The organism is Limosilactobacillus caccae, from assembly GCF_900156885.1.
GTDB lineage: Bacteria > Bacillota > Bacilli > Lactobacillales > Lactobacillaceae > Limosilactobacillus > Limosilactobacillus caccae.
In genome coordinates, this window is the sequence record NZ_FTOY01000010.1 from 57,672 (window position 1) to 115,342 (window position 57,671).

Here is a 57,671-nt window from a genome sequence, read left to right on the forward strand (position 1 = left end):
GATTAAGATGTACTCTGACAGAAATGGGCTGGTGATTTACACTGCTAATGGTCAGCACGCGGAAGGCTTTAACCGACCAGCTGGTTCTTGGTTTGCGATGGCCCTTGAAGGTCAGACCTTACCAGATACCCCTCACCACCCACAATTTGGTGATGTTTCCTTGCGGCCAGGGCACCCGGTCCACTACCAATTACGGTACGAATACTTTGCTTAATGAAAATTATAAAAATGGAGGTCTTTTACAATGTTAAAAAAGAAATTAACTAAGTCCCAAGACAAGGTCTTCCTTGGTGTTTTTGGTGGAATTGCCAATTACTTTGGGATTGACCCAACAATCGTCCGGGTCATCGGGATCTTACTATTTGTCTTCACGGGATTCTTCCCACTAGGGGTCTTTTACCTGTTAGCTGCCCTGGTAATGCCAGAAGCTAACAAGAACGACCATGATTCAAACATTGTTGATGGCGAATTTAAGGAACATTAATAAAAAAATGGGGTTGGCGCATCTGCCAATCCCATTTTTTATTAGTGATTAATTTTCCGTTTCCGTCCGAGGCTTGTACGCAACCTGTACTCGCAAACCATAGTCGGCATCAGTCATGATTGTCGAACCGCTCCGCCCGGCAATCTTATTGGGACCACCATTGACAAGGACCGATGCAAGGTATAGGCGGTACTTATCGTGGGCAGTATGAACATCCGTCAGCCCAATCTTGGTAATGTGCCCGACTGCCCGGCGTTCCATCTGGTTCATCCCAATGTAGATTTCCAAGCGATGCCGCAAACCGTCATGAACCAGCTCGAAGTATGGTGGTACTGACTGCGAATTCAGCGCCGTTACCGGTTTATCCGTTGCCCGGTTTTGTTCCACAATTTGCCGCTCATCAAGGCCATCGTAATCATTGACAAAAATTCCTTCCATTAATAGGCGGTCAACCACCTTATGAAGGTTCTCCTGTTCATGTTCGTCAATCGCGACCACCGCGGGGATTGTATCCGTTGACGAGAAAACCCCGTTTGACCGGTTAGCTAACTCCGCTGCCAGCTTCTGTTGTGCGTTGAGCGGTGCCGCTGATGATGAATCACCAAACTTCTGCCCCGTAATCTTAGCAAAGCGAGGAGAAATAATATCAAACTGTGATGTCTTGTTCATGAAGTAAAAGACAAAATTTAAGTATAAGAAGTAGGTAATTGCGACCATCGCCAAGCAGTACAGAAGGGCCCGCCACCATACATGGTTTTGGAAGAGTCGGAAGGTCACGTAAACCAGGTAGATGTCCCCTAGTGAAGCGATTCCGATATAAATCTTATTTTTCAGCTTAACGTCAAGGTTGAAGTAACTCAATGACGAGTTAATCATATCAAGAAAACTAAACATTTAATAACCCGCCTCCTCGTTAATTATTCGCAGTTCCAGCATCATTGCCGGCATTATTTTGGGTAGTCGTATTATTATTTGTCGTGTTACCAGTAGAATTGTTGGTTTGGTTAGAACCATTCCCCGTCGTGGTCGTCGGAGTGTTGGAACGATCAGTTGTCCGATTGTCGTTCCCGTCATCCGTCGTCTTGTTAGACCGGTCAGTCTGGGTATCAGTATTATCATTCGTACTGTTACTGGTCTTTGTTGCTGATGAATCGTTTGCATCATCATCGTCATCGCGCCGGTCACTTTGCGACAAGCGACTGGACTGGTCATTTTCATCATCTGACTGTTGGACCGTCCGACTACTAGATACAGACGTTACTTTCGCCCCTTCCGTAGTATGCGTAGCCTTGTTAACCACAACATTGGTGGCGCCTAACGCAAGTACCAGCGATACTAGTGCAAAGGGGGTTACTAATGGTGGAATCTTTGCTGCCATATCTCATTCTCCTTTTCCAGACTCTATCATACACGATATTAAGGCGCTTAAATATAAATTTATTGTGAAGATTTTGCTCGACAATCGGCACAAATACCGTGCAATTCAAAGCGGTGGCCGGTAATTTTAGCTCCCGGCAATTGCTTTTCAAAGAACGAACTATCTACCGGTGGCATTTTAATCTCCTGCACTTTCCCACACTGGTCGCAGATAAAGTGGTGGTGGTGGGCGGCATCGCAGGCAAACTTAACCTGCATCTGGTCATTATGTTGGCGCAATTCCACGATCCCTAATTTTTCAAACTCCTTAAAATTACGGTAAATCGTGTCGTGGCTTAAACCAGGGTACTGCTCACGAAGGTACTGGTCAATCTCGACAATATTAAAATAACGGTCAGGATGTTGGGCAACAGATTCAATCATCTTCTTCCGCTGCTTTGTCCACCGTAGATGGTGCTGCCGCAAAAGTGCTTGTGTCTGTTCAATCAACTCCTCCATTACCTTCACCTCCAGGATTAGAAAATGTATTGTACCATGTTTTGATTAGTTTTCACACTATTCCGTTTACTAACGCGTCGAGTTGGGCCTGCGTCTTTTTCCACTGGTCATTGACGATCACGTGGGCAATCCCCTCAAGATCTGCTGGCAAGGCGAGGTCGCGCCGGTACTCCTTGCTTTTGACCCGTGACCTGATTGCAGTCAGCTTATCGCCACGGAGCGTCATCCGTTTTGCAAGCGCCGCCATATGGGTTACCGTCAAAAAGATAATGACCGCCCGGCCACCGAGTTGCTGGTGGTAGGTAAGGGCTCCCTTGGTATCAAGGACGATCACGTCATCATGGCCACTTTGCCAGCCTTCCTGCAGTCCCTCCAGTGAAGAACCATATTGTGACTGGTCATACTCCACCCGCTCTAGCAAGTGGAGTTTCTCCATCGTCGCGGGTGTCTCAAAGTGGTAGTCGACCCCATCGCGCTCACCAGGCCGTGGCGCCCGGGTGGTGTGGGTGATTACCTTATGCATCGCATATTTCTCTTGCAGGTACTTAGCAACCGTCGTCTTACCAGAGCCAGCTGCCCCGGTGATTACAAATACGTATCCTTTTGCTGCCATCTTACTTAGTTAAATGAGCATTAACTTGGTCAAGCAATTCTTTTAAATTGTCGTAGGTCAATTGCTGCCGTGCTTCATTGTAGGTAAACCAACCGCAATTTTTAATTTCTTCTGCTTGTAAGTGGATGTCTTCCTTATTAGTCAGGTCAGCCGTGAATAAGGTCATCTGCTTGCGGTTACCGTTAGGCAGGTCGTATTCCGTGTAGACATGGAAGCTAGTGTCAATTGGTAAGACTAATTGGGTTTCTTCCTTAATCTCGCGGGCAGCTGTCTCTTCAAGACTCTCATCCCCCTCGACGTGGCCCTTAGGAAAGCCCCAGAAGTGTCCCTTATTTTGACTCTCCAATAATAAGTACTCAATTCCATTATCTCCGTGACGGTAAACGACTGCGCCACTTGTTATTTCAATTGCCATTATTCACCCTTCTTTTTAGATTTTAATTTTTCTAATTGACTTTTAATCTTAATATCCGTATCATACTTAATTATAAGTGTCTTGCATTATTTTTGCATCACGCAAACTATATTATCATAAAGGGGAGTTAAAGATGAGCTTAAACATTATGCGAAAAGAAAGCCTCGATCGCTACTTGGGAGAAGACAAACTTTTCGTTAAGTCAATGAATGCTCGTGATCTCATGGCGATTGGGATCGGGACCGTTATCGGGACCGGGATTTTCATCCTACCCGGGACCATCGCCGCTAATTCAGCTGGACCAGGAGTGTCATTGTCATTTCTGTTTTCAGCCATCGTTTGTGCACTGGCGGCAATGTGTTACGCCGAATTTGCCTCTGCCCTGCCAGTAGCCGGTAGTGCTTATTCATACGGAAATGTTGTTTTCGGTGAATTCTTTGGGTGGCTATTAGGCTGGGCACTGGTCCTAGAATACATGCTGGCCGTTGCATCAGTGTCGACAGGATGGGCCGCTTACTTTAATACCCTGCTTGAAGGGTGCGGCATCCACCTTCCGAAGGCACTTTCCGGTCCATTTGATCCCGCTCACGGAACCTACATCAATATTGTCGCGGTTGTGATCGTCCTCTTGATCACCGTCATGCTGGCACATGGGATGCAATCATCGCTGCGGGTCAACAATATCGCGGTTATCCTGAAAATTGCGATCATCTTGATTTTTATTATTGTTGGCTTCTTCTTCATTAAGCCAAGCAATTACCATCCTTTCTTGCCATACCAGATGAAGGGGGTTATTCACGGGGCCACGATTGGTTTCTTTGCCTACCTTGGTTTTGACTGTGTATCAAGTTCCGCTGCCGAAGTTAAAAACCCTAAGCGGAACATGCCACTGGGGATTATCGGTACCCTCGCAATTGCAACAATCCTCTACACGGCAGTTGCCCTCGTCCTCACTGGAATGGTGAAGTACACAAAGCTCGACGTTGCGAACCCAGTGGCCTTCGCCTTACAGATGGTTCACCAGGATTGGCTCGCCGAACTACTTTCAATCGGGGCATTGATCGGGATGTTCACCATGATGGTGTCGATGATTTACTCCAGTTCCCGCCTAATCTATGCCATTGGTCGTGACGGCCTTCTCCCATCCTTCTTAGGAAAGCTCGACAAGAAGAGCCACTCACCACAGATTGCCCTGTGGATTGTTGCTGTTATCATCGCCATCATGGGCGGACTAGTATCCTTAGATCAGCTTACCAGCCTGGTTAACATCGGAACGCTGTTTGCCTTCATGCTTGTTTCGTTTGGGATCATTCCGCTGCGCCGGCGGCAAGACATCGGTAACCGCGGTGGCTTCAAAGTACCACTCTACCCTGTCTTGCCGATCATCTCTGGACTAGCGTGTTTGGCAATGATGACCCAGTTGGAAAAAGAGACCTACATCGGTGCCGCCATCTGGTTTGGAATCGGAATTATCATCTACTTTACTTATGGTTACCACCACAGTAAATTAGCAGGAAATGACTAATAACTTATTAAGGACGCAGATTTTTTCTGGTCCTTTTTTATTTCCGAACATTAAACAATCATTACCATAAATCACTTATTTTCTACCATTTACTATCAATTAGTAAGATGAAATATAATTTTATTTTCACAAGACGATTTGCAAGTTACCGACTGTTTTGTTAAGGTTAAAATATTGTTTCAACTTAAAATTTCACAATAAGGAGGAATCTTATAGGCGAACATTGCCTAGCTCATATGAAAAAAGACTATAAAAAAGCACCTTTATCAAGTATCCATTTAAGAATTTATCTTGCATTAATTTTAGGACAGATTGCCTGTGGTTATGCCCTGGGAATCAGTGGGACAGGACTTTCCGAAGCAGGCGACTACATCAATATCAGTGACTTCTGGGTCGGCCTGATCGGGGCAGGGAGCCTAATCGGCCTTGCCGGTAGTGCCTTGATGGGCCGGATTGCTGACCAGTTTGGCCGCCGGGGGATGTTAATGGTTAACATGTACTTATTCTCACTCGCATCCCTACTCCAGCTCTTCACGACCAACTTATTCTTATTACTCCTCGACCGGCTAATCATCGGACTGATGATCGCAGTTGATTATACGGTTGGTAACGCGCTGTTAGTTGAATGGTTACCGGAAAAAGCCAGTGGTAAATTTCAAAGCCAGCTAATTATCTACTGGACCTTTGGCTTTATTGCCTCATATATCGCCGGTTCATCAATTAGTGGTTTTGGTAGCCACAACTGGCAAGTCATCCTGGCCTCTTCCATCGTGCCAGGCTTAATTGCTGCCCTTTACCGGTCAGTCTTCCGGATTCCAGCCTCACCTAGCTGGCTCGCTAGCCAGGGCCAAAACAAGACAGCCCAAAAGGTGATCCAAAAACACCTTGGTAAGAAGTGGGGATTGTCACTAAAGTTAATCAAGGCGAAGCCCGCTGATAACATTTCCTGGAAAACACTGTTTAACAAACAATATCGGCGGCGGACACTTGTCGGGGGACTTTTTTATGCCTGCCAGGCCTTTGCCTTTTTCGGGATCAGTATCTTCTTACCAATCCTTCTCGAAAGTATGAAGCTTGATCAGAGTAACATTTCAGGGATTATCTACAACGGCTGTATCCTAATCGGGGTACTCCTGGGGAGTTTCTTATTCAAGCTAATCAGCCGCCGGGCCTTTTTGATTGGAACCTTCTTCCTTTCCGCGGCCTTACTGGTTGCCTTGATCTTGAGTAGCAACAGCTCGTCCACTTTACAAATCACTATTTTTGCATTCTTTGCCGTTATCCTTTCGGCCGGATTAGTCCTGGACTACCCCTACCCGACCGAACTCTTCGATGTCAAAGTACGGGCCAGTGGTGTTGGTACTTGTATCACCATCAGCCGAATTGGCGCTGCCAGCGGGACCTTCTTGCTCCCCATCTTTACCCATCTTGGGGGGGCGAACCTGTCGATGATTGTCTGTACCGCTGTCCTCTTAATTGGGGGAATCATCTGCCTTATCTGGGCACCAGAAACTTCACCACGGTACGTAAAGAAAGCTAACTAAGTTTAGAGAATCACCCAACAAAAGACCGCCAGCGTTCGGATTTCCGAATACTGGCGGTCTTTTGTTGCTTATCGAGTGTGGCCGCAATGGTTGCACGCTTTTAATCACTACTTGGCAAACATCTTAAACTCAAGGAAAAGGTCATTATATTCACCAAGGACCCGTAGTGGCAGGTCACGGTAGGTCTGTAAGTGTTTCATCGTGTTGGCCGGTGGGTAGAAGGCCTTATCAGCGGTAATCTTCTTTGGCAACTGCTTTTTTGCGGCAGCATTTGGCGTTGCGTAGCCAACATATTTAGCATTTTGGGCAGCGTTTCCTGGTTCGAGCATAAAGTTGATGAACTGGTAGGCGGCAGTTTTATTCCGGGCAGCCTTGGGGATCACCATGTTATCAAACCAAATATTGCTCCCTTCACTGGGAACAACGTAATGCAGGTGGTGGTTGATATTCATCATCTCACGCGCATCCCCTGAATACGTTACCCCGACGGCCGCCTCATCTTGCTCCATGTACATCTTCATCTCATCAGCAATGATTGCTTTGACATTTGGCGTTAGCTGTTTGAGATGGTGCTGGGCAAGTTTTAACTGCTGGTAGTCAGTCGTGTTGACCGAATCATGCTGGGTAATTAACGCCACTGCAAAGACGTCCCGCGCACTATCAATTAACATCAGATTGTTTTTCAGCCGTGGATTCCACAGTTGCTCCCAGTGCTGGACATCTTTTCCTGTGACTTTTTGGTCGTTATAAATTATCCCCAGCGTTCCCCAAAAATAAGGAACGGAATAACGGTTACCACGATCGAAGGCTTGGTTTAAAAATTGCGGATCAATATAGCGCAGGTTAGGCAATTGCCGGTGGTCCAGCGGGGCAATTAAGTGTTCTTTTTTCATCCGTTGGACAGTGTATTCACTCGGGATTACCACGTCATAATTTGTGCCCCCCTGACGGATCTTCGTCAGCATCGACTCATTACTGTCAAAGGTCTCATAATCCACCCGGTAGCCGGTTTGCTGCTCAAACTTGCTGATTAAGGCGGGGTCGATATAATCCCCCCAGTTGTAAATCGTCAGCGTTTTGCCACTGCCACCTGTACTCTGGTGGTTTAGCGCTAGGTCGCCCAGGGCAAGGAGAATACAGATCAGGACAACCGCAAAAAAGGCAGAGAATAGTTTTTTCATTGGGCATCACCTTCCCGGACAACCACAATCCGGTGACGACGGCCACCATGCTTGCTGATAATGTAATAACCGATTACTAAGAGCAGTGAGGCAATAAACATCAACGTTGACAGCGCGTTGATCTCCAGGTCGATCCCTTGCCGGGCACGGGAATATATTTCAACAGACAAGGTCGAAAAACCATTCCCGGTTACGAAAAAGGTCACCGCAAAGTCGTCTAGCGAATAGGTGAACGCCATGAAGTATCCCGCCAAGATGCCGGGGGCAATCGCTGGCAATATTACCCGGGTTAAGGCTTGCCAGCGGGTCGCCCCTAAATCATAAGCAGCATCCACTAGTGTCGGGGACAGCTCGTTTAACTTGGGTAAAACCATCAAAACCACGATGGGAATACAAAAGGCAACGTGGCTAAGTAACACCGAGACAAAGCCTAAGCGGACGCCGAGCATCGTAAAGAAGATCAAAAAACTTGCCCCGATAATAACATCTGGTGAAACCATCAAAACATTATTTAATGATAACAGGCTGTTCTTCCAGGGACGGCGGGCATCCTTAATGGCTAAGGCCCCGAGAGTCCCGATAATCGTCGCCAACAACGAAGCTAAAAAGGCCACCAGCAGGGTATTGATCACGATTGTAATCATCCGGCTATCCGCAAATAAGTCCGCATAGTGTTGCAAGGAAAAGCCCCGGTAGCGTTCCATCGTTTTCCCACTACTAAAGGAAAAGACAACTAAGTACACGATCGGCGCATATAAAATAATAAAGACAAAGGTCAGATAAATGGCGCTCCATGACCAATGGTGCTTCTTCATTAGCTTCGTCCTCCCTTCTGTTTCTTATCACCCGTCATGAACATGATGATAAACATCGCGATGATTAAGACGACCCCAATTGTTGAACCCATCCCCCAGTTTTGGGTGGTTAAGAAGTGTTCTTCAATGGCCGTCCCAAGAGTGATTACCCGGTTACCACCGATCAGGCGGGTGATCATAAATAGTGATAGCGATGGGATAAAGACTGCTTGAATTCCCGCCTTTACTCCCGGCATTGACAAGGGCCAAATGACCTTTCTAAAGGTCTGCCACTGGGTCGCGCCCAGGTCATAACTAGCGTTGATCAACGACGGGTTAATTTCTGCCAGACTATTGAAAATTGGCAAGACCATAAACGGAATTTCAATATAGGCCGCCACAAACATGAAACTAGCATCCGTAAACAACAGCTGGTGGCTGCCAAGCCCCGTAAACTGGAGAAACTGATTGATTGTCCCGGTCCGGCTGAAGAGACCAATGAAAGCGTAAGTCTTCAGCAAGAGGTTGATCCAGGTGGGCAAAATCACCAGCAGCAACCAGAACTGCTTGTTAGGCAAGTGGTTTAAGACATATGCTGTAGGATAGCTAATCACCAGGGTCACCAGGGTAATCAAGAGAGCGTACCAAACGGAATTAAGCGTCATCTTGAGGTAGACACTAGAGGTAAGGTAGTTGGCATAGTTACCAAGAGTCGCGTGCCCGTTAATGTCAAAAAATGACTGGTAGAGGATCAATACCAACGGCGCCACCACGAAAAGAACGATCCATAAAGCATATGGCACAATAAACATTGCTTTTTGGCGCATTAGTCTTCCTCCTCATAACCATCGAGCCGGGCGTCAAAGTCTTCTTCACTCTCGTTATAGCGCATGACGTGGATATCTTCAGGGTCAAAACTAATGCCGACCTGTGCCCCCACCTGTGTCTTGTGGATTGAGTTGATCTTCCACTGGTGGTTACGCTGGTCAATTACGGTAATTTGGTAATCCACTCCCCGGAAAAGTTGAGTTGCGACAGTTCCGATTAGTTTACCCTTCTCCACCGTTGTAATATCAAGGTCCTCGGGCCGGATAACTACCTCAACCTTCTCATCTGGCCGCATCCCGGCATCGACACATTCAAAGTCCTGCCCGTTAATTGCGACAAGGTAGTCCTCCTTCATCACCCCAGGAATGATGTTGCTTTCGCCGATAAAGTCCGCAACAAAGTGGTTTAGCGGCTCATCATAAATATCAACGGGGGTCCCACTTTGCTGGATCTTCCCATCGTTGATAATCATTATCTGGTCACTCATCGCTAACGCTTCTTCCTGGTCATGCGTCACAAAGATAAAGGTAATGCCTAACTGGCGTTGCAACTGGCGTAACTCTGTCTGCATCTGGACCCGTAACTTGTGATCGAGGGCCGAAAGAGCTTCGTCAAGCAATAGGACTTTCGGTTCATTGGCAATTGCCCGGGCAATTGCGACCCGCTGGCGTTGCCCACCAGACATCGCCGTAATTTCCCGGTCGCCATAGCCATCGAGCTGGACCAGGTGGAGGGCATTTTTAACCCGCTGGTCGATCTGCTTTTTTGCCACGCCCTTGATTTGGAGACCAAAGGCCACATTTTCGGCGACATTCATGTGTGGAAATAGTGCGTAGTCCTGGAAGACCGTGTTGACCTGGCGGCGGTTTGCTGGGACGTCATTGATCCGGTTGCCATCAAAGTAGATGTCTCCCTCGGTTGCTTGGTCAAAGCCAGCAATCAACCGGAGAATGGTCGTTTTCCCTGAACCAGACGGCCCCAAAAGGGTATAAAATTTTCCTGCTTCAATCGTAAAACTTATATCACGCAGCACTACATTATCGTCATAGCTTTTGCTGACGTGATGGAATTCCATAATATTTTTAGCCATTGGCGTTTCCCCAATCATCATTTTTTCTGATTAATCTGCTTTAAATTATACGCTTTCATCATGGTTAATTTTAAGCAAATAATTGTAAAAGTGCGATAATTAATATAGCAAATTTTACCCAGAGGTGTTTTAAATGAAAATCAACCAATTCAGTCTCGCCCCGATAACGCCTGTCCAACGACGGCAAGAACTTATCAAGATTCATTTACTCCAAGAAAACGAGGAAGCAACCCTCTCGCCCACCGCGATGTGGAAAACATTTCTTTCCCGGATCCACCTGGCAAGCCAGCAAGCAGCCGCTAGCCAGCAATGGCTCAATGACCTCCTTGCTACACCAACCCTTTCAATTGCTGAGTGGTTGGCGAAGGGCCGCCCAATGACGGACGACGTCTTCTACCTGGTGGCGCTCCAACTTCTTGAGTTTGAACCAGCTGTGGACTTCGCCATCACTGACCCACTGGCGACAGTTAACCAGGTCGGTCTCCCTCACGAATCGCACCAGCAGTGGACTACGGCAGACATTATCGACGCCTTTTACCGCTTACTCAATACCCACGGAAAAAATGGTCAGTCCCTTATCGACGCCTTGACAGCGAACGGGCTAATGGCCTGGTCGTATCAGCTTCCGGCCAGTCAAAAGCCCCTTTACTTCAACGGCAAGCCCCTTGCCAGCTTTGATCCGGCACAGTTTATCCGCGAAGTAGTCTACATCGAAACCGACATGGACACTGACTTTGATGGGCGTGCCGACTTAGTCAAGGCAGAAGTTATGCGCCCCGTTGATTCGAATGCGGGTTTAAAGGTCCCGGCTGTCTTTACCGCGAGTCCTTACAACCAGGGCACTAACGATAAGTGGGGCGACCAGGCGACCCATAATGTAAACTACCCCCTCAAACACAAGGCCAAAGACTTCCAGGCCCCTCAGGAAATGACCTTCCCCACAGACTTTTCTCGCCAGCAGGTTACTGCTAAGAGCAAATTTGCGACGGAAAGTTTCAGTACGACCCCTAGCTACACCCTAAATAACTATCTGGCAGCACGGGGCTACGCAGTTGTCTATGCCGCCGGGATCGGAACACGGGACTCAGACGGCCTGCAAACTTGTGGGTCTCCTGAACAGACTGATTCAATGAAGGCCGTCGTCGAATGGCTCCATGGTGACCGGCGGGCCTTTACTGACCGGACAAGTGGCGTTGAAATTGCTGCCTGGTGGTGCAACGGTAACGTTGCCATGACGGGACGGTCTTACCTGGGAACCCTGGCGACTGCTGTTGCAACAACTGGGGTTCCCGGCCTCAAGGCGATTATCAGTGAAGCGGCAATTTCTAGTTGGTACGACTACTACCGGGAAAATGGCCTTGTCCGGGCAGCGGGTGGTTTCCAGGGCGAAGATGCTGATACCCTCGCTGATGAAACATTTAGTCGGACCAAACGGCCCGCAGACTACCGCCGGATTGAAAAAACGAACGCACGGTATGTTGCACAAATGGCAAAGGCAATGGACCGGGAGACTGGTAATTACAATGCCTTCTGGGATGCGCGGAACTACCGGAAAGACTTTGCTGGGATCAAGGCGGCCGTTATGATGGTCCACGGGCTGAACGATACTAATGTCCGGCCAAGCAACGTCAAGGCCTTAGCCGATGCCCTCCAGGACTTGCCAGTCACCAGTAAATTAGTCCTCCACCAGGGGCAACATATTTATATTAATGCCTTTAGGTCAATTGACTTTACCGACATGGTCAACCTCTGGTTAGCCAACAAGCTTTGGGGCTACCAAAACAATGCTGACAAGGTCCTGCCAACGGTAATCGTCCAGGACAATGTCACTCCCGAAACGTGGAACAGCTATGACCAATGGACAAACGGCAATGAGCAAACCTACTTCTTAAATGGTCAGCAACTCGCCCCTACTGCGGGAGAAGGAATCCAGCAATTTAGCGACCAGCAGCCAGTAGCGACTTATCAAGAATGGTGCAAGGAGCCGCAAGAGTGGGCCCAGGCCCTCATTAAAGACGACGGCCAGTTCAGCTGCCACTTTCTTACCGCACCAGCAAAGGAAGACTACCTGCTGCGGGGGACACCCATCGTTACCCTAAAAGTCGCTGCCAGTAAGAATTACGGAATGGTTAGCGCCCGGCTGGTCGACTTCGGCAAAGCTAACCGGCTAACAACTGCCCCCGTCCTCTTTAACCATGGCGGTCTCCAGCTCGGCTTCCACTGGCAAAGCGATGATCTCCGGGAATTTAAGCAACAGAAAGGGACAACGGATAGTAAGGTGATCGCTAGTGGCCACATCAACCTGCAAAACCGCCACGATCCTGCCCACGTCGATGACCTTCAAGCTAACCAGTTCGTCACTGTCCGCTTCGCCCTCCAACCAATCTTCCACCACCTAGTCGCCGGCCACCAGTTGGGCCTTATCATTTACAGCACCGACTATGAGTTCACCCTCCGTGCTAACGATGATCTTTCCTACCAGCTTGACCTCGCTGGCTGTCAGCTAGTGATTCCCGGCGTAACACGGCTAAACTAGTGGTGTTTCACATGAAACGGCAATTTCTAGCAGATCAACAGTAAATGAGTTAAAATATAAGTTATATGTCTAAAGGAGAGATGAGAATGAAGCAAGGAACAAAGATCATTACCCTTGATAACGGCTATCACCTATGGACTAACACGCAAGGTGAAGGTGACATCCACCTGCTTGCCCTCCACGGGGGTCCCGGTGGTAACCACGAATACTGGGAAGACGCTGCTGAGCAGTTGAAAAAGCAGGGACTAAACGTCCAGGTTACCATGTATGACCAACTGGGGTCGCTTTATTCCGACCAACCAGATTATTCTGACCCCGCGATTGCCAAGAAGTACCTCACTTATGAATACTTCCTTGATGAAGTCGATGAAGTACGGCAAAAGCTAGGCCTTGATAACATCTACTTAATTGGGCAAAGCTGGGGCGGTCTCCTCGTCCAAGAATACGCAGTTAAGTACGGGCAACACCTAAAAGGGGCGATCATTTCGTCAATGGTTGACGAGATTGATGAGTATGTTGAGCACGTCAATGCTTTGCGTGATAAGACCCTTTCGCCAGAAGCTGTTGCCTTCATGAAAGAATGTGAGACGAAAAATGACTACTCCAACCCGAAGTATCAAGAATACGTTCAAGTAATGAACGAGCAATATATTGACCGGAAACAGCCTTCCAAGCTGTACCACCTGAAGGATCTCGGCGGTGACGCAGTCTACAATGCCTTCCAGGGAGACAACGAATTCGTCATTACTGGTAAGCTTAAGGATTGGCATTTCCGTGACCAATTAAAGAACATCAAGGTGCCAACCCTCTTGACATTCGGTGAACACGAGTCAATGCCGGTTGAAACAGCAAAGATAATGGCTAGTCTTATTCCAAACGCAAAGCTTGTTACTACGCCAAATGGTGGTCACCACCACATGGTTGACAACCCCGCCGTATATTACAAGCACCTCGCTGACTTTATCCGTGAAGTTGAAAACGGCACATTCAACAAGTAAATCACCACAAGGGGTGGGATAACGAAGTTACAAACGACTTCCGTCCCCCCTTTTTATTTCATGAATTATTTATGAACAAGATTTTAAAAGATGGATAAGTATTGCTAAAAAGAAAGTGAATTATGGTACGATATTTATACGAAATATACGAAGGAATGGTCAAAGCAAAAACATAATCTGGTTTCACTAACGTTGTTATTCAGAGGGTTTGGGAACCCTTCGAATCAAGTACCTTACAAGAAAATATTTAAAGGGGAACTAAATGAAAGAAAAATACCAACTGACTTCTACTGAAGTAAAACAGGAGTACCACTTAACTGATTTTACGCACGGGTTAAGTGAAAGCGATGCACAAACTCGCCTGCAACAAGACGGGCCAAACATGATTGAAGTTAAGCCGACGCCGAAGTGGAAAATGTTTCTCCGCCAGTTTAACAACATCGTCATCTATATCCTGCTTGTTGCTACCTTACTGACAATCTTAATTGGTCACTACACCGATGCCATCGTGATTGGGGCCGTTGTTTTCCTTAACTCTTTAATTGGCTACTTCCAAGAATCAAGTGCAGCCAATGCCCTTGCTAAGATTAAGGAAATGATGGCCCAACACGCAACGGTCTACCGTGATGGTAAGCGGCAAGACATTGATGCGGCTGACCTTGTTTGCGGTGACGTTGTCTTCCTCGAAGCCGGGGATAACGTTCCCGCCGACCTCCGGATTGTCTCCGCTGACAACCTGCGGATTGAAGAATCGGCCCTCACCGGGGAGACCAATTCTGTGATTAAGACCGACGAAGCAATCACTGATAGTGACGTCCCGCTGGCCGACCGGGTTGACATGGCCTACGCCTCTACTTCCGTAACAAGTGGTAGTGGTCTCGGGGTTGTTGTTGCCACTGCCGAAGATACGGAAATTGGTAAGATCTCAACTGAAGTAGCCCAGATCAAGCCAAAGAAGACGCCATTAACCAAGGAAATCGACCATGTCGGAAAAGTTGTTTCCTACATTACAATTGTCGCTTCCATAATTGTCTTCGTTGTCGGTTTTCTCCTGAAGATTTACTCCTTGCCAGCCCTCGCCCTCGCCGTCGTAGCAATGCTTGTGGGGGCCATTCCTGAAGGTTTACCAGCTATCACCTCTGTAATTTTAGCCTTCGGGATCAGTAAGATGGCCAAGGAGCACCAGACAATTATCAAATCAATGCCCGCCGTGGAAACCCTCGGTTCAGTCGACGTAATTGCAACCGATAAGACCGGGACGCTGACCCGCAACGAAATGTCGACCATCGAAATGTGGATTGGTGACGACCATTACGATGTTACCGGGACCGGTTATGCGCCGACTGGTGAAATCCTTCTTAATAACAAGCCGGCAGCGTTAACCGAGAAGGTAAAGCTCTTTCTTGAAGCCGGTTTTCAAGCCAACGATACCGTGTTAACCGATGAAGGTGGAACCTGGCACATCAACGGTGAACCGACTGACGGGGCGTTTTTAACCCTTTACCATAAGGCATTTGGGGCTAACTACCAGTCCAAGTACAAGTCAATTGACCTCCTGCCATTTGACTCTGACTACCGCTATATTGCAAAGCTGACCCAAGCACCAGACAGTGACCAGCAAGTCATCTTTGTTAAGGGTTCGCCAGACAAGCTATTTGAAATGGCCGCTAAGGAAGATCCGCAGTTTGACACCGCTAAGTGGCAAAAACGGGTTGACGAATGGTCAAGTGCTGGGAAGCGGGTCATCGCGGTCGGTTACCAGCCAGTTGAGGGGCAAACGTTAACGGAAGTCGAACATGACCACCTTTACCAAGGGATCCATTTACTTGGGCTAGCCGCCCTCCAGGATGCTCCACGGGAAGAAGTAATCGTTGCCCTAAAGCAAATGAACCGGGCCGGGGTTGCCGTTAAGATGATTACCGGGGACGATCCGCAGACTGCGCGCGCAATTGGTAAGCAACTTGGCTTGACTGATGGTCCGATCCACGCCATTACGGGTGCTGAATGGGACAAGCTGTCCGATAAGGAACGAGAAACAGTTGCCCTAAATACCCAGGTCTTTGCCCGGACAACTCCACAAAACAAGCTAGAAATCGTTGATGCCCTGCAAAAGCAGCAAAAGATTACCGCGATGGTCGGTGACGGGGTCAACGATGCCCCTGCCCTTAAGAAAGCAGATATCGGAATTTCGATGGGGATCAAGGGAACTGACGTCGCCAAGGACGCTGCTGATATGATCCTTGGTAATGATAATTTTGCAACGATGGCCGCTGTCATTAAGGAAGGGCGGCGGATTTATGACAACATTAAAAAGAGTATCCTCTTCCTGTTGCCGACTTCCTTTGCCGAAGGATTAGTTGTTGCCTTCTCCATTTTAACCGGCCAACAAGTACCCCTTCAACCTGCACAGTTGCTCTGGATCAACTTAATTGCGGCCATTACCATCCAGTTTGCCTTCGTCTTTGAAAAGGCAGAAGACGGGATTATGGACCGGAAGCCACGCCCAGTCACCCAACGGTTGATGGGTAAGCATGACCTGATTCAAATGGGCTACGTATCAGCCTTAATGGCAATTTTCGCCTTGATCGGTTATGAATGGTTCATTAATGCCGGTGCTGACGTTGTTAACGCCACAACGATGATGGTTAACACGATCGTCATTAGTAAGGCCTTCTACTTCTTCAGTATTCGGACTGCCCAGTACGGTCTTCCAGAAATCAAAACGATTGGCACAAAAGCGTGGGGAGTGATTGCCTTAATGGTAGTCTTCCAACTGATCCTCACCTATACCCCATTCATGCAGGTTGCCTTCCACGTTACTGGAATTAGCCTTGGCGAATGGTTGTTAGTTGTCGTCTTCTCCTGTTTAATCTTCCTCTGTGCAGAAGCAGACAAGTTTATTCGTTTTCGGAAAAATAACTAATTAAACAAAAAATCCCCTAATGGCTAAGCAAGGACAGCGCGTGGTTAAACCTAACCAGTTAGCTGATCTTCGTTCGCCGCTAGGGGGCTTTTTATTCGCGAATCGGCTGAATTGTAAACGGACAATCTACCAGAAATGGTATACAATTAGATAGACATAATTAAACTAAAGGAATGAGCAACAAAATGGCACACCAAATTAATAACTTCATTTTCGATATTGACGGCACCCTAATTGATACCCTCGACATGTATATGCCGGCAATGATCGAAATTCTCGACAAGTATGGCTACCCCGTGGCCCCTGATAAAGTCGAACAGACGAAACACGACCTCTTTGGAATTACCGGGGTCGATGCACTGCGGCTTGCGGGAATCCCTGAAGAAAAAATTCCGGCGATGCGTGACGACTGGTTTAAGCTCGCTTACGAACGGGCTGACCGGACCAAGGTCATTGACGGGATACCGGAAATGTTACAGGCACTCGCTGACCGGGATGGTGCGGAAATTGCCATTGCAACTTCTAAGATTCCCGAAGAATTTGATAAGTACTTTGTCAATAAGTATGACTTCGCCAAGCTCTTTAACGTTGCCATCACTTCCGCTGATACCGAAAAGCACAAGCCTGCTCCGGACCCAATTCTCGCTGCGATGGAGCGAATGGGAGCCGATCCGGCAACAACCGTGTACGTTGGTGACACCATTAACGACTTGAAGGCTGCCCATGCTGCCGGCGTCAAATTTGCTGGGGCCCTCTATGGTTCAGCTAAGCCAGAAAGCATTGCCGACGCTGACTTCCCACTGGAGAAGCCAAGTGATTTATTGAAGATTTAAAATAGCAACGAGGCCGAGCTAACTTCCGGCCTCGTTATTCATTTTAAATATATTACGGTCTAATCGCCTAGCTGCGAGGATGTTAATCCTTCTTGCCAAACAAAGCGGCCATCTTTGCTGCTACTTCAGGGTCGAGACTATCCGCCAGGGTACTCTCGTCCTTTTTTTGTTCACTTTGCTGGTTCTCAATGGTTTGCTTCAATTCGTCGGCAACTGCCTGTTCCCCGACTTCAATCGGGTTGACCGTCAAGCGACCACCAGCAGCATCTGCATGCCCACCGCCGTTAAAGTACTTTTCGGCAAATTTGGCAACGTCTAGCTTGCCGTTACTCCGGAGCGATACACTCACCGGGCTGATAACCAGCGCCGCATCAACTTCTGGGTTCTGTTCTAATAGCTCGTGAGCAATCTCTGACTTATAATCACTCGCATACACGATGCCAAACTTGTGGCCAGCGAGTGTCGTTACTAGCACATCCTTTAGGTGACTCTTTAAATACTTTGCCCGCCGTTCATTAAGGGTCCTGATTAACAGGCGGTTTGCGGCTTGGTACTCTTGCCAGCTGGTTGCAAAAACATTTTGGACAAATTCTTCTGAATCCTGAAGGGGGTAAAACCAGAAAAGCTGGTCGAAGTCATCTGCATCGATCCGCTCTTGTTCTGCCATGTCAGGATCGTTTTGCCAGTCCCAGGTATCATATGCCCGAATCAGCTCAACCAAGTATGCCAACTCGCGCCGCCGCTGTTCAGCAAGTTCATTAAAGTGGGGCTGCCCGGTAAGCCAGTCCCATACCAAACTAGTCGCGCTTGGATTTATCTTCTCGTCAGCAGGGCCGATGCTGTTGGCAGCATACTTTTGCCGTAGTTCCGCTTCACTTTCGTGGTGGTCAAATACCAGCCAGTGGTTAGCAAATTTATCATTTAACTGTTTAAACGAATAATCGCTATCAGGCGTCATGTCCATGATGTACACGTCGGTGAACCGGCCAACCTCGGCACTTTGCATCCACTGGCCCAGTTCTTCGTCAATCCGACCAGCGCCACAATTTGTCATGTCAAATTCAACATCTGGAAACATTACCGGTTGAACCGTCTTTAATAATAGTGGGGCCCCGAACCCGTCTAAGTCGTTATGGGAAAATAATTTAATTAACCGCTTTGCCATTTTGATCCCCTCACAATTTTTAGTCTGCTCATATTATACCCTACATTCGTATTAACTGACAGAATCGCCGGTAACTGCTATCATTGATACCAGTAGTTTACAAAGGAGAAATGATCATGCAAATTTACGATTATCGTCAAGAATTAATCGAACTGCTTGAAAACACAGCAGCAGATCCAACAAGTTTAAAGCAAACCCAACGTAGTCTCACCATCATCCTCAATATTTTAAACCACTATGATGGTGCCAAAAGTGACGCGGAACCTGCTCCCCGGTTTATCCAACGGCAAACCCGTCCCGCGTTTTCAGGTAACCAGCAAGAGATGCCAACGAAGGCACGGAAAGTGTTAAAGTCGCTGTTAACTGGTCCTACCGAAAAGCCAGTAAAGGCCCCCGTTGCGACCCCCGCGTCAGCGGTTAATACAGCGCCAGAAGCGCCTAAAGAAATCAGTGAAGAAGAACGGCTCGCTGCTGATGACCGCTACCTCGTTCACCGTAAGCTCAGCGGTGCAGAAATAAACCACCGCTACTACCCAGAAGCAGTCCTCCACGCCCTGCACTTTCCAATTGAAGATGGCGATATTGTTGAGCTAGACCGCGAGCAAAAAGTCCGCGGTTTGCCAGCTATCCGCCGGGTCACTGGTGACCACCTCCTGGCATATGAACCAACCAAGATTAACGTTATCGAGTATGGGGGATTGAAGCAAGTACCCGGCTCTGACGTTCTCCAAATCAGCAGCACCCTAAAGGGGAACTCAATCATTGATGAAAATTCCGCCAATACAGTTGTCGTCGACCCATTCAAGTACCCTGGCCGCAACCTTAAAGCAGGAATGGTTGTCGACTTTGCTTACTATGACAAGGGAAACGGCCTGGCTGATGCTAAGGATGGTGCCATCCGGTGGATCCACGAGAAGCAAGACTACGACACCACCAAGCAGCCCAAGAAGGTTAAGGTGGTCAAGAAGGTCAGCCATCCCCGCCATGACTACGAAAAGAAGTTAGACTATGACCTTCACCAGCGGACAGTGCTTGTTATCACTGGTGTCCGTGATAAGGTCAAGGGACTTAAACCAGTCATCGACAAACACCACGGGATTTTCCACGGGCTTGATGCTTCTGCCGAAGAAAAGGTTTCAAGCAGCAAGTTAAAACGGGAAATTCGTGACGCCGACTTCGTAATTGTCTGCATCGATGCCATTCACCACCGGATTAGCCAGCTCGCCAACCACCATGCTAAGCGGTATGAAAAGCCGTTAGCAATCGCTAATGTGACCTCCAACATGGGGGTTGAACGCGCAGTTGCCCGGGCATTAAACGGTGATCCCGCCTATGCGGAAAGTAGTGAAAAAATCGTAACTTCAAAGTAATTTGAAAATTGTTGTTGACATTTATTAAAATTAGATTAGAATAATTAACAACAATTTAATTATTCGATCGCAATGAGAAAGAAGAGTAAGTTAAAGGAAAGCTTCAGCGAGTCTCGTAATGGTGTGAGGAGACAGCCTAACCCTTTAAGTGAAAATCACTTTCGAGTCTAAAGCTTAAGTTTTCCAGTAAGCCTTAGTGGTAACACCCATTATCGTGTCAGCGTATCGCCGGTTAACGGCCGTACGTGTGAGGTATTGCTAGTAATAGCAGTGCAAAGATAGGGTGGTACCACGCTCAGCGTCCCTTAGCCAACTTGGTTTGGCTAAGGGACTTTTTTGTTGGGATCAGTTTGGAGGAATAACATGCCAGATTTAACATCACGCAAGTTAACATTTAAAAATTACTTAGTTGTTGCATCCCTATTGTTCGGCCTATTTTTCGGTGCCGGTAACCTTATTTTCCCCCTTCACCTGGGTCAACTTGCCGGGAGTCACTGGGGAATGGCCGCAAGCGGTTTTCTTATCACCGGGGTATTACTTCCCCTCCTGTCTGTCCTTGCCGTCGCTGTTACCCGGGCAGAGGGAGTCTTTGATATCGGTCGCCCCCTCGGTGTTGGTTTTGCCCTGGTCTTCATGGTCCTAATTCACGCCACCATCGGCCCACTCTTTGGTACGCCACGGACAGCGACGGTCTCCTTTACCGTTGGCCTGGCGCCCTTCGTTGATAAGCAATACCACTCACTGGCCCTGCTCTTATTTTCCGCCTTATTCTTTACCGCGGCCTTCTTCTTCTCCTACCGGGAAAATAATATTCTTGCAAACATCGGGAAGGTTCTTAATCCTGTCTTTTTAGCACTCTTATTCCTAGTATTTGTCGTTGCTTTTGCAAAACCACTTGGTAACCCGGCAACCGCTCCGACTACCAGCGCCTATGTCCATGGCGCTTTGACTAACGGTTTTCTCGAAGGCTATAACACAATGGATGCCCTGGCCGGCTTAGCATTCGGGGTAACAGTAGTGACCGCCATTCGCTCAATGGGGCAACGATCCGCAAAGGCTGTTTCCAAAGTCGTTGCGAAGGCCGGGCTCCTGTCAATGAGTGCTGTTGCTTTCATCTACTTACTTTTGATCCTTCTTGGAGCAATGTCTCTGGGGCGTTTCAAGGTTTCTCCTGACGGTGGGGTTGCGTTTAACCAGTTAGTTAATGCCTATGCCGGTGCCTTTGGCCAGGTTGTCTTAGCATTCTTATTAACTGTTACTTGTCTAACCACCGCTGTCGGACTAGTTGCTGCTTTTGCCCAGGATTTTCACAAGCACTTCCCGAAAGTTTCCTACCATACCTGGCTAGGCCTCTCATGCTTAGCATCATTTCTCACCGCTAATTTTGGTTTGGATACCATCATCGCCTGGTCAACCCCAATGTTGATGTTCCTTTACCCCCTCGCAATGGTCCTTATCCTCTTATCCGTTAGCTCACCGCTATTTAACCGTGACGGGGTTGTCTACTTCTTCGTCGTTCTCTTCACTGTCATGCCAGCATTAGGTGACATGGTCGTTGCCTTCCCGGCAGTCGTAAGCCACAGTAGTTTGGGCCTGGCCGTTGCCGGTTGGCGGGCTGCCCTTCCCCTTGCAAGCATGGGCCTTTCCTGGCTAGTTCCAGCGCTAGTCGGCCTCGGCGTCGGATTATTAGTCCACTGGTACCGGCGACAACAAGTAACCGCTACTAACATGCAAAGCGAAGCAAAATAAGCGCCTAGTATTATGATGAGTAAAAGGGTTAGCCAGTATTTGTCCCCGGCTAACCCTTTTACTGTTGCAGCTTCTTTTTATCTGTTTTAATATTGGAGCTATTATGAAAACTTCGCAACTTGATCAACATGAAATTACCCAATTAACCACTACTTATTCTGGTAGCGTCATTGTCTACGATTCAATCACCTCGACCCAAACGCGGGCGAAAGAACTCTTGCAGGCCGGCCTTTCAACTCCCTTCGCCGTCGCTGCTAACGCGCAAACTGCGGGCTATGGGCAGCAGGGGCGGCACTTCTTTTCACCTGCCAATACCGGTCTTTACTTTTCCCTGGTCTTTCCCCTCTCAACGGGAACATTCCCCCAAAACATTGGTTTACTAACAACCGGGATGACCGTTGTTGTGGGTACCGCCTTAACGGACTTTTACCCCCAAAGCAATCTCGCGTACAAGTGGGTCAATGATATTTACCTCGATGGTAAAAAAGTCTGTGGAATTATTACCGAACTTAAAAAGGTGGAAGACCAGTTTGTGGGAATCATTGGTGTGGGGATCAACCTCGCAACCGCCACTTTCCCTACAGGACTTATAAATAAAGCACAGGCGATGGACCCCCAAAGAGCCATCAACCGTAACCACCTACTAGCGGCAATATTAAATGCAGCAGCAACTTTTCTGCCACATTACCAATCAGGAACTTTCCTGCCAGAATACCGCCAACGTTCACTTGTATTAGGAAAAAAGATCACTATTCACTGTGGTCAGCAGTTAATCAGTGGTAAGGCAACCGCGATTGATTCTTACGGGCAGCTGGTTCTCGAAGACCAAGCTGGCCACCTGCACAGCTTTGCTAGCGGTGAAGTGACAAAGGTTGAGATATAAATAGCTAAAAAAGAGTAGGCGACATTCTTTTTCAACGTCGCCTACTCTTTTTATTCCCCGGGAAATATTTACCGGTTATTTCACATCATACTGGGTTAAGTTAAATTTCTTAATTGCATAAATCAACTCATTCGCATAATTAGGGTCAGTCGCATAGCCATTTTTCTGCAACTCATTTGCTGCTGTTTGGTAATCATTTGTCTGAACCCCTCTAAAGCGGTGGTGGTTATCAGCAGTTCCGTTTACGATTAACTTGGTATGTGCATCAATGGAGTCTGCCCAGCGGTAATAGCTGGCAAAGTCCTGCTTAACATACTTCTTTTTCCCGTTAATATACTCGGTCGTGTACATCCGGACCTTGGGATCGTCCTTCGTTGCCTTAATTCCAAACAAGTTATTGTACTTATAAGCAAGCTTGCTGCGGCCCCAGTTTGATTCCGTTCCCGCCTGCGCAATCGTAATACTAGCAGGAATATGATAACGCCGCTGTTCCTGCTGGGCTGCTGGCGCAATCGTCTTAATAAATTGAGTGACTGTTATATCCTTCGGGTGCGTTTCCCGAGTAGTCTTGACCTGGGGTGATTCGTGAATCACTAATGCCACCATCCCAAACAAAACAATTAAGAATGCAAGCACACTTATAGCAATCACACGGTTTTCTTTTTGCAAAACTATCAATCCTTCTTTAGCAATATCGTCGCTAATTATAACCAGATAATCTTTAGAAAGCGAGGATCACGACCGCGGTTCACAAAAGTTTCATAATTACTTGTTTAGCAGGTCTTTCTTAAATTCATCAAAGTACTTACTATCAATCATTTTCATCTTCGGGAAGCTCTTCATCAGCCGCCGTTGGTTCCAGCTCAGCCGCCGCTGGTCAAGCTGCTTATCTAAGCGGGCAACAAAAGACCGGTGCCAGTTTTCCAGGTGGTAACGCAACTCTGGCTTTTCTTCTGGAAGTGCTTGTTCGAACCGTTGCCGGAGCTTTCGCCGGTAGGCCGCCACCCGTTCATCCCATTGCTGGGTAGTTGTGTGGAACTTTTCTACACTAATAATTGTTAAGACTGTGTCTGTCCCCATCACCACGAAAATGATCAGGGCCAACATGCCGTGGGTAAGCCCCTCTTCCCAGTTGATTATGCGCTGCACAAATGGCTGGATAAAGCGGACCAATAAGACAACCCCAATCCCCCAAAAAAGGGAAATTGCCGGGGCGACCCGTCCCTGGATATTACCCTTGAGGTGTGAATAATCCCATAGTTTCATGTGGAAGGTCTTTTCTAAAAACAAACTTGCCACGTACTCGAAAATCGAGGCGACAATAAAGCCAACGATAAATAATAACAACAGATTATGCTGAACCGGCTGGGTGGTGATCAGGATTGTCGTCACCGCAAAACCATACACCGGACAATAAGGGCCAAACAAAAAGCCCCGGTATGCCAACTGGTGGTCCTTAATTGAGCAGTAAAACGTCTCCCAAAGCCAGCCAATAAACGAATATGTAAAAAATAAGACAATGATTTCTGAAAGTGAATAGGCCACGTGAGTCCCTCCTTTGAAACCATTGTCTCATAACTGTCTTTATTATTTCAAACTAAGCTTTTCGACATTCAAAACCTTATCAAGCCAGCCGCGGTAGAAACTCTGCTCGTGGCTAACCAGGATCAAGTTGCCCGGAAATTCCTGCAGGGCCTTCTTGAGTCCCTCTTTCGTCTCGTCGTCAAGGTGGTTGGTTGGCTCGTCCATGATTAAGAAGTTGCATGGTGTTAGCTCCAGGATTGCCAGCTTAACCTTGGTCTGCTCACCACCAGACAGGAGGTTCATCTCCTTCATTGTGTTGGCGGCGTTGATTCCTGCCCGCGCTAATTTAGTCCGGATCGTCTTCGGTTGCATCGTCGGGAACAGATTTTGAATCGTCTGCAGGGGCGTCAAAGTTGGGTCATCCCACTCGAGGTCCTGGTCGAAGTAGTTGATCTTCGCTGACGGGGAAAAGGAGGAGGTCCCACCAAGTGACGGAATCTTCTTCAAGATTGACTTGATCAATGTTGACTTCCCCACCCCGTTAAAACCAGTGAAGAGGAGTTTCTCCCCCATCGTCATTGAAAAAGTAACTGGGGCAAGCAACGGCCGCTTTCCATACCCAACAGATAATTTTTCAACCCGCAAGGCATTCGCCGACCCGGTATTTTCATACGGGAAGTGGAAGGTTGCTTTTAAGTTGTCCTCTGGTGGGTCAATCTTTTTCATCCGCGCAAGCATCTTCTCCCGGGACTTCGCCATCGTTGACTTTGACCCGGCCTTGTTCTTACGGATGAACCGCTGGGCCTTTTCAATTACTACCTGTTGCTTTTCGTATTCCCGCTCCTGGGCCTCTTTTCGTTCTTCTTTTTGCCGCATCGCCTGCTGGAAACTTCCCCGGTACTTGGTGATTTTACCAAACGATACGTCACAGATAGTGTTGGTTACCTGTTCCAAGAAGTCATAGTCGTGGGAAATAATCATTGCCGCCCCAGCAAAGTCATTTAAGTACTCAATCAGCCATTCAATGTGGGCGGTATCAAGGTAGTTTGTCGGTTCATCAAGCAAGATTACGTCTGGCTTTTCCAGCAGCATCTTGGCGAGGATAATTTTCGAACGTTGTCCCCCACTCATTTCGGAGACAACGTGGTCCTTGCCGATATCAGCCAATCCTAGCCCGTTCATTACCCGTTCTACTTCGGTCTCGATCTCGTAGAAGTTATGTGCATCAAGCGTTTCCTGGATTCTTCCCGCTTTTGCCAGCAACTCATCGTCCATCTTTTCCGCATAGTCGGCGTAGAGCTGGTTCATCTGATCATTAAGCTGGTAAAGGTCAGTAAACGCAGTGTGCAGGAACTCAATCAAGGTCATCCCCTTTGGAATATCAACATACTGGTCAAGGTAGCCAATCTTGGCCCCCTTTTGCCATTTGACACTCCCTTCGACCGGTAGCACCTTGCCAATTAAAATTTTAATCAGGGTACTCTTTCCTGCCCCATTTTGGCCAACGATCCCCATGTGCTCGTGCTTTTCTAGTTGAAAGCTAGCATCTTCGTAGAGCTTTTTATCCGCATAGCTCATCGTCAGGCCTTCAACATCTAGTACTGCCATCTATCTCTCTCCTTACTATTTGTTACGAATTAAAACTGGTGTCCATACTATCACACTTTTGGCACCGCCTTCAATTTATTACAATTGTGTAACATTGAGCAGTTTAAGGTATTTTTCACATCTTCTTCACAATATCATCATATAGTAGATAATGCACTGAGTTGCATTTATTGATAAATACTAGAATTATAAAATCAGGAGTGAATGATTATCGCTAAGAAGAAAGTTATGTCAAAAGTTCTCGCTGCCGCGCTAGGTGCTGCTGGTGCCCTTGCTGTTACCAACACCGCTAGTGCTGACACCCAAGTGCAAGTTCAATCTGGAGATACCGTTTGGAATTTTGCCCAACAATACTCAACGACAATTGATTCCATCTCCACTACTAACCAATTAGCTGACCCTAACTTGATCTACGTTGGTCAACAATTAGTTATCCCAACGTCTGCCATCAGTACTGCTTCAGCTGCTGCCAGTGTTGCTGTCCCAACGGCAACTGACAACACTACTGCCAGCCAAGTAGCAGAACAAACAACAACCCCAAACCAAGCAACAACGATTGCGGCGGCTACTTCTGCATCTGCAGTTTCCCAAACCAACGCATACAACATTGCTGACCAAGCACAACCACAAACTGTTGCCACTACTGACAACACTGTTGCCCAGTCTAGTGCTGCAAACCAAAGCACCACTGCGCAAGTAAGCGCAGTTGCTTACAACGTCAACACTAACCAAAACAGTGGCTACGCCAACGCTAAGATTACATTAGCTGCTACCCCAAGTACCACTGCCACTGCAGCTTCTACTGCTAACAGTGCTACCCCAGCAAGTGCTACCACTGTGCAAAGCACCGCTGCCGTTTCAGCAACCCCTGCAACGCAAGCTGCTGCCGGTCAAGGTAACGGCTCAACTGCTTCAGCTGTCGCTACTGCCCAATCAATGGTTGGTGTCCCTTACGTTTGGGGCGGTAACACCCCAAGTGGTTTTGACTGCTCTGGCTTAGTTCAATACTCATACGGCCTAGGCTCAAACTACCGGACTACTTACCAACAAACTAACCTCGGTGCCCACAAGTACGACGTTCAAAACGCCCAAAGTGGTGACCTCTACTTCTGGGGCCCTGACAGTGCTCCTTACCACGTTGCAATCGCAGAAGGTAATGGGCAATACGTTCAAGCACCAGCACCAGGACAAAATGTTCAACAAGGAAACATTAAGTACTACACTCCTAGCTTCTACATTAGCATGAACTAGGATATGTCCTGCTAAAAGGCAACGGCTGAATCGCCGTTGCCTTTTCTTATTAAATTTTAATAATCCAGTTGACACTAGATATAACATTCGCTATACTAATGACAATCAAACACGAGGAGTAAAGATTATGAATTACCAAAGCATTAACGTTAATATTCGTTGGCAAAGCCGGTAGACTGGGTTGTTCCGTCATGGATGCGACCTGGATAGACAGATTGCATCTGTGCCGGCTGAGTTTGGTATTCATTTTCAGTCCGCATGGATCCACATGCGGACTTTTTATTTTGCTTTGTCAAAAACGAGGGTCCCATGTGGGCGCTCGTTTTTTTGTATCATTATTCAAATGAGGTGAGTTTATTATGAAGAGAATGTATGGTCTAATTGCGATCCTAGTCGCCTTTCTCTGCTTTGCATTTTTCAGGGAAAATAACGGCTTCACACAAAGGCAAAAAGTTCCGACCGTCGGGGTGCTAACCTTAATGCACCACCCCGCCCTCGACGAGATTTATAAGGGCTATGTCGATGAGTTAGCCCGCGAAGGTTATCACGACGGGAAAAACATTAAGATTGAGTACCAAAACGCGAATGGTGACCAAAGTAACCTGAAGACAATGGCTTCAAAGCTCGTCGATGACAATTCCACTGTCTTATTTGGAATCACCACCCCGGCGGCCCAAGCACTAGCCAATTCAACCACGAAGACCCCAATTGTCCTTGGGGCCGTTACTGATCCGAAGAGTGCCGGCCTGGTTAAAAATAACCAACATCCCGGAGCAAACATCACTGGGATTTCCGACCAAGCGCCAATTCACGAACAACTAGGCTTGATTAAGCAATTCCTGCCGAAGATGAAGACCCTGGGGGTAATCTACACATCTAGTGATGCCTCAGCAGTCGCTGGTTTCCACCAAATTAAGCAGGAATGTAAGAAGATGGGGATCAACCTCAAGTCTTACTCAATCGCCAACAGCAACGACTTAAACCAGGTATCCGAACAGATGCTTAGTCAAGTAGACGCCGTAATCGTCCCTACCGACAATACAATTGCTGGTGCCATGCAGACCCTGGTCAAAAACGCGAATGCCGCAAACAAACCGGTCTTCCCCGCTACCGATACAATGGTTAAGCAGGGCGGGGTTGCCACGTACAGTGTTAACCAACGCGAACTAGGGGTGCAAGGCGCCAAGATGACCGTCCAGGTGCTCAAGGGCAAGAAACCAGCGAATATGCCAATCGAATACATCAAGCACGGGACACCGGTCTTAAACCTAAAGCAAGCACAAAAGCTGAACTTAAACATCCCCCCACAATTTGAAAAAGCAGCCACCACGAAAGGAGAGGTTTACAAATGAGTCTAATCGTATCATCAATCGGGCAAGGATTATTATGGGCACTACTTGGGCTCGGCCTTTACCTGACATTTAGGATCTTAGACTTTGCGGATATGACCGTTGAAGGAACCTTCCCCCTGGGAGCTGCCACTGCTGTCGCCGCAATCACCCACGGCGTTAATCCCTTCGGGGCGACACTATTGGCCATCGGGGCAGGGATGCTCGCCGGCCTGATCACCGGGCTCCTCTATACCAAGGGAAAGATTCCGAGCCTGCTTGCCGGAATCCTGACGATGACCGCCGCATATTCAGTCAACCTCCGGATCATGGGGAAGTCAAACGTGTCCCTCCTCGGCCAAAAGACACTCTTTAGTGGTGACTTTATGCAAAGTCTCCCCCAGTACTTCGACAGTGTCTTCTTAGGGGTCGCCGTTATTGCAATCGTCACCGTCCTCCTGGTATTCTTCTTAGCTACCGACTACGGTCAAGCTTTTATTGCCACGGGTGACAACCCCACGATGGCGAAGTCCCTGGGAATTCACACTGATACAATGGTAATCGTCGGACTGATGGTTTCCAACGGGATGGTTGGCCTTTGCGGTGCTTTAATTGCCCAAAACAATGGTTATGCCGACATTAACATGGGGATTGGGACCATCGTGATCGCCCTCGCCTCAATCATTATCGGGGAAGTGGCCTTTGGGGAGTTAACCTTAAACCAACGGCTAGTCGCGGTCACTCTCGGAAGTATTATCTACCGGATCATCTTACTCGCCGTTCTCCAACTCGGTTTCTCCGCAAACGACCTCAACTTGATTTCATCAGTCGTCCTCGCTATCTGCATGATGTTGCCGCAACTAGAAGAACACGTTCACCTCAAAAAGCCAATCTTAAAGGGGGTCCAGCCACATGACTAAGCCAATCTTAGAATTACAAGATGTTAAAACCATTGTTAATAAAGGAACTTCAAATGAAACCATGATTCTCAAGGGGATTAACCTTAAAATTAACGCCGGTGACTTCATTACTATTGTGGGGACAAACGGGGCCGGAAAGTCCACCCTCTTCAACGTCATCGGTGGCAACCTCCGGGCTGACGAAGGAAAAATTCTCCACGACGGCAAGGACATCACCCGGACCACCGAAGAACAGCGGACAGCCTTCCTCGCCCGGGTCTTTCAGGATCCTAAATTAGGAACCGCTCCCCGGATGACCGTTGCGGAAAATATGCTGCTGGCAACAAAACGGGGTGAACACCGTTACCTCATCCCCCGCAAGTTAAAACCCAACATGGACCGTTTTACAACCCTTGCCGCCACAATGAATAATGGTTTAGAAAACCGGATGACCACCGCCACCGGGGCCCTCTCCGGCGGGCAACGACAAGCATTAAGTTTCTTAATGGCAACACTAAAGCGGCCAGATGTCCTGCTGCTTGATGAACACACTGCCGCTCTGGACCCTCACACCAGTTTCAACCTCCTCCACGCCACTAACGAGCGGATTACCAAGGACCATCTTACTGCATTAATGATCACCCACCACTTAGAAGATGCCTTGACTTACGGTAACCGCCTAATTGTCCTTAAAGACGGGCAAATCAAAGCAGACTTCCGCGGTGCAGAAAAGCAGCAGCTAACGGTCAAAAAACTTTACCAATACTTTGAAGATTAGCGTTGTCAATATATCAATTAAAAAGCAAAGCCGGAAAAAATGGTTACTTCTCCGGCTTTGCTTTTTTACGGCACTTAAGAATTACCCCTTAGCGCTCCACACTAATTTGGCGTAAAATAATTATCAGTTTGTTATAAGGAAGAATCAAAATGAACGAATTATTTGAACATACTTCAATCAAGCGTGCCTACTTTACCCTGGCAATGCCAGTAGTCTTGAGCATGGCAGTTACCTTAGTTTATAACATGGTCGACACTTTTTTCGTTGCCAAAACTGGTAACCCGAACCTAGTTGCTGGGGTTTCACAAGGTGCCCCGATTTTCACCCTGATGATTGCGATTGGCGATATCTTTGGCCTCGGTGGAAGTTCCGTTATTTCCCGACTCTTTGGTGAACGGAAGGATAAACTAGCCCGGTTTGTCAGTGGCTATTGTTTTTACGCCCCCATCATCTGCGGGATCCTCGTAACCATCATTATGGTCGTCTTCCAGACCCCGATCCTGCACATGCTCGGTGCCTCCCCAGCAACCTGGAAATACGCCCGCGAATACTACCTTGTCATGGCCTGGGGGGGCAGCCTTCGTAATCTTCGGCCTCTCACCGACGAACATCTTACGAACGGAAGGACTCGCCCTCCAGTCGATGATTGCTAGCATGGTGGGGACCGGGATTAACATTGTCTTAAACCCGATCTTCATCTTCACCTGCGGCCTGGGAGCTGCTGGTTCCGCCCTAGCAACGGTGACTAGCAACGTTATCGGTGATATCTTGATGATCTATTTCTTACGGGTAAAAAGTAAAAAACTATCGACGTCCATCCATGAAACCAAGATTAGTCGGAAACTCCAACTGGAAATCTACGCCATCGGGATTCCCGCTTCCATCACCAACATCATGGCGACCTTTGCGATGGCAATGACGAACCGCTTCTTAATTGCCTACGGAGCTGATAGTGTCGCCGCAATGGGAATTGCCCTCAAGGCAAACATGATTATCAACATGGTGATGGTCGGTTTTGCTTTCGGGGCGCAACCATTAATTGGTTATGTCTATGGTGCAAAAGATGAAGCCCGTTTTAACAAGGTCGTCAAGTTTGACATCCAGGTTGTCGCTAGCCTCGCAATCGTCCTGACGGTCCTCCTCTTTATTTTCGCCCCGCACGTTATCCGTTTCTTCATGAATGATCCACAAATTGTTAGTGAAGGGGCAATGATGTTGCGCTGGTTGTCAGTTTCCACCACCCTCGCCGGAACCGTCCTGGTCTTTACCACCATGTTCCAGTCAATGGGGAAGGCTAATCCGGCATTCTGGCTATCATTCTGCCGGCAAGGGCTTATCTTTGGCATTGCGATCACCATTCTGACCAAGCTCTTTGGCTACACCGGGATCCTGGCTGCCCAAGCGCTGGCCGATGTCTTGACCTTTATCCTTGCTCTCATCTTTTACCACTTCTACCGGCCGCATTTTAAAAATAATAATCATTAAAGAAAAGCCGCACCCCGCTTACTGGGATGCGGCTTTTGCCGTCGTTATTCAATTAACTTTTGCGTTTGCGCTTACTAAGACCAAAGAGGGCTGCAAATGCTGTTACCAATCCTAATCCAGCAATTGCTACTGTATCCTGACTACCGGTCTGTGGAAGCACGGTATTTTCTACCTTTTTATCTGCGACCACTGAAGCTGCTGGTTGATTAGCCGTTTCCACCGGAGTGACTTCGGTTGGCTTCGGCGCAACAACCGGTGCGCTTGGCACTACTGGTTCTTCCGGTGCTGGCGCAACTGGCTCAGTCGGTGTTGGCTTACTTGGCACCACTGGCTTTTCTGGCGCAGGAGTTTCCGGTGCTGGTGTTTCAACATTCTTGTCATACTTCACAACGTAGTTAAGGTCTTTACTTGTATGAGAAATTGTCATTTCTGGAATTGTTTCATGATCAGGGTGGAAGCCGTCAATCTCTGGACTAGGCACTGCTGGAATGACCTTGTCAGGACTCCACTTGTCTTCAATTATTTCACCCGTCCACGGATTAGTGACTACCGTGTGAGTAAAATCAACCGTGATCGTGTTATTTTCTGGTAATGATGGGCGGTCGACTGTCACACCATCACTGTACTCATACTTAATGTTTTGTGTTACCTTTTCAGTTTCCGTTGTAACCGTCGGTGCAGCGTATTTTACAACGTAATGAAGATCTTGACTTGTATTGGAAACAGTTACTTCAGGAATTAGTTCCCGATCAGCGTAAAAGCCATCAATTGTTGGGCTCGCAATGGACGGAATAATTTGATCAGGACTCCACGTATCCTGAATCACTTCCCCTGTCCATGGATTAGTGATTACCGTGTGAACAAAGTCAACGGAAGTCACATTGTCACTTGGTAATGTCGGCCGTCCCGCTGTCACGCCATCATTGTATTCGTACTTAATCGTTTGCGTTACTTCCTTAGTTTCGGTGGTAACCGTCGGTGCAGCATACTTTACAACGTATTCCGTATCAGAACTCTCGTGAGTAACTTGTGCTGTACTGCCGGCTTGGGCCTGGTCGTAGTAATAACCATCAATTGTTGGTGTATCTACAAGGGTAAAGCTTTGCGCCGGACTCCACGTTGTCGATACTACTTCTCCAGTGAATGGATTAGTTGCGGTTGTTTGCGTAAACGTTAATGTCTGAACCACGTTCTGTGGTAGCATTGGCCGACCTGTTGTAACCCCATCTGCATATTCATAGCGAATTGTTTGATTTACTACTTTATCAGTCGTTGTTACATTTGCTGGCGCATAGTTTACAACGTATTCCGTATTGCTACTTTCGTGAGTAACATTGGTCGTACTGCCGGCTTGGGCTAAGTCAAAGTAAAAGCCGGTAACTGGTGGGGTATTAACTAAAGTAAAGTTTTGCGCTGGACTCCATGTAGCAGAAATCACTTCCCCAGTAAATGGGTTGCGGGCAACTGTCTGGGTAAAGGTCAGTGCCTGTACTTCATTTGCTGGCAAGGCCGGGCGACCGTTTGTAATCCCATCAGCATATTGGTACTTAACAGTTTGGGTAACTGTCTTATCTGTTGTCTGAATGTCAGCAGGACTGTACTTGACTACGTATTCGGTATCTGCACTATCATGGGTCACTTGTGCTGTACTACCAGCCTGAGCATGGTTATAGTAGTAACCATCAATTGTCGGTGTGTTAACGATACTAAACTGTTGTGCTGGACTCCATGTGCTAGAAATTACTTCATCAGTAAATGGGTTCAGCGTTGTCGTGTGAGTAAAGTTTACCGTCTGCACATCGCTTTGTGGTAGCGCTGGACGGTCGTTTACCTGGCCATCGGCATATTCATAACGAACAGTCTGCGTTACTTGCTTGTCCTCAGTAATGATCTTTGCTGGCGCATATTTTACAACATACTCAGTATTTGCACTGTCATGGGTCACTAGCTGATTGCTCCCAGCGGTTGCCAAGTCATAGTAGTAGCCGTCAATCCTTGGCGTCTTAATTACGTTAAAGCTTTGTGGATCAGTCCAGGTAATTGACTCAATTTCTCCCGTAATTGGGTTGCGGACGATTGTTTGGGTAAAGCTCAACGTCTGAAGATTTGTTTGTGGTAACGCTGGGCGATCAGCTGTTATTCCATCTGCATATTCATAGCGAATTGTTTGGGTAATTGTTTTTTCTTCGCTCGTTGTTGTTGGTGCTAAGTAGTAAATGTTATAAACAGTATCCGGACTGTTATGGTTTACCGTGACCGTGCTACCAGCTTGGGCTTGGTCGTAGTAATAGCCATCGATTTGTGGTGTCACAACAACTGTAAAGTTTTGACCAGGGCTCCACGTGTCACTAATCACTTCCCCCGTCCACGGATTTGTCAACGTGGTCCGTGTAAAGTCAACACTTTGAACGTTCGTTGCTGGTAGCAATGCCGGGTTACCGTTCACCCCACTTGCATAGTGGTAGTAAATCGTTTGGGTAACTGTCTTATTTTCAGTAGTTACATTTACCGGTGCATATTTAACAAGGTATTCTGTATTACCGCTCTCGTAAGTAACGGCAGCATTACTACCGGCCTGTGCTTGATCATAGTAGAAGCCCTCGACTACCGGCGTGTTAACAACCGTAAAACTTTGTGCCGGACTCCATGTATCACTAATCACTTCCTTTGTCCATGGGTTCGTTGTTACCGTATGGATAAAGCTAAGATTTTGAACATTCGTTGCTGGTAAACTTGGCCGCTCAGCTGTCACCCCATCAGCGTACTCGTAACGAATCGTCTGGCTAACATTTTTTTCTTCACTCATAATGCTTGCTGGCGCATACTTAACGACGTATTCCGTACTAGCATCATCATGAGTTACCATCTTATCGCTACCAGCTTGGGCTTGATCATAATAGAATCCGGCAAGCTGTTGACTACTTACAATCCCAAACTTTTGCGGTTCAGTCCACTCGTCAGCGATAATCGCCCCGGTAATTGGATCCCGTTTAATTGTTTGGAAGAATGTCAGCGTCTGCACGTTTGTCTGCGGTAACGCTGGCCGCCCAGTTGTTATCCCATCGGCATATTCATAGCGAATCGTTTGGGTAATTTCTTTTTTTGTCTCGGTAGTTTCAGGTGCAAGATAGTAGACATCGTAAACGCTGTCTGCACTTTCATGGGTTACTGAAGCAGCGCTACCAGCTTGTGATTGGTCAAAGAAGTAGCCGTCAATTCGTGGTGTATCAATCACTGCAAAGTTTTGTGCTGGACTCCACGTATTAGTAATCACTTCTCCCGTCCATGGGTTCGTTAAGACCGTGTTAGTAAATGTTAAGCTCTGGACATTATCCGTTGGTAATAACGCCGGATCACCATTTACTCCTTCTGCGTAGTGATATTTAATCGTCTGGGTAACTGTTTTATCACTCGTTTGGACATTGGCAGGGGCATACTTCACAATGTACTCGCTATCAGCACTTTGATAAGTTACCGCTGCGTTACTCCCTGCCTGAGCTAAGTTGTAGTAGTAGCCATCAATTGTTGGGGTCGCTAAAACCGTAAAGTTCTGGGCCGGGCTCCAGGTGTCACTGATTACTTCATTCGTCCACGGATTGGTCACCACCGTCCGGTCAAAGACTAAGCTTTGGGTATCCGTTTGTGGTAACGCTGGCCGGTCTGTTGTTACCCCATCCGCATATTCGTACCGGATCGTCTGGTTGACCCGCTTCGATTCGGTCACGGTACTTACGGGGGCGGCGTAGTTTACAACGTAGTAAGTATCCAGGTCTTCGTGCACCATTATCTTATCACTACCAGCGTGGGCCAAATCAGCGTAGAAGCCGTTAATCGTTGGCGTTTGGACGATTGAGAACTTATTGTAGTCTGGGGTCCAGCCAAAGGAAACGACGTGCCCGGTAAACGGGTTGGTGTGGAGAGTTTCCGTAAAGGTAATGGTCTGGACATCATCCTTTGGTAGTGGTGGCCGCCCCTGGGTTTCACCATCTGCGTATTGGTAATGGATGGTTTGGGTAATGGTCTTGTCCTGGCTAGTGACTGTTGGCGGTGCATAGTAAACAGTGTACTCTGTATCGGCACTTTCATGGGTCACCTTGTCAGTGCTTCCCTCCTGTGCCTTATTGTAGTAGTAACCATCAACTTCGGGAGTAAGCACGATGGTGAAGTTTTGCGGTCCAGACCAGGTCGTGCTGATAACTTCATCAGTTTCCGGATTACGATGAGTCGTTGCGGTAAACGTTAGGGTTTGGACGTTTGATGATGGCAACGGCGGCCGCCCTGCCGTGATGCCATCACTGTAGACGTAGTTAACTGTCTGGGTAACTTTCGTTTCACTTATTTCTTCGTTTGGTCCACTATACTTGACGACGAATGTTAAACTAGGCGTATCTTGGGTGACTTCAGCATTACCCCCAACTTCCTTTTGATCCGCCCAGAAGCCGGCAATCGTTGGCGACGTTTCAGCGGTAAACTGTTGGGCCGGGGTCCAAGTATCTGAGATTACCTGCCCGGTAACTGGGTTCGTAATCACGGTATGGATAAAAGTGGCTTTCTGAACCTTGTCGCCCGGTAGCGCTGGCCGCCCTGCCGTAATTCCATCGGCATATTGGTACTTGACCGTTTGGGTAACCGTCTTTTCCACTGTATTCGTTACAACCCGGACATAAACTACCTTGGTATCTTCACCTGGGTTACTAGGAATAATTGTTGCATCTGATGGTGTCTGCAACACCCATCCCTGGGCAGTCAAGTCCGGTGCCGCCGTTGCCCCTGCCTTATGAGGGTTACTTGGGTCATTGTTGTAGACCGGCTGCAGGTCGGAAATAACGTTCCCATTTTCATCAACCGGAATGATCTTTCCTAAGTCCGCGTAGACGAGCTGGACTGAGTTAGCGCCAGGGACAAAGGGGTTCCGGACTAAGGTACCGTTACTAAATACCTTATGCTCCCCAACCGGAACTGTCACGGTTTCGGTTTTTTATTTGGCCGAAGCAAGGAAATTTCCATCGTTCCTTGAGGATCGATTAACTTATAAATTAACGTTTGGGAAACTGTTCGATCCCAGTTGTATAGCGTCTTTTCGTAGTACTGGCCGATTTGGAACTGGGAAATTGTCCCCTTGTATGAACCATCCGCTGAATTAGCCAGGCTCCCCTGCTGGTTAGTCAGGTAAAGGCCATTGAGGACCTGTTTGTATTCATCAACATTGGTGATGGTAAACTGTTGCCCCGTAATCCCGTTCACTGGCACATTAGCAGGCAATTTATTACTGCTAGTGTAGTTACCATCCTTGTCTAAGTAGATATATTCAATGGCCGGTGCTTTGTTTTCTGGAGAAATATCAACCTTATCAGAGTACGAAATATTATTTTGGTTTCCTAAACCATAAACTGGACTAACTCCCCGTCCATTTCCGCTACCAACACTCTTGATTGACAGTGACGCTGGCACCGTTATCTTCTTACCATTAAAATCCAAGGTAAATGGGCCGGTATTAGAAACCCGGTAAATTTGGTTTCTTGTCGGATTTTTAATTGCCCCACCGGTCGAACTAACGGAAATGTCCTTATACTCGCCTGAATTAATAGTGATTGTTTGGTAGGCTTTCTTATACTTCTCATCAGTAACGTAGGCGTAGTTAGCTCCCTGGGGATTACGCGGGTCAACCGATAAGATTAACCGTGCTTGGAGGCCATTAATCTTAGCCCCATCTAGGTTAACGATCTGATAAATGTAGTAAGACTCGCTAAATTGATTTTTACCAACTAACTTGGCTGCATCGGTTGGGTAATTACTAGGATTGTTAACCGTGATGGTTGAATTCACCTGTGGCTGGGTAAATGTCGCCACTTCTTGCTCCGCTTCGGTCCGCGTCACCGGCGTGGCTACCGCTTGACTAGGTTGCCTCGCTGGGTCACTGCTAACTGCATTATTCGCTGCGCTAGCCACCGGTTGGTTTGCAGAAGATTGGCCGTCATCAATGTTGCCAAGACCAGATGTTATTTTTTCTACTTGTGCATTTGCTGGCGGTGCAGTGGTTTGAGCCGCACTGCTGTGGGTCACTGGAACTTCAACTGCTAGATTACCCGAATTACTCGCGTCGGAAGTTACAATGCTGGTATCCGTGGAGGTAGGCGTACTCGCTTGCTCAGCAGTATCAGCGTAAGCCACGTTGGCTACCGCAAGGACACCCACAGAAATCATTGCCGTCATCCACAGTTTGCCCGATTTGTATAACTTGTAGTGTTTCTTTGTCTCCATGAATTATCTCCTTTGTCGTTAAATATAATTTGTATAATAATTATATATTATGCGATTTTAGAAAAGGTGTTTAAACTTGGGAGAAAAGATTAAGTTTTTCTAGCATCAAAAAAGCCGCACCCCACTTACTGGGATGCGGCTTTTGCCGTCGTTATTCGGCTACTTTACGGCTAAAGTAATGGGCGAGTTTTTCTTCCGGATAATAACCGGTCACCTTTTCCTTTGCCTCCCCGTTACGGAATAAGACGAGGCTGGGCACACTCATTACCTTATACTGCTGGGCAATCTCTTGGTTGCCGTCAACGTTTAGTTTTACAAATTTGATCTCTTTTCCAAACCGTTCTTCAAGCTTTGCCATTGCCGGTTCCATCATCTTACATGGGCCACACCATGGTGCCCAGAAGTCGACTACCGTCAATGGTCCTTGGACTTGCGCCTTAAAGTCTTGTGTACTTGCTTCAATTGCCATCTTATCTTGCCTTCTTTTTTGAATTTCTTACGAAGTGGATGATAATCGTAATCACAAATACCGCAAGGATAAAGATCCCGAAGATCCCCGATGGAATCTCAACGTCAATTGCCGGAATCGTTAAGAACAGTTTGATTGCGATTACGAAAATCAAGATATATGCCATCGGCTCTAATTCCGGAACCTTCCGCATCAGCTTCATAATTACTTCAGCAATTCCCCGCATACATGCAATCCCGATCAAGCCACCGATCAAGACGATCACCGGGTTGGTGGAGATTGCTAGCGAGGCCAACACTGAATCGACCGAGAAGATGATATCCATCAACTCAATCTGGGCAACTACTGACCAGAATAGCTTCCGCCCCTTGAGCCTTGACCTATTCTCATGGCCCTTGCGCATTGCCTTTTTACCGAAAAATTTAGTACGGAAGTACCGGTAAACAAGGTAAATTAGGTAAGCAGCACCGATCACCTTGATTTCCCAAAAGTTGATCAGGTAGACACCTAAACCGATTATTAAGAACCGGAACACATAGGAACCCCAAATTCCGTAGAATAGTGACTCTTCTTGTTCCTTTAATGTGGGTAATACACGTGTCTGGGCTGCTAAGACAACAGCGTTATCGACAGAAAGTAAACACTCAATCATAACTAACGAAAAAATAATCAGCCAATCCTCACCGGATGTAACAACTGTTGCCCAGTTATGTGGATCAAAAAATGGTCCATACAACTTCTCTAAAAGTGACAATTAATGTCCTCCCTTATTCAAATTTGCTCCTAAGCTAATTTATATTTTACCAAATAATTTAAAAAATAGGGTGGAAGTGGCGCCTTAATATTTAAAGTTTTCATGGTAAAAGGTATCACTAATCGCTGCGCCTGCCCATGCAGTAACATTCCCTCATTAGATGACGGATTATACAGGGGATCGCCCACAATCGGGTGGCCGCTGTGTGCCAGATGGACCCGCAACTGGTGAGTCCGCCCCGTTGCTAGTTTCAATGCTACTAGGGAACGATCCTCGTTGGCCGCACAACTGTGGTAGTAGGTCACCGCTGGCTGGGCATTAATTCCCGCAACCTTATGCAAGTGAAAGTTAGCGGGATCCTTACCGATTGGCCATGCCCACCTACCGTCGTCAACAAGTTTTCCCTCAACAACTGCAAGGTATTGGCGGTGAATTGCCCCCGTGCTAATCAGCCGGTTCAAGACCGGCACCACGATGGGATTCTTTGCCACGATCACCGCCCCACTTGTCTGCAAGTCGATCCGGTGGACCATGTATGCTCCGTCGCTGGTTCCCGCTAAATAACCCGCGACATCATTCATTAGGGTCCCTGTTTCTCCCCGATAGTTTGGGTGAGTTTTTTGCCCTCGCGGCTTATTCACCACCAGCAAGTCACGGTTCTCATATAAAACTGCTAAGTCAGGCTTGTTGGTTGGAACATAGTCGTTAGCGGCGGGCGTTCGGACCTCATCCCCAACGAAAAACATCTCAACCTGGTCCCCCGCACTGACTGGTTCATTCATCGAGATATAATGGCCATTAACCAGTACTTGCCGCCGGGTACGCAAATAATGGATCAACCGGTTGGGAAGGAGCCACTGCTGGTGCAAAAGGGTGCGGAGGGAACATTCCTCCTGCTGCTTTGCTAGCTGCTCTGTTAAGTGCCATCGGTAATTTATCATTTTTCCACCACCATCATTAAACTAATAGCACTATTTTACGTTATTTCCCAGGAAATATTCACTTTAATTTACTGTTAGGGCGGTTTACTTTTCCAGGATAATAGAGTTGAATAGAGATATGAACAATATTAAGGGGATGAGTAACCATGTTAACAACCGATCAGATTAATGAACATAGTAAGTGGATAAGTGTCTTTGAACCCCTTCCCCATGAACGACTTGACCTGATTGAAAAATACGAAGTTACTCAAGAATTGCTCGACTACGCAATCGACCCCTACGAAAAAGCGCGGGTTGAAGTTGATCCAGACGCAGGAGTAACTCTTTTAATCTTTGACGTCTACGTCCCGACACACGCGGTTACGGCCCCCCAGACGGCCCCTATCGGGATCATGCTTACAGCAAACAACATCATCACCTTTACTAATGCAAAGACCAACTTTGTCAACGGGATTATCGCTAACCAGCTCCGCCTCTTACAAAAGCGGGGAGGGACTGATGATAAACTTAACCTGGTTTTTCCCGTTCTCTATCGGCTATCCACGGATTACTTTGGCCCCTTGCGGCGGGTCGACCAGCAGCGCCAGCAGATCCAGCAAAATTTGCAAAAGCGGACTGGCAGAAAAGCAATCACCGAGTTCATGGAAATTGAAACCGGCCTGGTCTACATGCTCACCTCATTAAAGGGAAATGTTTCCTTGCTCGAAGAATTCAAGCGCCGCTTTGGCAGCCGCATCACTAGCAAGCAGTTTAACGACCTAGACGACGTGATTGTCGAAGCACAGCAAGGACTAGAGATGGCCCAGATGACTTCTGATGTCTCTGCCAGGGTTTCCAACGCCTATAGCAAGGTTCTCGATAGTGACTTGAACCAGACGATGAAGTACCTTACCATTTATTCGATCGTTCTTTCAATTCCAACGATCGTTTCCGGATTCTATGGTGAAAACGTCAAGCTGCCACTAGCAAACTGGTCATTTTCCTGGGTGATCACCATTTTAATTACGCTCGCCCTGATGGCGGCCTGCGTGATTTTCTTAATCAACCGCCATTGGTGGAAATAATATGTTATACTAAAACTAAATTAAACAGCGGGGAGCTTGTAAACAGGCTGAGAGGAAGGTGCGACCTTCGACCCATTTAACCTGATGTGGATAATCCCACCGTAGGAAATAATACTTTTATTTATGCTACACACGCGAGACTAGGGATTAATTTTCTAGTCTCCTTTTTATTTGCAACCGTTAAATTCCCGCTGTAATCAACAACAAGGGAGTTTTACTCATGAAGAAAGAAACATCCGTCTTTGCAAATGGTCTCATTTGGTTTGGGGCAGCAATCTCAATCGCTGAAATCATAACGGGAACATACATTGCCCCGCTCGGCTTCACAAAGGGGCTATTAGCGATTCTCATCGGCCACTTAATTGGTGCCGCCCTCTTATTCTTTGCCGGCTATATCGGTGCATCCAGTCGGCAAAGTGCAATGGAAACTGTCAAAATGAGCTTTGGTCACAATGGCAGTAAGTTTTTTGCCGGCCTTAACGTCGCCCAACTCTGCGGATGGACCAGTATTATGATCTTTGACGGGGCAATCGCTGCTAAAAGCATTTTTCAACTCGCCCACTGGCAATGGTGTCTGATCATCGCTGCCCTAATTTCGCTCTGGATCCTAGTTGGCCTCACCCACCTAGAAAAGATTAACCTAGTCGCAATCGCCTTGCTTTTGCTCCTCACTATTTGGCTTTCAACAATCATTTTCACCGGGCACAACCCTCAAGCTACACCATCGCCCAGTCTTACGTTTGGCGAAGCAGTGGAGCTGGCAATTGCAATGCCCCTTTCTTGGTTACCATTGATTAGCGATTACACCAGCAAGGCCGCCGCACCACGCCTAACCACCTTCACAAGTGTCGCCGCTTATACGATCGGTAGTTGCTGGATGTATATCATTGGCATGGGCGCCACCCTCCTTACTGGTCAGGACAACATTGCCACTGTTATGCGCCACGCTGGAATGGGTGTTGCTGGACTATTAATAATCGTTTTTTCCACGGTCACTACTACTTTTATGGACGCGTACTCTGCGGGAGTCTCCAGTTTGACTGTTTGGCGAAAGTTAAATAAAACCCACGTTGCTCTTGTAGCGACGATCATCGGTTTCATCACGGCTAGCCTCTTTCCAATGGATAATATCTCACCATTTCTTTATATCATTGACTCAGTCTTCACCCCGATGATTGCAATCCAGCTTACCGACTTTTTTATTCTCCGCAAAACACCTGCCCACCACCAGGTCGAGTGGCTAAATATGGCTATCTGGCTAATTGGCTTTATCGTCTACCGTCTATTAATGCTTGTCGATACCCCCATCGGCAACACCATCCCCGATATCATCATCGTAATCATCATTACACTAATCTGTCATAAAATTAAGCAAAAATAAATCGCGTGACTGGGAAATTTTACCCGGTCACGCGATTCATTAATAATTAGCTTTTATAGATTATCGCCACGTTCAAACTGGAATTTCGAATTCAATAACGCTTGGTGAAGTAAGCTGTTGATCAACTTATGTGTTTCTGCATTGACGTGGTTAGCAGTCTTCATGTTTTGCTCGGTCAAATAATTTACTAAGTTAGCAGAGTTTTGGATCTTGGCTACTTCCGTGATTTTATCAACCCGGCTAACACCATAGCTCTGGCAGCGGTCGCGGAAGTCATTAACTTCGTTGATAAATTCATGGTAGCGCGGTTCAACGATTACCTCGAGCAACTTATGCATCCAGTAAGCACTCTTGTCCGGTTGGGCATCATCGCTGGCCAGCTTGTAGTTGGCGGGCGTGTCAGTGATGTTGGTAAAGAATGGGACGTATGGGCTGTAACAGTAAAAGCCGAAGTTGATCCACTGAATAGCAGCGTACTCTGCCGGCACATCATTCCGGATTTGCAAGATGCAGGAGCTCTGGTTCCGGTCTAAGGCAATCGAACGGAACTTCTTTTGCTCCGCTGGCGTACCAGAAGCATAGGTTCCCATCGGGTCATATGGCGTGCCATTATAGTGTGATGATAGGAAGTATTCAACGTCTTCAATTGCGATCTTCTTTTCCGCGTGTTGGATAAAAGGAATCTTTTGGCTCGTCGGCTCCTGTTCAAGGGACGGGGTAAAGAGCTTTTGTCCATACCATGACCGCGGCGTGTTATAGTAGGCATCTGCTTCATCCTGGGTTCCAAAGATGTTACGGAAGTTAAATGTTTCCGGGTTAGGATTTAAGTGGTACTTGTTAACGAAGTCGCGAATTCCGGCAGCTGTCAGGTAGTTGTCTTCATCAGCAAAGTCAATTTCCTCGATACACATAATATTGGGGGCAATCGCGTACGCGTCATCAGGAATCCGCTGGGCAACCCACTGGTGACCACCACCGGTTTCAAAGTACCACACTTCATCCTTATCGCTAAAGGCAATCCCGTTACTTTCACCCGTCCCATACTTTTCGATTAAACTACCGAGACGCTTGACCCCTTCCCGGGCAGACTTGATAAATGGCAAAACCAGGTAGAGCATTGAATCCTCATTTACCCCGTTTTCAACTAACGGATCGTGACCTAGCACCCGGGCATTGGTCATTTCAGTCTCCGTTGAGCTCATGGCAACGTTATACTCGTTAATCCCTTGTTCATCCCAACGACCAATGTCAGGGACACCATTTGGCGTTGCGGTAAAGCGGCACCCTTTCCCTACCATATCAACAGTTAAGCCATTATACTTGGAAACATAGTGTTCACCAGTATAGTCCTTCGCCGGAAATACCCGGAAGGTCTTAGGATTAACCCCGTCTTCACCATCTTCGTCACGGGCAATGATGGTCGAACCGTCAATTGTCGCATTTTTACCAACCAGCATTGCTGTACAGCTACTCATTAATTTCTTCATCTTGTGCGCTTCCTCTCTGCAAAGATAACAGTATCATTTTAATTATACTACTTTTTCTGTGCTTAATTATTTTTCTTAGAAGCCGAACAATGGTGTTGAAAGTAATCAATGAGCGTGCTAGAATAGCAACATTAAATCAACCAAGAGCCTATATAATACCGAAATAAGGTCGGTTAGTTTCTACCTAAAGCCGTAAACTTTAGACTATAAGCACGAATCGGATTTTCCGCTTTAATATTCGCTTATATTTTTTAGGAGACGAGGCGCTTGCCAGTCTCCTTTTTTATTGGCTCCACGATTTTCGAGGAGGATTACTTTGAAAGAACCACTTTCAACTACTGCAATTAACCAGCACACGCATAAATTTGTTTTTTCTACCCAGTGGCAGAACTTTATCTTAGGATTTCAGCACCTACTAGCGATGTATTCCGGGGACGTTTTAGTGCCCCTCTTAATCGGCCATTACTTACACTTTTCAACCCTGCAGATGACTTACCTGGTATCAATCGACATCTTCATGTGTGGCGTGGCAACCCTTTTACAGCTGAAGCGAACCCCGCTCACGGGGATTGGGCTCCCCGTCGTCCTCGGTTGTGCTGTCCAGGCAGTAACCCCCTTAGAGACGATTGGGAGTAAACTCGGGATCACCTACATGTACGGAGCAATTATTGCGGCAGGAATATTTGTTTTCCTAATTGCCGGCTACTTTGCCAAGTTAAAGCGGTTCTTTCCACCGGTCGTAACTGGCTCCCTGATTACCATCATCGGGTTCACCTTAGTGCCAGTCGGTTTCCAAGACCTGGGCGGCGGGAATCCAACTGCCGCCTCGTTTGGTGCCCCCGCTAATTTGTTTATTGGCTTCTTGACCATCGCCATTATCCTCGTCTTCAATGCCTTTGCCCGCGGATTCATGAAGTCCATCGCAATCCTGTTGGGAATCTTGCTCGCCTCTTTTATTGCAGGGGCAATGGGTTTTATCTCGCTTAAGCCTGTCAGTGAAGCAGCATGGTTCCATACTCCCCAGCTCTTTTTCTTTGGTGTTCCCCACTTTAATACTAGTGCAATCATCACAATGATTTTGGTCTCACTAACCACCATGATTGAGTCCACCGGGGTCTTCTTTGCGTTAAGTGACATCACCGGACGACAATTAACCACCGCGGACCTAAAGCGCGGGTACCGGGCCGAAGGAATTGCGGCAGTTCTTGGCGGTCTCTTCAATACCTTCCCCTACTCCACCTTTTCTGAAAACGTTGGCGTCCTCAAAATGTCCGGGGTGAAGAGTCGCCAACCAGTTTACTACGCCGCCTTCCTGCTCCTCTTGCTTGGCCTGTTACCAAAGGTCGGCGCCCTTGCAACAGTCATCCCTGCCCCGGTCCTCGGTGGCGCGATGATTGTCATGTTTGGGATGGTCGGCGTCCAGGGGGTGCAAATCCTGCACAAGGTTGATTTCAACAAAAACGCCAATCTGCTTACCGCATCAATCTCCATCGGCCTGGGACTCGGGATCACCATGTATCCCCAACTGTTCCAGCACATGCCGACGGAATTTCAAATCATCCTTGGCAATGGTATTGTCGTCACCAGCATCTCGGCAGTCCTGCTCAACCTTCTTTTTAACCACCGCTGGGCAAACCATGATTAAGCGGTTCTCATGACTTTTTAATTTTATTGTTGACAATTTAAATTTTGCACGATATTATAATTGCAACAATTATCGTTTCAGTAGGTCCTTTGTTGGGTGTAAGAGAGCCGGTGGTGAGGTGCGAACCGGTCAGGCAAAGCGATACGAATTATCACGAGTGAATGATTGCTCGGCCATGATCAGTGCCGTTACCACCTGATAAGAGTGCACACGATAGCGTGTGTAAGTGGGTGGTACCGCGGTTTAAATCCAATCGTCCCGTTGATGAAAACATCAACGGGACTTTTTTATTGAGGAGGAATTAGAAATGAAGAAAGTACGGTTTAGTGAAGCAATCGCCTTGCTTTTGCTCATGTTAATTATTTTAGGAACGGCCGTCATTAAGTTCGGCCTGTCGCCACAGATCCCCGTCCTGTTTGTCATTGCCATTTTAATTTTCTGGGCAAAGCTACGTGGTGCCAGTTGGGATGATATTCATAAGGGTATTCAAGAAGGGATCGGGACGGCGATCATCCCCATCTTCATCTTTATTTTGATTGGGGCCTTGATTGCAGTCTGGATTAAGGCCGGGGTCATCCCCGCCATCATGGTCGTTGGGTTTAAACTTATCAGCAGCCAGTTCTTTGTCCCATCAACCTTTGTCGTTTGTTCATTAGTTGGCCTATCCATTGGGAGTGGTTTCACGACGATTTCGACCATCGGGATTGCGCTTTTCGGGATGGGGGTTGCCATGAACGTCAACCCCGCCCTTGTCGGTGGTGCTATCGTCTCCGGGGCGGTCTTTGGTGATAAGATGTCCCCATTGTCGGACTCTACTAACCTCTCTTCAGCAATCGCGGGAAGTGACCTTTTTGCCCACATTAAAAATATGATGTGGTCAACGATCCCCTCCTTTATTGTTTCCCTGATCCTTTTCTGGATTCTCGGCAACACCCATTCACAAGTCAGTCCTACCAAGATTCTCCGGACCACCGCCGTCCTCCAGCAAAACTTCGCCATCAGCTGGTGGGCATTACTCCCCATTGTGCTGATGTTTGCCTGTGCTTGGCGGCACATTCCGGCGATTCCAACCCTCTTTATCAATATTATCGTGACTGTCATCATGATTTTCTGCCAAAACCCACATGAGTCGCTCAACTCATTGACTAGCTTAATTAGTGAAGGTTACGTTGCCCACACCAGTGACGCATCAGTAAATGCCCTTCTCTCTAGGGGTGGGATCAGCAGCATGATGGCAACTGTTTCCTTAATTATCGTGACCCTGTCACTAGGGGGCATCTTGATGAAGTTTAACGTCGTCCAGTCCGCGATGGATCCGCTCGTTAAACACTTGCAAAAGCCAGGGCGGTTAATTACCGTCACGATCCTTTCTGGAATCGGCATCAACCTCTTCGTTGGTGAACAGTACTTGTCAGTTATCCTTCCGGGGAAGGCCTTCAAGGCAGCCTTCAATAAGCTTGGTCTTGCCCCCCTTGCCCTCAGTCGGGTACTTGAAGATGGGGGGAGTGTTATCAACTACCTTATCCCCTGGGGAGTGGCCGGATCATTTGCTGCCTCAACGTTAGGCGTTCCAGTCCTGCACTTCCTGCCATTCGCCTTCTTCAGTCTTTTCTCGCCCGTTTTCTCCATCCTTAGTGGGATTACCGGCATCGGCTTGAAATGGCAAAAGAACCGTCAGTAATAAAAAAGCTCCGCATCTGATGCGGAGTTTTTTTATTACTTATTATATTCAACAATTTCCATATCATCATCGGTCAACAGGGCCGTGGTCAAGCTGCCGTTAGCCGGCCGGACGGTCACATCGTATTTACCATGGCCGAAGCGTTCGACCAAGCTCAGCAAGGTGTTACCATGGCTGACCCATAAGACATTCGCGTTATCCGGCAAGTCAGCATTCCGGATTAGTGCTAGTCCTTTATCCATCCGTTGCCAGTATTCTTCATTATTTTCAGCATCATGAAATGGATCAGCATCCTTTAGCCAGTCCTTGGCCTGCCCGATTGAGTACTTAGTAACAATATCGTGGAAGTTCTTAAAACCGTGAGGGGCACCGGCATTATACCAGGCGATGTCCATGTTTGACCCTTCATATGAACCATAAAATTCTTCACGGAAGTATGGGGCAGTCACTGCCTGTTTGACGGAACCGGCTACGTTCATGTCAAGGATCGTCTGCATCGTCTCCATTGCCCGGGTCGTGTCACTACAAAATGCACCATCAAAGTGAATTTCTTTCAGCTTCTCACCAGCTTTTTTTGCGTCCTCTTTTCCCTTAGCGGTCAGCGGTGAGTTGCTCCACCCTTGCAATTTATTATAGATATTAAAATAGGTCTGCCCATGCCGGACTAAAAAGATATTCAACTTTGTCATTTCTACTCATCTCCATTTACGCTTTCTCCTTCAATTGTACCGCTTTCATTTTCAGAAAACTATCGAAGCTTAGGAGTTTAAACATTCTTTCTTCATATTCACCCCGTAAACTTACTAGTTATAGAAAGAAGGAAATACTGATGAAACTCACCGATACTAACCAACCAAACATTGTGGCTGCCCGGATTACCCGGGTTGGGCGCAAAAGCATTCTGGTAGTAACAGAAAAGGGACGCCTATTAAGGATCCCCCTCACCAAGGAGTACCAACAAGACCAGCTAATGCAGGCCTCGCTAAAAGATATCCTCAAAGCCGGTATCTGGATCCCGGTCAATGAAAAACTAAAGAAGTTGTTTAGCTACGACTGGCTTACTAGTCCAAGCCTAGCAGTCGCGCCGGCAAAGAATTAAGTTTCTCCTACGGTTTTCTTTAATGAATAAAGTTCCACCATAATCTGTGATAAAATACTTTTGACTTGTCGAAAATTTCGGCAAAGCAGAATAAACATAATTTTGATTGTGAGGAATATTCCTAATGAAAAAACTAAGCAAATTTGTGGATACTAGGATTGGCTTTTTCACCCTCCTAGTTGTCCTTTTTTGGTTAAAGACCCTGTTTGCTTACTTTACAGACTTCAAACTCGGGGCTGAAGGAATTTTTCAGAATATCATTCTGTTATTCAACCCCCTGGCAACCACTGCCTTAATTTATAGTCTGGCATTTTACTTTAAACGGTCACGGTTTTTCTACCCGGTGCTGATGGGCCTGGATGTTGCGAACACCCTGTTGCTTTACCTTAACGTTATCTATTACCGGGAATTTACCGACTTCATGACGATTGCGACGATGACTGGCTATTCGAAGGTTAACCAGGGATTAAGCGGTAGCTCACTCGCCCTGACTAATTTTCATGACGTCTTTTACTGGTTAGATATCGTCATTATCTTAATCCTAATGGCCTTCAAGCTGATTAAGTTTGACCCGCGCGCGCTGGGGACACGGCTAGCATTTGCCTTTACCTCCGTCGCCCTCGTTTTGTTCGGGGTAAACCTCTCCTTTGCGGAGATGAGTCGTCCCCAGTTATTGACACGGACCTTTGACCGGGCCTACATCGTTAAATACCTGGGAATTGATACTTTTACTGGCTATGACCTAGTCAAGTCACAGCATATCAACGAAATGCGGCAAAGCGCCACTAAGTCGGAACTAGAAAAGGTCAAGAAGTTTACCGATAAGCACTACGCTAAGGCTAACCCGAAAATGTTTGGAATTGCGAAGGACCGGAACGTGATTATCATCCACCTCGAAAGTTTCCAGCAGTTCCTAATCGATAAGAAGATCAATGGCCAAGAAGTTACGCCCTTCCTAAATTCGCTGTATCACGGGCAAGATACTTATGCCTTCGATAATTTCTTCCACCAGGTTGGTCAAGGAAAGACCAGTGATGCGGAAAATATGCTCGAAACTAGTACCTTTGGTCTTCCCCAGGGGTCGCTTTTCGCCACCCTCGGCAGTGATAATACCTTCCAGGGAGCTCCGGCCATCCTTAACCAACGGGCGGGCTACACCAGTGCTGTCTTCCACGGTAACGTCGCTAGTTTTTGGAACCGGAATAACGTCTACAAGAACCTCGGTTACCAGTACTTCTTTGACGCCAGTTACTACGATACCTCTGGTGATAAGGCGACCGGTTATGGCCTTAAGGATAAGCTGCTCTTTAAGGACTCGGTAAAGTACCTACAAACGCTACAACAGCCGTTTTATGCGAAGTACATTACCGTTACCAACCATTTCCCTTACACCCTCGATGATGAGGACAAGGATCCAAACTTCCAGACGACTAATACTGGTGACACTAACGTTGATAACTACTTCATCACTGCCCATTACTTAGACCAGTCATTGCGGGAATTCTTTGACTACCTTCATAAGACCGGCCTGGATAAAAAGTCAATGGTCATGATCTACGGTGACCATTACGGAATTTCCAATAGTGAAAATCCGGCCTTAGCAAGCGTCCTAGGTAAGAACGCTGATGAATGGAACGACTTTGATAATACTCAATTACAACGGGTACCGTTAATGTTTGTTATCCCCGGCACCGGCAAGGGCCAGATCTACCATACCTATGGTGGGGAAATCGACGTCTTGCCAACCCTGCTCCACTTACTGGGGATCAGTAGTAAACGCTACATCCAGTTTGGAACTGACCTCTTCTCAAGTCAGCATAGCCAGGTAGTTGCTTTCCGTAACCGTGACTTTATAACGCCACGGTATACCAGCATTAGCGGAACAATTTATGATAACAAGACCGGCAAGCCCGCTAAATTGACCGCCAAACAAAAGGAGCGGTTGAAAAAGGCAAATGAGCTTGTCAATACCGAGCTAAGTCTCTCTGATTCACTAAACGAAAAGAACCTGCTGCGTTTCTACCATCCAAAAGGCTTTAAGCCAGTTAACCCGGCTGATTACAACTACTCAAACGGGCTGAAACGCGCTGAACAGATTGAAAAGAAGAAGGGGAATAAGTCAACCAGCATCTTCTCTGAAAACAATGACCAGTCCACGGTTGATGATTACAGTACCGATGCACCAGAACAAAACCACTCTTCAACTGATTCAAACCGGATTAAGATTACTAACCCGGATGCAAATAATAAGTAACTAAAAAGCTGGAAGGCCCGATCCTTCCAGCTTTTCTAATTTATTAAGCAAAGTTAACGTTTTGCCCAAACCTCTTAACCGCTTTCAGCAAAAATGCTATTGTTAATTCGTACACAAAGTACAAAATTGGAGGGATTTTATATGGTTGAAGAATTCGGCTCACCATCGTCTTATATTCAAGGCAAGGGTGTCCTATTTGAAAGTGATAAGTATCTACAAAACTTCGGCAAGAAGCCGCTCCTGTTAGCAGGTGACACGGTCTACAAGATTGTCGGCCAAAAGTTTGAACAATACTTACAAGATAATGGCTACGATGTCACTCGCGTTCAGTTCAACGGTGAATCATCAACCAACGAAGTCGACCGGGTAACGGCAATCGGTAAGGAAAAAGCAGTTTCCGTTATCTATGGTCTCGGTGGCGGAAAGACCGTCGACACTGCCAAGGCTATTGCAGATAACTTAAACTTGCCAGTTGTCATCATGCCAACATTAGCTTCTAACGATGCCCCCTGCTCACGGTTATCCGTTATCTACACCGATGATGGTAGTTTTGATCATTACCGTTTTTACAACCAAAACCCTGACTTGGTCCTTGTCGATAGCCAGGTAATTGCTAACGGCCCAGTGCGGATGCTGATTTCAGGGATTGCCGACGCATTAGCAACCAACGTCGAAGCAGTCGCCGTTGCCCAGGCCAATGCCGATACAATGCTGAATGAAAAGCAAACCCTTGTTGGGAGCGCAATCGGTCACAAGTGTGAAGAGACCCTCTTTGAGTACTCCCACCTTGCAGTTGCCGACGGGAAGGCGCACGTTGTCACTAAGGCCCTGGAAAACATTATCGAGGCAAACACCTTGATGAGTGGGCTTGGCTTTGAAAGTGGTGGTCTATCTGGTGCACACGCGATCCATGATGGCTTGACCACGCTTGAAGAGACCCATGACTTAACTCACGGGGAAAAGGTCGCTTACGGGACACTTACCCAGTTGATGCTTGAAGGAGCCGACAAGGACCGCTACAACAAGTACTTTGAATTTATCCTGTCGCTTGGTTTACCAACGACCCTTGCGGACTTGCACCTTGAAAACGCAACTGACGAAGAGTTGCTTAAGGCTGGTGAAGCTGCTTGTTCTGAAAATGACACGATTGACCGGCTGCCATTTAAGGTAACACCAGACGATGTTGCACAAGCATTCCGGGCGGTTGATGCTTACACGAAGCAATACCTCGGAAGCCACCATCACTGCAAGCACGCTAAAAAGTAAAGACTAAAATAATAGTGAAATACACAAATGGTCGGGGATTTTTCGCCGACCATTTTTATTTCCCCCACAAAAACTGAATCAATGCCCGGTCTACCTGGGCGTTACTATGAAGCTTTGAATGTTGGGCATCCTTCCCCTTAATTGTAACGACCTGGTAGGACTTTGCCCGGGGTTCAACTAAGTATTTTAACGATAACGACGAAACGTTCGGCACCGTCCCGTCGGTGTGTCCACCAATATCACCGATAATGTTTAAGACCGCGACCTGCCTTTTAGGATAAGCTTGCCGGGCAGCGGTCATTTGCTGATAGCTGGCGTTCATCTTGGTTGGTTTACCATCGCTAGCTAATGCTAACCCAGCAGGCTGCCGAATCGCCGCTGGCATCCCCTTAAAGTTTAATCCCGCAAAGTGCCCGGCAATATTAACTTGCTTTTGCAACTGGGGCATTTTTTTGTCCTGCCCATTTTGCAGCATATAGTAAATAATCGAAATATTTCCCAGGGAATGACCGACCATGTTGACCTTGCTGATTTTATACCGCGCTTGCAATGTCTTCACCACATTGGTTGCGTATTCACCATGCTTAGCAAAGTTTAACTGCCGGTTATTGTCATAGTTCACTTCAACGATGGGGTTAATTGCGCCCCGGTGCATTGACCCGTGCAAGGTCACTTTTCCATCATCACTAACGTTGGCCCGCAAAACCGTACTGGTAACGCCGGCCTTTTTTGCAGCATTGACCATGTGCTCTTCGGCATGATAGCTGCTGCCACCACCATGGAAAAACAGGGTGGGCGTGGTTGACTGAACATACTTACTTGTTTTACGCTGGTGCCAAACTGCCCCACCGACGATGGCGATAATTACCACGAAGATAGCCGTTGCGATTGTAACCTGACGCTTTTTCATTAAATTCACCTACTTTTAGTTACTAATCTACCGGAGGCGCTTCCAATAATGCAAATAAAAACACTTACGACCCTAACAGCAGCCCACTGGCAACTCTTACTACGGGCTGATCCCAGTGAAGAAGTCATTACCCAATACCTGCCCGCCTGTCAGGGATTTACTATTACTTGCCAGGGCCAGCTAGCAGGAATCATCCTCCTGCTTCCTCATTCGTCAGACATCCTAGAAATAAAAAACCTTGCCGTGGATGCTGACTTTGAAAATCACCATCTCGCAACAAGGTTAATTGAATTTGCTAAAAAATATGCCGTCACTCACCACTATCGTGAACTTCAGATTGGTACAGGCTCAACTAGCTTCAAGCAGCTTTACCTCTACCAGAAATGCGGCTTCCGGATGAAGAAAATCATCCCCGACTTTTTTATTGATAACTACCAACAGCCAATTTATGAGAACAACTTACGCCTCTATGACCTCGTCGTCCTTATACAGCCCTGTTAGTGCCACAGCCGTTGCCAGAAGTTGCCGCGTTGAATATCATGGCTGTTATATAGCGGGTAAGTCAGTGGCTCATCATTCAGGGTCTTAATCTGGTCACTAGCAATCCGCAATTGTCCGACCTGTTTTCCCTTCCAAATTGGCGCTTCAAAGTGGCCGTTCTTATTCATCAACGACTTGCGATACTGGGTACCAATTGTGTAGTCAATCTTAGTGTCATACGGGTTCCAGAAGGCGACTTCACGTGGCCGCAGGTTCATCGTCCTTTCTGCCCCATTGGAAACCTTCTTGGTTGTTGCGGATGCTGGCACCTTGATCGTCTGCAGGTGTTCCTCATTTTTCAAAATATTATACAGTTCCTGGGTAGCGACAAAGCGTTTATCTTTATCTTTACCATTAGCGTGCAGGACAACGGTAATGATCCGGTGGTGGTGATAGGTCCCGGTACTAACAAAGCAGGCCCCGGCTTCATCAGAGGTCCCGGTCTTTAGACCATCGATTTTAACCCCCTTAACTGTGTACTTCCCACCAGGGAGCATCTTATTTAGGTTTTCACCGGTCTTTACCTGCCCCTTGGTAAGCTGGTACTTGGTTTGCTTTTGCGCAGTTATCTGTAGAATCTCCGGATAATTTTTGACTAAGTACTGGGAGATGATGGCGACATCCCGAGCACTCATCGTGTTGGCCGCAGTGGTTGGCAGGTCAGCAAGTTTGAGGTCTTTCATGTCCCCGTTGTTCAAGCCGACCGCATTGACAATCGTAATATCATGAATGCCAAGCTTGTTTGCCTTATTAACCATTTTAAGGTTAAACTCATCCGTTCCATCGCCAGTAGCGGAGGCAAGAGCGGCGGCGGCACCATCGCCTGAACTTACCAGCATTGCGTTTATCAACATCCGCACCGAATATGATTGTCCCTCTTTTAGCCCGATGGCAGAATATGCTGGATCATTGGAAATTGCCGCAACTTCAGGCGTAATCTTCACCTGACTATTCCAGGAAAGCTGCTTTTGCTGGATTTCATCCTCAATTACCAGCATCGTCAGTAACTTAGTGATCGACGCTACCGGTAGTTTTTTATTGGCATTTTGCTCGTAAATCACCTGACCGGTTTCAGCATCAACCATCATCGCTGCGGCCGCATCAATCCGGCTACTTGCTGTTGCGGATGGTCCCCCCAGCAGCAACACCGTTAACAGGGTCACAACAAAAAGTTTAATTTTTTTCATGAAATCTATTCTCCTAATTTGTTTAAGTACGGTAAGATGAACTTAGAACCAAAAATAAAGGAATTCATTATGAATAAAGAACTAAAACACCTTTTGCAATTATCAATTGGATTATTCCTCATTCTGATTTTATTTTTTAATATTTATTACTATTTTCGCGCTGATAACTTCATCACTGGCAGTTCCAAGGCTAGCCAAGTCATCACTAGCAACCGCCTGCGCGCTCCCAATATCAACCGGCCCTCTGAAAAATGGTCATACCCCAAGCTGACCACCAAGGACCCGCTAGAATTAGTTGCCCTTAAACAACAAAATAAAATTATTGTGGTGAATACCGCCACTCACAAGGCAATCTACACCATCAATGCCCAAATAAATATTGAACCACAAGCAAAGCCGTTGCACGTTCTCAAGGCGCGTGGGCAAGAGATTTACCACATTGTCGGCGCTAAACACACCACTGCGAAAAACTGGCTTGGCATCAGCAAGGGGCACTATATTGAAGCACCAGTTACGGGCTTGGACGGTCAACGAGTTCCCCACCGCCTAACCAAAATCAATGCAACTAAAAATACCATCCTCGTCTCTAAACCGGATGCAAAGTGGTTGCAAAGTATCCCCCAAAGCACCCAATTAGTAATCAAGGAGGGTAAATAAATGCTCACTCAACTATTTCACGGTAAATTCTTTAAGCACCTGCTCGGCAGCAGTTTAATCTTGGTCATTGTGATGGTTGCTTATGACTTACTGACTTTTTTTATCCCGTTAGTTAAGCTATCGTTTACTTGTGGGCTAATTTTTCTTGCCGTGATCGACATTATCCTGATTGTCCTCAAGTTATTGACGATCCGTACTAACCAACAATTTCGACCTTAGTCCCGACTGGAAGATTATGCTCCATCCACTGGGCATCAGGGATTGATAACCGGATACAGCCATGCGATCCTTGTGTCTTTCCTAGCTTAGCAGCTTCTTCCTCATTGTATTTACCACCCGCTTCGGTTGGCACACTATGGAAGAGGTACTCACCATGGTTCTTCCAAGAAACATAGTAGTTTGCCCCTTCGTTTAGGGACTGGTTGAAGAAACTGTCCCCCCGTTCTTGTTCAATATAGAACGTACCGGTCGGCGTAGCACTCTTCATTTGCCCGGTTGCTTTATCCTTTTTGTAGATGCCACCCGTACTATACATTGTGTAGATTACCTTCGAACCGTCGTATAAGTATGTCCGGTTCTTTTTCAAATCTACCTTAATCCAAAAATTCTTCACCTTACTCAAATCTGGGTAAGGAATTGTTTCTGACGACTTATGCCAATCAATCGGCGTCCGCATGTGATCATTAGTGGTAGTCGTTTTTGTCTGTGGTTTGTTATTAACTTGCGATTTAACAGCTACTTTTTCACTTTGGGGATGCGAATTAGATGCAGCGTGCAATTCTGGTCCAATGGCAATAATTACCACTAAAAGGCAAAATATCACGTAGATCCAGTGTTTAATTCGTAAGCTCAAATCAATTTCTCCTTTACAGATAATTCAAAATATCACTATTATATTATAGAGAGGTTTCATTCAATCTTCACTAGGAAAGGTGATTAAATTGAGAGATAATTTAAAGGTTTCATATTTGACGGCCCTCTTTTTCTTCATTGTTGCAATTATTTACGCTAATTTCACTTAGCTAATTTGAGGGGTCATCATGAGCAGATTTTTTAATATTTTATCTAATACTTGGTACTATATCATTAATCATAAATGGTCTAAAGACATTTTACGAGCTAATTTATTCTTTATTTTGCTAGTCATTATCTATGACCTATTCCATTTCTCACTAAAAGTAATTAGTTGGCATGTCTTTTTTAAGACCTTCTTATTAATGAACTTATGCTTATTTTTCAAGTTTCTCTTGGATGGCATCGACCGGTATTTAAAGGCACGACAACAATCATAATTAATTTTACTTATTTTTTCATTGTGTTATTAGGTTTCCGTGCTAAGATAAAAGCATAATTATTTCAAAATAAATATTTTTCGATTTGAGGAAGGTACAAATGCGTTTAAATATTAAATACTGGCTTGGGGGCATAATCGCAATTTTGGTTATCCTCCTTGCCGGCATGTATATTCATCAAAAGAATCATTTTAATAAGAATACAACGATCAATAACGTGGCTGTCGGGGGGCTTACTGCTAAACAAGCTTACGACAAAGTAAGTAAGCAGTCACAAACGACCAAGGTATATGTTAACCATGACTTGGTTTACCAGGCCCAACAGCCAACAAAGGAGCACTTTACAAGCAGTGACGAAGCAAAGTTTACTAAGGCATTAAGTGAGCAATTCACCTTTTTCCCTAGTCACAAGGCGGTCAATGTTGCAGTTAAGCCAAGCAACTTTGATAATCGCTCCTTAGACCCTGCCCGGACAGCAGTAACAAAAAAGATCAACCAGCTCAATGTTGGACGCAAGGCACCGGTTGATGCTTATGCTGTTTACAAGAAAGACAAGGTAAGCGTTGTTCCCGCTGTTAACGGGACCAAGTACAACTTACAAAAGGCCTTAAAGCAAGTAGACAATCAGGCCGGTAATGGTACGATCAAGGTAACTCCTCACTACCAAAAGCCATTGGCTGCAGATAGCAACACGGTTAAAAATGAACAAAAGCAGCTAGAAAAGTTAACCGGCAAGTCAGTCACCTACCAGGTTGAAAATGAAAAGTATCACTTTACAAGTGCACAAATCATTACCAAGGCGACATACAAGGATGGCAAGTATAATTTTGTCACTACCGGCCTTGATAACGAAGTAAAGAAGATTAACAAAAAGCAAGGCACCCTTGGCAAAGCCTTTAAGTTTAAGACCCACGCTGGCAACGAAATTACTACTGCTGCTGGCGGTTCCTACGGTTGGAAGATCAGTAACACTAAGGCGGCCAACACCCTTACCCAGGCAATCTTAAAGGGGAAGAGCGATGTTAACGGTGCCCAAGATATTTACGGAACTGGTTATAATACCGGTGGTACTGGTTATAACGTCACTGCCAACGACGGAATCGG

The 57,671-nt window shown here is 46.9% G+C and carries 49 protein-coding genes, 1 pseudogene, 2 riboswitches and 1 other annotated feature (2 of these 53 cut by a window edge); of the genes and pseudogenes, 27 read left to right on the forward strand and 23 right to left on the reverse strand.

Features of this window, described 5'->3' with window-relative positions; translation table 11 throughout:
• A protein-coding gene (locus tag CZ502_RS03685; protein WP_076459750.1) for an aldose epimerase family protein crosses the window boundary here: on the forward strand, positions 1–214 show its final stretch. 833 nt of this gene lie to the left of the window's left edge; only the last 214 of its 1,047 coding nucleotides appear in the window; the start codon falls outside the window, past its left edge; its stop codon occupies positions 212–214.
• A 30-nt stretch (positions 215–244) separates the two neighbouring features.
• A complete protein-coding gene (locus CZ502_RS03690) occupies positions 245–484 on the forward strand; it encodes a PspC domain-containing protein (protein ID WP_076459751.1) in 240 nt (79 codons plus the stop codon).
• A gap of 48 nt (positions 485–532) precedes the next feature.
• On the opposite strand, the gene CZ502_RS03695 is transcribed toward CZ502_RS03690, so the two are convergent.
• From CZ502_RS03695 to CZ502_RS03715, 5 genes are read right to left on the reverse strand one after another with little or no spacing between them, the layout of a single operon-like run.
• Positions 533–1,378, reverse strand: a complete 846-nt coding sequence (locus tag CZ502_RS03695) for a DUF6681 family protein (protein WP_076459752.1) — start codon at positions 1,376–1,378, stop codon at positions 533–535.
• 19 nt (positions 1,379–1,397) lie between these two features.
• Positions 1,398–1,862 carry a hypothetical protein gene (locus tag CZ502_RS03700; protein WP_076459753.1) on the reverse strand — a complete coding sequence of 155 codons (465 nt, stop codon included), beginning with the start codon at positions 1,860–1,862 and terminating at the stop codon, positions 1,398–1,400.
• Positions 1,863–1,921: 59 nt separating this feature from the next.
• Positions 1,922–2,359 carry a Fur family transcriptional regulator gene (locus CZ502_RS03705; RefSeq protein ID WP_076459754.1) on the reverse strand — a complete coding sequence of 146 codons (438 nt, stop codon included), beginning with the start codon at positions 2,357–2,359 and terminating at the stop codon, positions 1,922–1,924.
• Between the two features lie 52 nt (positions 2,360–2,411).
• Complete coding sequence (locus CZ502_RS03710) at positions 2,412–2,972, reverse strand: guanylate kinase (protein WP_076459755.1); 561 nt, start codon at positions 2,970–2,972, stop codon at positions 2,412–2,414.
• A gap of 1 nt (position 2,973) precedes the next feature.
• Positions 2,974–3,387, reverse strand: a complete 414-nt coding sequence (locus CZ502_RS03715) for a bis(5'-nucleosyl)-tetraphosphatase (protein ID WP_076459756.1) — start codon at positions 3,385–3,387, stop codon at positions 2,974–2,976.
• A gap of 133 nt (positions 3,388–3,520) precedes the next feature.
• Between CZ502_RS03715 and CZ502_RS03720 the strand changes: the two genes are divergently transcribed.
• Both CZ502_RS03720 and CZ502_RS03725 read left to right on the forward strand, forming a co-directional pair.
• Entirely contained in the window at positions 3,521–4,912 is a 1,392-nt protein-coding gene (locus CZ502_RS03720) for an APC family permease (protein WP_076459757.1), read from the forward strand.
• Between the two features lie 236 nt (positions 4,913–5,148).
• Complete coding sequence (locus tag CZ502_RS03725; protein WP_076459758.1) at positions 5,149–6,456, forward strand: MFS transporter; 1,308 nt, start codon at positions 5,149–5,151, stop codon at positions 6,454–6,456.
• Between the two features lie 107 nt (positions 6,457–6,563).
• Here CZ502_RS03725 and CZ502_RS03730 read toward each other — a convergent pair whose 3' ends face one another.
• Genes CZ502_RS03730 through CZ502_RS03745 form a run of 4 tightly spaced genes read right to left on the reverse strand, consistent with a single transcriptional unit; the run spans position 6,564 to position 10,349 of the window.
• Positions 6,564–7,637 carry an ABC transporter substrate-binding protein gene (locus CZ502_RS03730; RefSeq protein ID WP_076459759.1) on the reverse strand — a complete coding sequence of 358 codons (1,074 nt, stop codon included), beginning with the start codon at positions 7,635–7,637 and terminating at the stop codon, positions 6,564–6,566.
• On the reverse strand, positions 7,634–8,452 hold the full coding sequence (locus tag CZ502_RS03735; protein ID WP_076459760.1) for an ABC transporter permease: 819 nt from the start codon (positions 8,450–8,452) through the stop codon (positions 7,634–7,636). The genes CZ502_RS03730 and CZ502_RS03735 overlap by 4 nt, the downstream gene beginning before the upstream one ends.
• On the reverse strand, positions 8,452–9,258 hold the full coding sequence (locus tag CZ502_RS03740; RefSeq protein ID WP_076459761.1) for an ABC transporter permease: 807 nt from the start codon (positions 9,256–9,258) through the stop codon (positions 8,452–8,454). The genes CZ502_RS03735 and CZ502_RS03740 overlap by 1 nt, the downstream gene beginning before the upstream one ends.
• The gene (locus tag CZ502_RS03745) at positions 9,258–10,349 is read right to left on the reverse strand and encodes an ABC transporter ATP-binding protein (RefSeq protein ID WP_076460568.1); all 1,092 of its coding nucleotides are present in this window, start codon (positions 10,347–10,349) and stop codon (positions 9,258–9,260) included. Before CZ502_RS03745 ends, CZ502_RS03740 begins: the two co-directional genes overlap by 1 nt.
• A gap of 133 nt (positions 10,350–10,482) precedes the next feature.
• On the opposite strand from CZ502_RS03745, the gene CZ502_RS03750 reads away from it, so the two are divergent.
• The 4 genes from CZ502_RS03750 to CZ502_RS03765 all read left to right on the forward strand — a co-directional run bounded on the left by CZ502_RS03750 (position 10,483) and on the right by CZ502_RS03765 (position 17,639).
• On the forward strand, positions 10,483–12,885 hold the full coding sequence (locus CZ502_RS03750) for a Xaa-Pro dipeptidyl-peptidase (RefSeq protein WP_076459762.1): 2,403 nt from the start codon (positions 10,483–10,485) through the stop codon (positions 12,883–12,885).
• Between the two features lie 86 nt (positions 12,886–12,971).
• Positions 12,972–13,883 (forward strand): proline-specific peptidase family protein, encoded by a 912-nt coding sequence (locus CZ502_RS03755; RefSeq protein WP_076459763.1) that lies wholly within the window; start codon positions 12,972–12,974, stop codon positions 13,881–13,883.
• 262 nt (positions 13,884–14,145) lie between these two features.
• Positions 14,146–16,806: an HAD-IC family P-type ATPase gene (locus tag CZ502_RS03760; RefSeq protein WP_076459764.1), complete on the forward strand. Its 2,661-nt coding sequence runs from the start codon at positions 14,146–14,148 to the stop codon at positions 16,804–16,806.
• Positions 16,807–16,991: 185 nt separating this feature from the next.
• The gene (locus tag CZ502_RS03765; RefSeq protein WP_076459765.1) at positions 16,992–17,639 is read left to right on the forward strand and encodes an HAD family hydrolase; all 648 of its coding nucleotides are present in this window, start codon (positions 16,992–16,994) and stop codon (positions 17,637–17,639) included.
• A gap of 82 nt (positions 17,640–17,721) precedes the next feature.
• Here the strand turns inward: CZ502_RS03765 and CZ502_RS03770 are convergent, their stop codons facing one another.
• Entirely contained in the window at positions 17,722–18,804 is a 1,083-nt protein-coding gene (locus CZ502_RS03770; protein WP_076459766.1) for a DHHA1 domain-containing protein, read from the reverse strand.
• A gap of 116 nt (positions 18,805–18,920) precedes the next feature.
• Here CZ502_RS03770 and CZ502_RS03775 point away from each other — a divergent pair, with 116 nt between their 5' ends.
• The 3 genes from CZ502_RS03775 (at position 18,921) to CZ502_RS03785 (ending at position 22,806) form a co-directional block, all read left to right on the forward strand.
• On the forward strand, positions 18,921–20,174 hold the full coding sequence (locus CZ502_RS03775; RefSeq protein WP_076459767.1) for a DUF2325 domain-containing protein: 1,254 nt from the start codon (positions 18,921–18,923) through the stop codon (positions 20,172–20,174).
• A gap of 63 nt (positions 20,175–20,237) precedes the next feature.
• Positions 20,238–20,483 (forward strand) — a binding site (T-box leader).
• A gap of 54 nt (positions 20,484–20,537) precedes the next feature.
• Entirely contained in the window at positions 20,538–21,923 is a 1,386-nt protein-coding gene (brnQ, locus tag CZ502_RS03780) for a branched-chain amino acid transport system II carrier protein (RefSeq protein ID WP_076459768.1), read from the forward strand.
• A 103-nt stretch (positions 21,924–22,026) separates the two neighbouring features.
• Positions 22,027–22,806: a biotin--[acetyl-CoA-carboxylase] ligase gene (locus CZ502_RS03785; protein WP_076459769.1), complete on the forward strand. Its 780-nt coding sequence runs from the start codon at positions 22,027–22,029 to the stop codon at positions 22,804–22,806.
• 75 nt (positions 22,807–22,881) lie between these two features.
• Here the strand turns inward: CZ502_RS03785 and CZ502_RS03790 are convergent, their stop codons facing one another.
• The 3 genes from CZ502_RS03790 to CZ502_RS03800 form a co-directional block, all read right to left on the reverse strand.
• Positions 22,882–23,412 carry a glycoside hydrolase family 73 protein gene (locus CZ502_RS03790; protein WP_438267731.1) on the reverse strand — a complete coding sequence of 177 codons (531 nt, stop codon included), beginning with the start codon at positions 23,410–23,412 and terminating at the stop codon, positions 22,882–22,884.
• A 159-nt stretch (positions 23,413–23,571) separates the two neighbouring features.
• On the reverse strand, positions 23,572–24,351 hold the full coding sequence (locus CZ502_RS03795) for a putative ABC transporter permease (RefSeq protein ID WP_076459771.1): 780 nt from the start codon (positions 24,349–24,351) through the stop codon (positions 23,572–23,574).
• Positions 24,352–24,393: 42 nt separating this feature from the next.
• A complete protein-coding gene (locus tag CZ502_RS03800) occupies positions 24,394–25,938 on the reverse strand; it encodes an ABC-F family ATP-binding cassette domain-containing protein (RefSeq protein WP_076459772.1) in 1,545 nt (514 codons plus the stop codon).
• A 228-nt stretch (positions 25,939–26,166) separates the two neighbouring features.
• Here CZ502_RS03800 and CZ502_RS10965 point away from each other — a divergent pair, with 228 nt between their 5' ends.
• From CZ502_RS10965 to CZ502_RS03825, 5 genes and pseudogenes are all read left to right on the forward strand, one after another.
• Positions 26,167–27,189 carry a C40 family peptidase gene (locus CZ502_RS10965; protein WP_076460570.1) on the forward strand — a complete coding sequence of 341 codons (1,023 nt, stop codon included), beginning with the start codon at positions 26,167–26,169 and terminating at the stop codon, positions 27,187–27,189.
• 359 nt (positions 27,190–27,548) lie between these two features.
• Positions 27,549–28,541, forward strand: coding sequence for a tryptophan ABC transporter substrate-binding protein (gene trpX / locus CZ502_RS03810; protein WP_076459773.1), 993 nt, complete (start codon positions 27,549–27,551; stop codon positions 28,539–28,541).
• Positions 28,538–29,437, forward strand: a complete 900-nt coding sequence (locus CZ502_RS03815) for an ABC transporter permease (protein WP_076459774.1) — start codon at positions 28,538–28,540, stop codon at positions 29,435–29,437. The genes trpX and CZ502_RS03815 overlap by 4 nt, the downstream gene beginning before the upstream one ends.
• Complete coding sequence (locus CZ502_RS03820; RefSeq protein ID WP_076459775.1) at positions 29,430–30,194, forward strand: ABC transporter ATP-binding protein; 765 nt, start codon at positions 29,430–29,432, stop codon at positions 30,192–30,194. Before CZ502_RS03815 ends, CZ502_RS03820 begins: the two co-directional genes overlap by 8 nt.
• A gap of 149 nt (positions 30,195–30,343) precedes the next feature.
• Positions 30,344–31,679 (forward strand): annotated as a pseudogene (locus CZ502_RS03825) (MATE family efflux transporter).
• 52 nt (positions 31,680–31,731) lie between these two features.
• On the opposite strand, the gene CZ502_RS03830 reads toward CZ502_RS03825, so the two are convergent.
• From CZ502_RS03830 to CZ502_RS03850, 5 genes are all read right to left on the reverse strand, one after another.
• Positions 31,732–36,645 (reverse strand): mucin-binding protein, encoded by a 4,914-nt coding sequence (locus tag CZ502_RS03830; RefSeq protein ID WP_076459776.1) that lies wholly within the window; start codon positions 36,643–36,645, stop codon positions 31,732–31,734.
• Positions 36,642–37,940 carry a KxYKxGKxW signal peptide domain-containing protein gene (locus tag CZ502_RS03835; protein ID WP_076459777.1) on the reverse strand — a complete coding sequence of 433 codons (1,299 nt, stop codon included), beginning with the start codon at positions 37,938–37,940 and terminating at the stop codon, positions 36,642–36,644. The genes CZ502_RS03830 and CZ502_RS03835 overlap by 4 nt, the downstream gene beginning before the upstream one ends.
• A gap of 151 nt (positions 37,941–38,091) precedes the next feature.
• A complete protein-coding gene (trxA, locus tag CZ502_RS03840) occupies positions 38,092–38,409 on the reverse strand; it encodes a thioredoxin (protein WP_076459778.1) in 318 nt (105 codons plus the stop codon).
• Position 38,410: 1 nt separating this feature from the next.
• A complete protein-coding gene (locus CZ502_RS03845) occupies positions 38,411–39,163 on the reverse strand; it encodes a TerC family protein (protein WP_076459779.1) in 753 nt (250 codons plus the stop codon).
• A 29-nt stretch (positions 39,164–39,192) separates the two neighbouring features.
• Entirely contained in the window at positions 39,193–40,101 is a 909-nt protein-coding gene (locus CZ502_RS03850; RefSeq protein ID WP_076460572.1) for an RluA family pseudouridine synthase, read from the reverse strand.
• A 149-nt stretch (positions 40,102–40,250) separates the two neighbouring features.
• Here CZ502_RS03850 and CZ502_RS03855 point away from each other — a divergent pair, with 149 nt between their 5' ends.
• Both CZ502_RS03855 and cytX read left to right on the forward strand, forming a co-directional pair.
• Complete coding sequence (locus CZ502_RS03855; RefSeq protein ID WP_076459780.1) at positions 40,251–41,168, forward strand: magnesium transporter CorA family protein; 918 nt, start codon at positions 40,251–40,253, stop codon at positions 41,166–41,168.
• An 18-nt stretch (positions 41,169–41,186) separates the two neighbouring features.
• Positions 41,187–41,293: riboswitch (TPP riboswitch) on the forward strand.
• Between the two features lie 95 nt (positions 41,294–41,388).
• Positions 41,389–42,549, forward strand: coding sequence for a putative hydroxymethylpyrimidine transporter CytX (gene cytX, locus CZ502_RS03860; RefSeq protein WP_076459781.1), 1,161 nt, complete (start codon positions 41,389–41,391; stop codon positions 42,547–42,549).
• Positions 42,550–42,602: 53 nt separating this feature from the next.
• Here the strand turns inward: cytX and CZ502_RS03865 are convergent, their stop codons facing one another.
• The gene (locus CZ502_RS03865; protein WP_076459782.1) at positions 42,603–44,036 is read right to left on the reverse strand and encodes a C69 family dipeptidase; all 1,434 of its coding nucleotides are present in this window, start codon (positions 44,034–44,036) and stop codon (positions 42,603–42,605) included.
• A 128-nt stretch (positions 44,037–44,164) separates the two neighbouring features.
• Positions 44,165–44,263: riboswitch (purine riboswitch) on the forward strand.
• Between the two features lie 116 nt (positions 44,264–44,379).
• Between CZ502_RS03865 and CZ502_RS03870 the strand changes: the two genes are divergently transcribed.
• A complete protein-coding gene (locus tag CZ502_RS03870) occupies positions 44,380–45,681 on the forward strand; it encodes a nucleobase:cation symporter-2 family protein (RefSeq protein WP_438267732.1) in 1,302 nt (433 codons plus the stop codon).
• Positions 45,682–45,988: 307 nt separating this feature from the next.
• Positions 45,989–47,362: a Na+/H+ antiporter NhaC gene (gene nhaC / locus CZ502_RS03875; RefSeq protein WP_076459784.1), complete on the forward strand. Its 1,374-nt coding sequence runs from the start codon at positions 45,989–45,991 to the stop codon at positions 47,360–47,362.
• A 35-nt stretch (positions 47,363–47,397) separates the two neighbouring features.
• On the opposite strand, the gene CZ502_RS03880 is transcribed toward nhaC, so the two are convergent.
• On the reverse strand, positions 47,398–48,051 hold the full coding sequence (locus CZ502_RS03880; RefSeq protein WP_076459785.1) for a histidine phosphatase family protein: 654 nt from the start codon (positions 48,049–48,051) through the stop codon (positions 47,398–47,400).
• 140 nt (positions 48,052–48,191) lie between these two features.
• On the opposite strand from CZ502_RS03880, the gene CZ502_RS03885 reads away from it, so the two are divergent.
• The 3 genes from CZ502_RS03885 to CZ502_RS03895 all read left to right on the forward strand — a co-directional run bounded on the left by CZ502_RS03885 (position 48,192) and on the right by CZ502_RS03895 (position 51,981).
• On the forward strand, positions 48,192–48,461 hold the full coding sequence (locus CZ502_RS03885; RefSeq protein WP_076459786.1) for a hypothetical protein: 270 nt from the start codon (positions 48,192–48,194) through the stop codon (positions 48,459–48,461).
• A 124-nt stretch (positions 48,462–48,585) separates the two neighbouring features.
• On the forward strand, positions 48,586–50,715 hold the full coding sequence (locus CZ502_RS03890; RefSeq protein WP_076459787.1) for an LTA synthase family protein: 2,130 nt from the start codon (positions 48,586–48,588) through the stop codon (positions 50,713–50,715).
• Positions 50,716–50,856: 141 nt separating this feature from the next.
• Positions 50,857–51,981: a glycerol dehydrogenase gene (locus CZ502_RS03895; RefSeq protein WP_076459788.1), complete on the forward strand. Its 1,125-nt coding sequence runs from the start codon at positions 50,857–50,859 to the stop codon at positions 51,979–51,981.
• Positions 51,982–52,036: 55 nt separating this feature from the next.
• Here CZ502_RS03895 and CZ502_RS03900 read toward each other — a convergent pair whose 3' ends face one another.
• The gene (locus CZ502_RS03900; protein WP_076459789.1) at positions 52,037–52,891 is read right to left on the reverse strand and encodes an alpha/beta hydrolase; all 855 of its coding nucleotides are present in this window, start codon (positions 52,889–52,891) and stop codon (positions 52,037–52,039) included.
• Positions 52,892–52,939: 48 nt separating this feature from the next.
• On the opposite strand from CZ502_RS03900, the gene CZ502_RS03905 reads away from it, so the two are divergent.
• On the forward strand, positions 52,940–53,392 hold the full coding sequence (locus CZ502_RS03905; RefSeq protein ID WP_076459790.1) for a GNAT family N-acetyltransferase: 453 nt from the start codon (positions 52,940–52,942) through the stop codon (positions 53,390–53,392).
• Here CZ502_RS03905 and CZ502_RS03910 read toward each other — a convergent pair.
• Positions 53,389–54,618 carry a D-alanyl-D-alanine carboxypeptidase family protein gene (locus CZ502_RS03910; protein ID WP_076459791.1) on the reverse strand — a complete coding sequence of 410 codons (1,230 nt, stop codon included), beginning with the start codon at positions 54,616–54,618 and terminating at the stop codon, positions 53,389–53,391. The two genes, CZ502_RS03905 and CZ502_RS03910, sit on opposite strands and share 4 nt — an antisense overlap.
• Positions 54,619–54,687: 69 nt before the next feature.
• Here CZ502_RS03910 and CZ502_RS03915 point away from each other — a divergent pair, with 69 nt between their 5' ends.
• Complete coding sequence (locus tag CZ502_RS03915) at positions 54,688–55,275, forward strand: hypothetical protein (protein WP_076459792.1); 588 nt, start codon at positions 54,688–54,690, stop codon at positions 55,273–55,275.
• On the forward strand, positions 55,276–55,494 hold the full coding sequence (locus tag CZ502_RS03920) for a hypothetical protein (RefSeq protein ID WP_076459793.1): 219 nt from the start codon (positions 55,276–55,278) through the stop codon (positions 55,492–55,494).
• Here the strand turns inward: CZ502_RS03920 and CZ502_RS03925 are convergent.
• On the reverse strand, positions 55,472–56,128 hold the full coding sequence (locus tag CZ502_RS03925) for a L,D-transpeptidase (protein WP_076459794.1): 657 nt from the start codon (positions 56,126–56,128) through the stop codon (positions 55,472–55,474). The two genes, CZ502_RS03920 and CZ502_RS03925, sit on opposite strands and share 23 nt — an antisense overlap.
• Before the next feature lie 539 nt (positions 56,129–56,667).
• Between CZ502_RS03925 and CZ502_RS03935 the strand changes: the two genes are divergently transcribed.
• Positions 56,668–57,671, forward strand: partial view of a L,D-transpeptidase gene (locus CZ502_RS03935; protein WP_076459795.1) — the 5' portion only. Its footprint extends 385 nt past the window's final position; only the first 1,004 of its 1,389 coding nucleotides appear in the window; the start codon lies at positions 56,668–56,670; its stop codon lies off the right edge, out of view.

Coding starts and splice junctions, on each gene's coding strand:
- CZ502_RS03690 (WP_076459751.1), top strand. CDS start 245: ATGTTAAAAAAGAAATTAACTAAGTCCCAAGACAAGGTCTTCCTTGGT.
- CZ502_RS03695 (WP_076459752.1), bottom strand. CDS start 1,378: ATGTTTAGTTTTCTTGATATGATTAACTCGTCATTGAGTTACTTCAAC.
- CZ502_RS03700 (WP_076459753.1), bottom strand. CDS start 1,862: ATGGCAGCAAAGATTCCACCATTAGTAACCCCCTTTGCACTAGTATCG.
- CZ502_RS03705 (WP_076459754.1), bottom strand. CDS start 2,359: ATGGAGGAGTTGATTGAACAGACACAAGCACTTTTGCGGCAGCACCAT.
- CZ502_RS03710 (WP_076459755.1), bottom strand. CDS start 2,972: ATGGCAGCAAAAGGATACGTATTTGTAATCACCGGGGCAGCTGGCTCT.
- CZ502_RS03715 (WP_076459756.1), bottom strand. CDS start 3,387: ATGGCAATTGAAATAACAAGTGGCGCAGTCGTTTACCGTCACGGAGAT.
- CZ502_RS03720 (WP_076459757.1), top strand. CDS start 3,521: ATGAGCTTAAACATTATGCGAAAAGAAAGCCTCGATCGCTACTTGGGA.
- CZ502_RS03725 (WP_076459758.1), top strand. CDS start 5,149: ATGAAAAAAGACTATAAAAAAGCACCTTTATCAAGTATCCATTTAAGA.
- CZ502_RS03730 (WP_076459759.1), bottom strand. CDS start 7,637: ATGAAAAAACTATTCTCTGCCTTTTTTGCGGTTGTCCTGATCTGTATT.
- CZ502_RS03735 (WP_076459760.1), bottom strand. CDS start 8,452: ATGAAGAAGCACCATTGGTCATGGAGCGCCATTTATCTGACCTTTGTC.
- CZ502_RS03740 (WP_076459761.1), bottom strand. CDS start 9,258: ATGCGCCAAAAAGCAATGTTTATTGTGCCATATGCTTTATGGATCGTT.
- CZ502_RS03745 (WP_076460568.1), bottom strand. CDS start 10,349: ATGGCTAAAAATATTATGGAATTCCATCACGTCAGCAAAAGCTATGAC.
- CZ502_RS03750 (WP_076459762.1), top strand. CDS start 10,483: ATGAAAATCAACCAATTCAGTCTCGCCCCGATAACGCCTGTCCAACGA.
- CZ502_RS03755 (WP_076459763.1), top strand. CDS start 12,972: ATGAAGCAAGGAACAAAGATCATTACCCTTGATAACGGCTATCACCTA.
- CZ502_RS03760 (WP_076459764.1), top strand. CDS start 14,146: ATGAAAGAAAAATACCAACTGACTTCTACTGAAGTAAAACAGGAGTAC.
- CZ502_RS03765 (WP_076459765.1), top strand. CDS start 16,992: ATGGCACACCAAATTAATAACTTCATTTTCGATATTGACGGCACCCTA.
- CZ502_RS03770 (WP_076459766.1), bottom strand. CDS start 18,804: ATGGCAAAGCGGTTAATTAAATTATTTTCCCATAACGACTTAGACGGG.
- CZ502_RS03775 (WP_076459767.1), top strand. CDS start 18,921: ATGCAAATTTACGATTATCGTCAAGAATTAATCGAACTGCTTGAAAAC.
- brnQ (WP_076459768.1), top strand. CDS start 20,538: ATGCCAGATTTAACATCACGCAAGTTAACATTTAAAAATTACTTAGTT.
- CZ502_RS03785 (WP_076459769.1), top strand. CDS start 22,027: ATGAAAACTTCGCAACTTGATCAACATGAAATTACCCAATTAACCACT.
- CZ502_RS03790 (WP_438267731.1), bottom strand. CDS start 23,412: ATGGTGGCATTAGTGATTCACGAATCACCCCAGGTCAAGACTACTCGG.
- CZ502_RS03800 (WP_076459772.1), bottom strand. CDS start 25,938: ATGGCAGTACTAGATGTTGAAGGCCTGACGATGAGCTATGCGGATAAA.
- CZ502_RS10965 (WP_076460570.1), top strand. CDS start 26,167: ATGTCAAAAGTTCTCGCTGCCGCGCTAGGTGCTGCTGGTGCCCTTGCT.
- trpX (WP_076459773.1), top strand. CDS start 27,549: ATGAAGAGAATGTATGGTCTAATTGCGATCCTAGTCGCCTTTCTCTGC.
- CZ502_RS03815 (WP_076459774.1), top strand. CDS start 28,538: ATGAGTCTAATCGTATCATCAATCGGGCAAGGATTATTATGGGCACTA.
- CZ502_RS03820 (WP_076459775.1), top strand. CDS start 29,430: ATGACTAAGCCAATCTTAGAATTACAAGATGTTAAAACCATTGTTAAT.
- CZ502_RS03835 (WP_076459777.1), bottom strand. CDS start 37,940: ATGGAGACAAAGAAACACTACAAGTTATACAAATCGGGCAAACTGTGG.
- trxA (WP_076459778.1), bottom strand. CDS start 38,409: ATGGCAATTGAAGCAAGTACACAAGACTTTAAGGCGCAAGTCCAAGGA.
- CZ502_RS03855 (WP_076459780.1), top strand. CDS start 40,251: ATGTTAACAACCGATCAGATTAATGAACATAGTAAGTGGATAAGTGTC.
- cytX (WP_076459781.1), top strand. CDS start 41,389: ATGAAGAAAGAAACATCCGTCTTTGCAAATGGTCTCATTTGGTTTGGG.
- CZ502_RS03865 (WP_076459782.1), bottom strand. CDS start 44,036: ATGAAGAAATTAATGAGTAGCTGTACAGCAATGCTGGTTGGTAAAAAT.
- nhaC (WP_076459784.1), top strand. CDS start 45,989: ATGAAGAAAGTACGGTTTAGTGAAGCAATCGCCTTGCTTTTGCTCATG.
- CZ502_RS03880 (WP_076459785.1), bottom strand. CDS start 48,051: ATGACAAAGTTGAATATCTTTTTAGTCCGGCATGGGCAGACCTATTTT.
- CZ502_RS03885 (WP_076459786.1), top strand. CDS start 48,192: ATGAAACTCACCGATACTAACCAACCAAACATTGTGGCTGCCCGGATT.
- CZ502_RS03890 (WP_076459787.1), top strand. CDS start 48,586: ATGAAAAAACTAAGCAAATTTGTGGATACTAGGATTGGCTTTTTCACC.
- CZ502_RS03895 (WP_076459788.1), top strand. CDS start 50,857: ATGGTTGAAGAATTCGGCTCACCATCGTCTTATATTCAAGGCAAGGGT.
- CZ502_RS03900 (WP_076459789.1), bottom strand. CDS start 52,891: ATGAAAAAGCGTCAGGTTACAATCGCAACGGCTATCTTCGTGGTAATT.
- CZ502_RS03905 (WP_076459790.1), top strand. CDS start 52,940: ATGCAAATAAAAACACTTACGACCCTAACAGCAGCCCACTGGCAACTC.
- CZ502_RS03910 (WP_076459791.1), bottom strand. CDS start 54,618: ATGAAAAAAATTAAACTTTTTGTTGTGACCCTGTTAACGGTGTTGCTG.
- CZ502_RS03915 (WP_076459792.1), top strand. CDS start 54,688: ATGAATAAAGAACTAAAACACCTTTTGCAATTATCAATTGGATTATTC.
- CZ502_RS03920 (WP_076459793.1), top strand. CDS start 55,276: ATGCTCACTCAACTATTTCACGGTAAATTCTTTAAGCACCTGCTCGGC.